Origin of the sequence: Pseudomonas sp. 3JA (genome assembly GCF_036961705.1) — a bacterium.
In the GTDB taxonomy this organism is placed as follows: Bacteria; Pseudomonadota; Gammaproteobacteria; order Pseudomonadales; family Pseudomonadaceae; genus Aquipseudomonas; species Aquipseudomonas fluorescens_Q.
Genome location: NZ_JBAMDJ010000024.1, coordinates 1 through 56,665 on the forward strand (window position 1 = coordinate 1; position 56,665 = coordinate 56,665).

The window sequence follows — 56,665 nt, forward strand, 5'->3', positions numbered from 1 at the left end:
GAGTGTGTTAGCCGGAAATCAATGGGCCGTCAACTCAATCACGCAGCATTGACCGTGAGTGGAGACATCCACCAACCCGGTGTTACCGCTCAGTTGCAAACAGTCGTAGAGACCCAAGTCCACAGCGGACTCACCAATCTTGATAGCCAGTCCCGGGGCGGCACTGAACACCAGCAGCGTTTCCGCGTCACTGAAAAACCGCTGCTGGCCGCCCAACCACTGCAACCGCGCCCGGTAACGTTGCGGCGCGTAGATCAGGTTGAAGTCACGAATCGGTCCACCCAGCAGCGTGCAAAACACATGGCTCTCGCCGCTGAATGCAAAAGGGTCCAGCGGATGCAGAGGTCGCGTGGCCTGGCCATCGACGTTCAGCGTCATGCCGCTCCCCTGCAAGACACTGATGACCCGCTCGTAACCGGCGAAGGTGGAGAAACCACCCGACTCACCGATGTCGGCAATCGACAGCCGCCAGCCGAAACCTTCCAGGCCGGTGCCGGCATCGCGAGTGATTTCTTCGGTGCTGCCGCCACCGTTTTTCCACGGCATGCGTGGGTAGTCTGTCGCGCGTAAAACCTTCAAATGGCTCATTTATGAAAGCGCCCTTCCAGACTGTGACGGGAACCCGGATGGATCAGGCGCGCAGCGGTCACCGGCTGGCGCCCGGACCAGGTACGGCGGCGGATCAATAGACACGGCTCGCCCCTTTCGATCTGCAACAGCTTGCATTCACTCGGCTCGGCCAGGATCGCCTCGACCACATGCTCGCCCTCGGTCAGCGGCGCGACCTGGTTCAGATAGGCGTAGGGCGTTTGCACGGTGAAGTCCTGCTTGAGGTAGTCAGGCGCCACCAGCGCGTTGACGAAACGGTCCTCGATTTGCACGGGGATGTCGTTCTCGAAATGCACGATCAGCGAATGGAACACTTTCTGGCCTTCGCGCATATCCAGGGCCAGTGCCCGCTCGGAACCGGCCGCCTCTTCTTCCAGGGTGATGACCTTGCACGTGTGGCGATGACCGCGGGAGGCGATTTCGTCGGCGATGTTATGCACTTCGAACAACGCGGACTGGCTCTTGGGCTCGGCCACGAAGGTGCCGACACCCTGCATGCGCACCAACAGGCCGTCGGCGGTCATTTCCCGCAGCGCACGGTTGATGGTCATGCGACTGAAGCCCAGTTGGCTGACCAGTTCGCTTTCCGACGGCACGCGGTAATGCGGCGGCCAGTTTCCACTGTCGATCTGCTGGGTGATCATCTGTTTGACGCGGGCGTACAGGGGTGCCGGACTGTCACCCATGTTTGCGGCCAGCGGCGGTTTGGCAGGCGGAGTCGACACGGCGGTTCCTTGTTCTGCGGATAAGAATGCTAGCTTGCCGGAGTTTACCGGCCAGGCAAACGTCTGTATATGTATATACAAATTACGCACGATGAGGTTGAACCATGTCCGCCTTCTTTGCCGAACGCGCGCTGCTGCCTAGTGGATGGGCCCATGATGTACGTCTTGAGGTCGATGCCGAAGGCGTCCTGACCCATATCCAGGCCGGTTCCCACGCAGACGGCGCCGAACGGCTGGGCGGCCCGCTGTTGCCGGGTATGCCGAACCTGCACTCCCATGCCTTCCAACGGGCCATGGCCGGGCTGGCGGAAGTGGCGGGCAATCCCAACGACAGTTTCTGGACATGGCGCGACTTGATGTACCGCCTCGTCGGAAAAATCAGTCCCGACCAACTCGGCATCATTGCCCGCCAGCTGTACATCGAAATGCTCAAAGCCGGCTACACCTCGGTCGCCGAATTCCACTATGTGCACCACGACACCGATGGCGCGCCCTACGCCGACCCGGCGGAGCTGGCCCTGCGCATCAGCCACGCCGCCAGCGCTGCTGGCATCGGCCTGACGCTGCTGCCGGTGCTTTACAGCCACTCGGGGTTTGGTGGCCAGGCGCCCAATGACGGGCAACGCCGGTTCATCAACAGCACCGAAAACTACTTGAAGCTTCAGTCGCGCTTGCAGCCGACCCTGGCCGGGCAGCCGTCCCAGGCGCTGGGTCTGTGCTTCCACTCGCTGCGTGCCGTGACGCCCGGGCAGATCCAGGATGTGCTGGCCGCCAGTGACCGCGAGTGCCCGGTGCACATTCACATTGCCGAGCAGCAGAAGGAAGTCGACGACTGTCTGAGCTGGAGCGGCGCCCGTCCGCTGCAATGGCTGTACGAAAACACCGAAGTCGACCAGCGCTGGTGCCTGGTCCACGCTACCCACGCCAACGCCCAGGAAGTCAGCCTCATGGCCAGGAGCCGGGCGATTGCCGGCCTGTGCCTGACCACCGAAGCCAACCTGGGGGACGGGATTTTCCCCGCCGTGGATTTCCTCGCCCAGGGCGGGCGCCTGGGAATCGGCTCTGACAGCCATGCCTCGCTGAGCGTGGTCGAAGAATTGCGCTGGCTGGAATATGGCCAGCGCCTGCGGGATCAACGGCGCAACCGCTTGTATCGGGCGGATCAGCCTATGGTCGGTCGCACCTTGTTCGATGCGGCGCTGGAAGGCGGCGCCCAGGCCCTGGGGCAACCGATCGGCGCCCTCGACATCGGCAAGCGCGCCGACTGGCTGGTTCTCGATGGCAGCGATCCATATTTGGCCACGGCCCAGGGCGACGCAATCCTCAATCGCTGGCTGTTTGCCGGTGGCGATCGCCAGGTACGCGATGTGATGGTCGGCGGCCGGTGGGTGGTGCGCGATGGGCGGCATGCCGGCGAAGAGCAAAGCGCCCGCGCGTTTACCCAGGTCTTGCGCGAGCTCTTAGGCTGACGCAGATAAAAAGTGTGGGAGCGGGCTTGCTCGCGAAGGCGGTTTGTCAGCTAACGATTATGTCGGCTGATACACCGAATTCGCGAGCAAGCCCGCTCCCACATTGAATACTTGCAGGCAGTCAGTCCGAAGTCTTGGCCATCTGCCGATCCGACGCGCGCCAGATCAGTCGTGTCGTGTCATAGCCCTGCTGGCGTGCCATGCTCAGCAGTTCCTCGCGCACGACGCTATTGACGGTCGGCGTACGGGACAGCAGCCACATGTAACGACGGCTTGGGTCGCCGACGATGGCGGTCTTGTAGTCATCGCTGACGTACAACACCCAGTATTGCCCTTTCGCCACGCCCGGCACGATCCGCGAAAACCAGTTGTCGAACTCGACCCAGAGCTTGTCGGTCTTGCCCGGCACCTGCGGCGTGGCGGTGCCCCTGGCTTCTTCCCACTGCCAGTCCGAGGTCAGGCAGCGATTGAGCACGCCCACGTTGCCGTCTGGCTTGAGGGTGTAGTGAGCTTCCGATTGCGCGCAATTGCGCTGGAAATACATGGGCAGGCGGGCCAACTCATACCAGGTGCCTTGGTAGCGTTTGAGATTGACGCTGTTGACCGTCTTGGGTGCCAGCGGATCTTCGCCAGAAGTGGCACAGCCAGCCAAAATCAGGCCAGCCAAAAGCACAAAAACTAACCGCATCATTATTTTTCTCCCGCGGGCACTGTGGCCAGCATGGTTAGTTCGTCAGTTCTACTTCTGGCGCCGAAGTAGAACTGACGAACTAACCATACTGGCCACCATCCCCGGTTTACTTCAGGCCTTGGCCGGAAAACATCAACACTTTGTCACCGGCGTACTGCACGCTGATAAAGCTTTTCTGGTCGCCCCAGGTGCAACTGGACATGCCGAGCGCGCCCGAGCAATCGGTCGGTTTCCCCAGTAACGTTTCGACTTCGGACTTGGGCATGCCAGCCGACAGCTTCGAATAGTTTTCCTGGTTGACCTTGCTGCATGCAGTCAATACGACACACACAAACAACAAGGCGATAGATCGCAGCGACATGGTGTACTCCTGGAACGGAAGGGGGGTGGCAGGTGCCAACCAGAAGCTTAGAAGAGAAAACCCCTATCTGGTTCCCCGACACCCCCGGTATTTATTGGGTCTGGCCTGGTGTTTCAGCGGTGAAACACTCACTTTGTGACAGCGTCGTGCATTTCGTCGGAATTGAACCGCTACCGGCTGATGGGGCGCTCTGGCACGCCGATAAAAAGAAACAGCGCAAAGGAACGCGTTATGGCAAATTGACAGCCCGTCCTGACCCGTCCCTCCGCGGTAGTGTTATTAATGACCAGAAACATGAAATTCAGCCATAAAATCCTGTTGGCTGCCGCCCTCGTGGTGGCCGTTGCATTCGCCTGTTTCATCCTGTTCAACGACTATCGTCAACGCCAGAGCTTGAACGCCAGCACCGAAACCTCCATGCAGGAACTCGGCAGCCTGACCAGTCGCAACATCCAGTCGTGGGTCGACGGTCGCATCCAGTTGCTGCAATCGCTGGCCCAGCAGATTGCCGTGGACGGCAGCAGTGCCGACAGCCTCAAGCGCGCCGTGGGCTTGCCGGCCTACACCAGCAATTTCCAGCTCAGTTATTTTGGTGGCACCGACGGCGTGATGTTTTCGGTACCGGCCGGCAATCGCGCTGCCGATTACGACCCGCGCGCCCGTGGCTGGTACAAGGCCGCCAACAGCGCACAGCAAACCATCGTCACCGAACCCTACATCGCCGCCTCGTCGGGCAAGCTGGTGATCACCGTCGCCACCCCGGTGCAGCACCAGAACCAGATGATCGGCGTGGCCGGTGCGGACATCGACCTGTCCAGCGTCAGCGCCATCATCAATTCGCTGAACTTCGGCGGCCACGGCCACGCGTTCATCGTCAGTGCCGACGGCAAGATCCTGATCCACCCCGACAGCAAGCGCGTGCTCAAGACCCTGGCCGAGGCCTACCCTAACGGCGCGCCTCAAATCAGCCCGGGCGTGAAAGAAGTCGACCTCGACGGCAAAACCCAATTCATCTCCTTCACCCACGTCAACGGCGTGCCGGGAGCCGACTGGTACGTGGCGCTGGTGCTCGACAAGGACACCGCGCTGGCGATGCTCAGTGAGTTCCGTACTTCGGCGCTGATCGCCATGGTCATCGCCGTGGTGTTCATCATCGCCCTGCTCGGCATGTTGATCCGCGTGCTGATGCAACCGCTGCTGACCATGGGCCGCGCCATGCACGACATCGCCGAAGGCGAAGGCGACCTGACCCGGCGCCTGGTCATCCACGGCCACGATGAATTCGGTGCGCTGGGGACTTCATTCAACCGCTTTGTCGAACGCATTCATACCTCGATCCGTGAAGTGGCCTCGGCCACCGGCCAGGTCAACGAAGTCGCCCTGCGCGTGGTCAGCGCGTCCAACTCGTCGATGTTCAACTCCGACCAGCAGGCTTCACGCACCAGCAGCGTAGCCGCGGCCATCAACCAGCTCGGTGCCGCCGCCCAGGAAATCGCCCAGAACGCCGCCCTCGCCTCGCAGCATTCCAGCGATGCACGCAGCCTGGCTGAAGATGGCCAGCACGTGGTGGATAAAACCATCGCGGCCATGCAGCAGTTGTCGGCCAAGATCAGCGATTCGTGCGGCAACATCGAAGTCCTGAACAGCAACACGGTGAACATCGGCCAGATTCTTGAGGTGATCACCAGTATTTCCCAGCAGACCAACCTGCTCGCCCTCAACGCCGCCATCGAAGCGGCCCGTGCCGGTGAAGCCGGGCGCGGCTTCGCGGTGGTCGCCGATGAAGTGCGCAACCTGGCCCACCGCACCCAGGATTCGGCGCAGCAAGTGCAGAAGATGATCGAAGAACTGCAAGTTGGCGCCCGGGAAGCGGTGCTGACCATGACCGACAGCCAGCGCCAGAGCGAAAGCAGCGTCGGCATCGCCAACCAGGCCGGCGAACGCCTGGGCAGCGTGACCCAGCGTATTGGTGAAATCGACGGCATGAACCAGTCCGTGGCCACCGCCACCGAAGAACAAACCGCCGTGGTGGAGTCGATCAACGTCGACATCACCGAGATCAACACCCTGAACCAGGAAGGCGTGGAAAACCTGCAAGCCACCTTGCGCGCCTGTGCCGATCTTGAGCAGCAGGCGGCGCGGTTGAAGCAGTTGGTGGGTAGTTTCCGGATCTAGTGCCTGGACTGCCCCCGTCGCGAGCAAGCTCGCTCCCACATTAATGATTGCGAACGGGGTCAAATGTGGGAGCGAGCTTGCTCGCGATAGCGGCGTCAGCTACACCGAAAGAATCAGAACCTGGACCCAGGCCTGTTCAAAAATTCCATTTCCTCAGCCGTGGACTCGCGCCCCAACACCGCATTGCGATGGGGAAACCGTCCAAACCGCGCAATGATCTTCTGGTGCCGCTCGGCATAATCCAGGTTGTCTTCAAACACCGCCCGCTGCGCCTCCGGTTGCTCTCGAACCAGGTCGATGAAGCGCGACACGGCCTCGTTCTGTACCGCGAGGTTTTCGCAGTGTTCGAGCACGAGGTAGATGAATACGCGCTGGATCGGTTTGAGTTGCCGGTCGAAACCCGCTGCCATGCCCTGGGCTACCAGCGCTTGGGCGCGCAGGTCACCGGAGAAGGCTTTGGGGGTGTCGCGAAAGATCATTCGCGGGAGTTGGTCGAGGAGCAGCACCAGGGCCAGCCAACCTTCCGGGCGTTGCGCCCAGTCGGACAATTCGCCAGCCAGCGCCAGCTCGACCTGATCGCCGAAGCGCTCGTTGGCCTGGCGATCATGGCGTTTTCCGAACCACAGCTTGCCTCTGTCAGCCGATATTTCGTCCGGTGTCTTGGCTGAACCAAACCACCAATCGAGCAACGGCTGCCAGGGCTCGGCCATGATTTATTCCTTGTGGTAGGCCGTAACGCGCGCCACTTCTTCCTTCGAGCCGAGGAACACGGCCACGCGCTGGTGCAGGCCGTCGGGCTTGATATCAAGGATGCGCTGGTGGCCGTCGGTGGAAGCGCCGCCCGCCTGTTCCACCAGGAACGACATCGGGTTGGCTTCGTACATCAGGCGCAGTTTGCCCGGCTTGGACGGCTCGCGGCTGTCGCGCGGGTACATGAACAGACCGCCACGGGTCAGGATACGGTGCACATCGGCCACCATCGCGGCGACCCAGCGCATGTTGTAGTTCTTCTTCAGCGGGCCTTCTTCGCCGGCCAGCAATTCTTCGACGTAGCGTTTTACCGGAGCTTCCCAGTGACGCTGGTTGGACATGTTGATGGCGAATTCCTGGGTGGTTTCAGGAATGGTGATGTCTTCGTGGGTCAATACGAAGCTGCCCATCTCGCGGTCCAGGGTGAAGCCTTTGACGCCGTCGCCCAGGGTCAGCACCAGCATGGTCTGAGGGCCATAGATGGCATAACCGGCGGCAACCTGTTCGGTGCCTGGCTGCAGGAAGGCCTTTTCATTCAAGGCTTCGTTCTGGCTCAGGTATTCGTTGGGGCAACGCAGTACCGAGAAGATGGTGCCGACCGGCGCGTTGATGTCGATGTTCGACGAACCGTCCAGTGGGTCGAACACCAGCAGGTAGGCACCCTTGGGGTATTTGCCCGGGATCTGGTAGGCATTGTCCATTTCCTCGGACGCCATGCCGGCCAGGTGACCACCCCATTCGTTGGCTTCGAGCAGGATTTCGTTGGACAGCACGTCGAGCTTCTTCTGCACTTCGCCCTGCACGTTTTCGGTGCCCATGCTGCCCAGGACACCACCCAGCGCGCCTTTGGAGACGGCGTGGCTGATTTCCTTGCACGCACGCGCCACCACTTCGATCAAAAAGCGCAGATCGGCAGGGGTGTTGTTGCTGCGGGTCTGCTCAATCAAATAGCGACTCAAGGTAACGCGGGACATGGACGGCTCCGAAGAATAGGGGACGGAAAAACCAGCGCAGTTTAGCGCGAGTCGGGACTTAATTCCTCCTATGAGACGGGGAATGGCGGATTGAGTTCACGGGGTGGCGGCTCGCTTGTGGATTTTGGGTCGCTGGGAGACCGAATCGCGAGCAAGCTCGCTCCCGCAGTTGACCGAGTTGTTTCGACGAACGCGGCCTACTGTGGGAGCGAGCTTGCTCGCGATGAATTCACCTCAACCCTTGACCGGTGGCTTGCGCAGCAAGCTGAACGCCATCGCCGCGAGGAACAGTACGCTGAGCAGCAGCACCGCCCACAAGCCGATTTTCTTCCAGTTGGTCCCGACCGTCGCAGGCGTGGCTGCCGTGGCCGCAACCGGAGTTGACGTGGCCGCGCCGTTCACGGTCGCCGTACCCAGCGTCGCCAGGCGCGACGGTTTGTAATCGGGCACCAGCGTGGTCAAGGGCAAGCTGGCCGCTTTCACTGTCGCGCTGCCCAGGGCCAGACGGTAAGGCCCTTCGCCGCGCGCCAGGAACACCACCTGCGTCGGACGCACGGCAAAGCGCAGGGCCGGGGCTTCGCTACCCAGGCCACCGCCACGCTCGTCCACGGTCAATTTCAATTGCTGCACGGTCTGGCCGGACAGTTGCAATTGGTTTTGCAGCACATCCTGACCGTTCTGGGTCAGGCGATAGAGCAAGCCACTGCCCAGCGGTTGCCACGGATGGCTGCTTTCACGGCGACCGGCCAGGGTCACCGGCGCCAGGCTGTTGGCCTGGCCCAGCTCGACCTGCACCTGCTCGATGTTCAGCCCCATGGGCAACTGCCAGGTGTATTCACCGGCCTTCGTGGTGCTGCCGGCCAACGGCTGCGACCAGGCCAGCGGCAACGGCAGGCTTTCGCGGCTGGCGCTTTGCAACTGGGCCGCGGTCAGGATCGGCGCGGAGGATGGCGAATCCCACAACAATCGCAGGTAACGCGCCGATTGCCCCGGCAAGCTCACTTCATGCTGCTCGACTCGCTCATCGGCAAAGGTCAAGCGCGCCACCTGGCCTTCACCCCACGACTGCCAGTGTTGCAAGTCATCACTGGCTTCGATGGTGAACCGCTGGAAGCCGTCGCGCTCACTGGTCCAGTCGAGGACCAACTGCTGCAACGGCGCCTTGATCGCACTGGCATCCAACAACCAGCCACGCAGCTCCTCCTCCCCAGCTTCGAGCCGGCTGGAGGGTTGGACTTCCACCAAGGTGCCGTTGGCGTTCGATTGCACCCGCACACTGGGCGCGCGCTCATTGTCATCGGCAGCGTTGTACAGCGGGAACCACTTCACGTCGGTGAGAGTGCGGTTTTCCCGGCTCTGGGCCGACTCACGGACCAGGGCGTAGGCCTGGGCCTGGCCGGCCGCGTTGAAGACCCGCAGATCGCTCAGGTCGGTCTGCCGCGCCTGCAACTGCACGTCCAGCGGCAACGGGAGGCGATACCACGGCCCTTCGCCGCTCAGGGCCAACGGCACTTGATGGGCGAAATCCGCCGGTTGCTCCTGGGCCGTAGCCGACAACGCCACCCACAATCCGACCACACCCAGCCCGATCCGATTCAACTTGCGACTCAAGATGACACTCCCTCACTGACAGGCATAGGCGGCTCATCCTGGGCGACCGTCTCTGGACGCTTGGGTGGCAGCGGCGCGAAGTAGCCCACCACCAATAGCAATACCCCCACGCCGATAAACGACACGATCCGCGCCAGACCGCCACGGTTACTCAATTCGACAAAGAACAGCTTGGCCACGACCACGGCGATCAATGCCGCGCCGATCAGCCACACTTCACGGCGATGGCGTAAATGCCCACCGATCATCAGCCCCAGGGCGATCAAGGTCCAGACAATGGACAACCCGGCCTGCACGAACATCGACTCGAGCAGCGCGTCCAGCGCGTAGGGCACCCCCATCCACTGGTGGGCCGTGCGCATCACCAGGGCGGTGAAGAACGCGAACAGCGACACACCGGCGATCAACTGGGCGATGTGCCCGACGCGATTCCAGCCATTCGTCGATTGCTCCACGGCGTTGCGAGCCCACACATAGATACCGAACAAGGCGAACAGCAGGCCCAGCTCCAAGGGGTTGAGCAACGGCACATAAGGCAGCGGCTCTGAGTTGCCATCGCTGAAGGTGTTGGTCAGCCAGAACCAACCGAGCATCAACAGCGCCATGGGCGCCGCCGCATAGACACGGTACTCGCGCGGTTGGGCCGATACCGGCCACGGCAATGCACGCGGCGTGGCCATCAGCACCAGGTAAAGGCCTGGCAGGATCGCCCAGGCCAGCCAGCGCCAAGCGTTGTACTGCTCGGACAGCAATAGCAGACCGTAACGCAACTCCAGCATCAACACCGCCATCAGCAACCAGCAACCGAGCACATGGGCCGTACTGCGCGCCGGGGCCGGCAGCATCGGTGCCAGGCGCTTGAGCGAGAGGAAGTGCACGGCAAATACCGCCAGCCAGGCCAGCCAGCCGAAATTCGCGGCCGGATGATAGTGGCTGTGCCACGTCGCCACCAGCACGCAACCCGCCGCCGGAATCAGCAAGGTGCACAGCAGCCCCAGCGCCGGCCATTTCAACCGCAGCGACAAAAGGCTCCACACCGCCACGCTGATGGCCGCGACCAACAACAGCAAGCTGCCTTGCAGGTTCTCCGGGGTAAAACGCAGCACTTCGCTGACCCACGCCAGCGCCCACCAACCCGCGCCCCAGATCAGCAATAGCTCGGACAGGCGCTGCAAGCTCAAGGCGTCCAGCTCCTGCGCCGCGTGCGCCCGTTGCAGGCGCCATGCGCCCACCAGCGCTGCCAGCCCCAGCACCAGCGGCGTCCAGAACCCGCTATGGGCCAGCGGTCGCAGTCCCTCGGCGTTGAGCGGCCCCAACAGTGCTGGCCCCGCCATCAGGAACGACGCGCCGCCGAGCAGTTGCAGCAGCAGGCCGAAGACAAAGCTCACGCGCTGCTTCAGGTACAGGCTCAGCCAGATGATCAACAGCCCGCTGGCCGCCCACACACCACTCGCGGTTTGCCAGGGCAGGACGAACAGCACCGCGAGGTTGATCAGCACCAGCCCCGCCAGCAGCACCACCGACAAGCCGCGCAGCAACCGGACATCGTTGCGCACCATATCGTCGCGCGCCGCCAGCAACATGCCGCCGATCAACGCCAGACCGATCAGAGAAGCACTGAGCAAACCGCTCCAGCCCGCGCTGAACACCGCCGCCGAATCGCCCTCGGCACCTTTCAAGCGCAACAGGAACAGGGCTCCGCCGAGCAATTGCACCGCGAACGCCGTGAACAGGAAACTGCGCGATTGCAGGCGCAGGCCGACAAACAACGTCGCCAATCCGGCCAAGGCCCAGGCGATGGCCGTGCCGTGAGTGAAGAAGAACAACGGTGCCAGCAGATAGAGGAAACTCAAACCCAGCACTGCCAGCACCGGCAGGCCTTGGCGCTCCCAAGCCGCCGTGTGTTCAGGGGCTGCCTTGCGCAGTTGGTAGAACGTGAACAACAAAGCGCCGCCGAGCATCAACGCCCCCAACGGTGAGCCGTCGAGCAGGCTGCTTTCGCCAGATCGCAATTCGCTGAGGAAGGCCAGCGCCGAACCCAATTGCAGCAACAAAGCAAAGGCTCGTGCGAAAGGTCGTTGCTGACGCAGGCCCAACCAGAAAATCCCCGCGCCCTCCACGGCCCAGGCCGCGGCGGTCCAACGGGCGTCGAGCCCCAAGGGAATCGCCAGGCTGGAAAAAATCACCCCCAGGGCCAGGCAGGTTTCCGCCAGCAACAAGGCGCGGCCGCCCATCAATAGCCGTGCCAGGCCCATGTAGATCATGCCCAGGGCCAGGGCGCTGAAGGCAGCGGCGAACTCCAGGTGCTGCACCAACGCGAACTGCAAGCCGAAGCCCACCAGCGGCGGGGCGAACAGCATCGTGCCGTCGACGTAATCGCCTTTGCGCGCCGACCAGCGCAACAACGCGTCGCGGCTGCCCTCTTCGGGGGCGTCGGTCATTTCCAGCAGCTTGCGCCGGGTGAACAGCAAGCCAATCACCAGGTAGATAAGGAAGAACAGAATCAGGAACGGCTCGGTACTCCAAAGCAGCTCCGGTGTGTAGGAACGCATGCCCCAGGCGAAACCAATACCGAAGGTGCCGACAAAGCCGATCAGGTTGAGCAGGCGCCAGGCCTTGAACCAGGCAATCGCGAGGATGCCGGCATTGAGCAGGATGAAATAGCTGAACAGGGCGACGTGGTTGCCGCTGCCAGTGGAAGTCAGGATCGGCGCGGCAAACCCGCCCAGCGCCGCAGCCGCGGCCAGGCCCAGGGCGTTCTGGGTAATCGCCAGGATTGCCGAGAACACTGTCACCGCCACCAGCAAGCCCAGGGCCGCCTTGGAGTCGAGCAACGGATGCAGGCGCATGGCCGCGAACACCGTCAGGTACAGCACCGCGATGCCAGTCCCCTGGAGCATAAGCGCATAGTTACTGTTGCGTTGGCGCAACCACCAGCCCAGGCCCAACAGGCCCAACGCACTGGCCGCGACGCCGGCGTAACGCAACTCGATCGGCACCACCATGCCTTCGGTGGCATAGCGCAGCAAAAACGCCAGGCCGAGGAACAACAGCACCACGCCGACCCGCAGTACCGTGTTGCCGCCGAACAGCCAGTTGCGCGCGCCGATGATGGCGCGGTCGAACAGATTCGGACCACGCGGGACCGCCGGCTCCGCAATCACTGGTTCCAGAGGCAAAGGGGCAAAATCACGCTCGGCACGTCGACTGGACGTCTCTGGTGCGGGCTTCCAAATGTCATCGGGCAACGGCTGGCTGGCCTGGGTGGCCATAGCGGGTGCGGGTTCGAGGTCTGACGGTAGTTCCCAGACGAGCTCCGGTTCGGTGCGCGTCGCGGGCTTCGCGGCCTGAGGCGCGACAACCTCGGGCACCGGGGCCGGATCACTCGGTTCGGCCACCTTGCCGCGTTCGAGTACCGCCAGGCGGCCCTCCAACGTGAGCAAGCTCTGCTGGGCCTCTTGCAACAAGATCTGTTGCTTGGCCGCCTGGACACCCAGGCGCCCCAATCGAAACGCCTGGGCGATGCCAAGCCCCACCAAAGCGCCTATCAGCGCATCGGCGAACGACTCGTCCACCACCCAGCCGAGTGCCAGGCCCAACAGCGTCAAGATCCATTGCATGGTCGATATCCCTAAGCGGCCCGTTGCGGGCGTAACCGGGGTGATGCGGTGCCTGGATCAGTCTAGTGGAACCCCCAAACCCTGTGGGAGCGAGCTTGCTCGCGATAGCGGCATGACAGACACCTAAAGCTATCGCGAGCAAGCTCGCTCCCACATTGGATTGTTGGCACTTCCAGTGCTGAGCCCGGCTACACAGCCCGGCGAAACTGGCGCCTAGTATATCGACGAAGCCCAACCGCCGTTGGGCTTCGCTCACATTTCTTACAGTAAATGCTACTCCAGGGCTTTCCAGATATCGGTGGCGTACTCACGAATGGTCCGGTCCGAGGAGAACCAGCCCATGCGCGCGGTGTTGAGCACCGCCGAACGCCACCATTGCTTGGAGTCGTGCCAACGCTCTTCGACCTTGGCCTGGGCGTTCCAGTACGAGTCGAAGTCGGCGCAGACCAGGAAGCGGTCGTAATCGACCAACGAGTCCACGAGCCCGGCGTAGCGCATCGGATCATCCGGCGAAAACACTCCGCCGCGAATCGCCTGCAGCACGTCGTTGAGCCGATGGGACGCGGCGATGTCCGGCGCGGCGCTGAACTCACCGTTTTGCTTGCGGGCCTCCACCTGCTCGGCGGTCAGACCGAAGATGAACATGTGCTCACCGCCGACGCGCTCATGCATCTCCACGTTGGCGCCGTCCATGGTACCGATGGTCAGTGCGCCGTTGAGGCCGAACTTCATGTTGCTGGTGCCCGACGCTTCGAAACCGGCCGTGGAGATCTGCTCCGACAGGTCCGCCGCCGGAATGATGCTTTCGGCCAGGCTGACATTGTAGTTGGGCAGGAACACCACTTTGAGCAAGCCGCGCACGGTCGGGTCGTTGTTCACCACCCGGGCGATGTCGTTGGTCAGCTTGATGATCAGCTTGGCCTGGTGGTAACTGGCAGCGGCCTTGCCGGCGAAGATCTTCACCCGCGGCACCCAGTCCACCTCCGGCTCGGCGCGAATCGCCTGGTACAGCGCCACAGTGTGCATCAAGTTGAGCAACTGGCGCTTGTACTCGTGGATCCGCTTGACCTGCACGTCGAACATCGCCGCCGGGTTCACAGCGATGCCCAGGCGCTCGTGGATCAGATAAGCCAGGGCCTTCTTGCTGTGCAGGCGCTGCTCGGCGAACAGCTTGCGAAACGCTGGCTTGTCGGCAAACGGCTCCAGCTCGATCAAGCGCTCCTCGGGGTTGTCGAGCACGCTCGGGCCGAGGGCATCGACCATCATCGAGGTCAATTCGGCGTTGGCCTGGAACAGCCAGCGGCGGAAAGTGATGCCGTTGGTCTTGTTGTTGATCCGCTCCGGATAGAGTTTGTGCAGCTCGGAAAACACCGTGCTGCGCATCAACTGGGTATGCAACCCGGACACGCCGTTGACGCTGTGGGAACCGAGGAACGCCAGGTTGCCCATGCGCACCCGGCGACCATTGTCCTCTTCGATCAGCGAAACCGAACGCAGCACATCGAAATCGTGCACACCCTTGGCCCGCAGTGAATCGATGTGCTGGGCGTTGATCAGGTAGATGATCTGCATGTGCCGGGGCAACATGCGCTCCATCAGCCCCACCGGCCAGGTTTCCAGGGCTTCGGGCAGCAACGTGTGGTTGGTGTAGGACAGCGTGTCCTGGGTGATCTGCCAGGCCGCGTCCCACGCCACGTCGTAGACGTCCACCAGTTGCCGCATCAGTTCGGCCACGGCAATGGATGGGTGAGTGTCGTTGAGCTGGATCGCCGCGTGATCGCCCAGGGTCAGCACCGAGGTGTGCATGTTGCGATGGCGACGCAGCAGGTCCTGCAGCGAGGCGGCCACGAAGAAGTACTCCTGGCGCAGACGCAGTTCCTGGCCAGCCTCGGTGCTGTCGGCCGGGTACAGCACGCGGGAAATACTTTCGGCCCGGGCCACTTCGGCTACCGCGCCCAAGTGGTCGCCGGCGTTGAAGCGCTCCAGGTGCAAATCTTCCACAGCGCGGGCGCGCCACAGGCGCAGGGTATTGACGCTGGCACCGCGCCAGCCCACCACCGGCGTGTCGTAGGCAATGGCCCGCACGGTTTCGGCCGGGGACCAGACTTGCCGGGTCTTACCCGCCTCATCGGTCACGGTTTCGACGCTGCCGCCAAAGCCGATCGGGTAGACCACCTCCGGGCGCTCGAACTCCCAAGGGTTGCCGAAATCCAGCCAATGCTCGGTCTGCTCCTGCTGCCAGCCGTCGACGATGGCCTGGCGGAACAGGCCGTGTTCATAACGAATGCCGTAGCCATGGCCGGCGATGCCCAGGGTCGACATGCTTTCCATGAAGCACGCGGCCAAACGGCCAAGACCGCCGTTGCCCAATGCTGCATCCGGCTCGAGCAGACGAATGCGCTCCAGGTCCACGCCCAGCTCGGTCAGGGCTTCGCGCGCCGTGTCCAGCAGGCCGAGGTTGCTCAGGCTGTCGTAGAGCAAGCGGCCGATGAGGAATTCCAGGGAGAGGTAATAGACGCGCTTCTGGCCCTTGCGGTAGATCTGTCGCGTGTGGTCCATCCAGTGATCGACCATGTGGTCGCGGGCGGCGAGGGCGATGGCTTCGAACCAATCGTGATCAAACGCATGATCCGGGTCCTTGCCAACGGCATAAGTGAGTTTGGTCAACACGGCGTCGCGAAATGCGGCAACTTCAGCTTCGCGAACAAGTGGTTCTTGAGTCATTGATAAGACCTCGAACGAGCATGGAATTGTCTGAGCCTAGACGGTCTGACAGACGGTACAGGCTCTTGGTTCGGTGGATTTCCCCGAGTGTCGGAGAATCGCCGCCATGGAATTGCCGGATGGTCGAATGAATGCAGGGGCCGTGCCGATCCGGACGGGTTTGGCCGGGATGAAAAAAAACTGGCGGATGGTCGTTCAAAATTTCACCAGTCCCGGTATGATCGCGCGCCCTGATGCATGCTGGTAAACCGTGATGATGAAGCCCAACCTGATCGCCGCCGCGGAGATCGACCGACTCGATACCTGGGCCAAGTACTCCGCCCCGATGTGCGGTTCCTGCGTGTCGAGCTGCTGCACGCTACCGGTGGAGGTCAAGATCAAGGACCTGATCCGCATCGGCATCGTCGACGAGTTCGAACTGGGCGACCCGCCGAAGAACATCGCCAAGCGCCTGCAAAAGGAAGGGATCGTCGAGCGCTACAACCAGAAGTCGGAAATCTTCACGCTCCAGCGCATGAGCAACAACGATTGCCTTTATCTGGACCGCAAGAGCCGGTTGTGCACCATTTACGAGAAACGCCCGGACACCTGCCGCAACCATCCGCGGGTCGGGCCACGGCCGGGGTACTGTGCCTACAAGCCCAAGGAAGTGGAGCGCGAGCGCAATCCGCGAACGCTGGATAAGTTCTGATCTCTTGATAATTCAGCGGTGCCTGAGCCGACGCCATCGCGAGCTTGCTCGCGATAGGGCCCTGACAGCCGCCACATAACTTCCAGGCATAAAAAAACGCCCCCGATCTAACGACCGGGGGCGTTTTTTTAGCTGCTAACTAAGTCGAAACTCAGTTGCCGCTTTTCTTGGCAGCGCGGGTACGCTCGCTTTCGCCCAGGATCTTCTTGCGAAGACGGATGGACTTCGGCGTCACTTCGCACAGTTCGTCTTCCTGCACGAACTCCAGCGCTTGCTCCAGGGTGAACTTGACCGGCGGAACCAGGGCGATGGTTTCGTCTTTGCCCGAAGCACGCATGTTGTCGAGCTTCTTGCCTTTGGTTGGGTTCACGCCCAGGTCGTTGTCGCGGCTGTTCAGGCCGACGATTTGACCTTCGTAGATATCCTGGCCGTGCTCGACAAACAGCTTGCCGCGCGCTTGCAGGGTTTCCAGCGAGTAGGTCAATGCCTTGCCGGTCGCAACCGATACCAGCACGCCGTTCTGACGGCCGGACATGTCGCCGGACTTCATCACGTCGTAACGATCGAAGATCGAGGTCAGGATGCCGCCACCGGAGGTCAGGGTCAGGAACTCGTTACGGAAACCGATCAGGCCACGAGCCGGGATGTTGTACTCAAGGCGCACACGGCCCTTGCCATCCGGAACCATGTTGGTCAGGTCGCCTTTACGCAGGCCCATTTGCTCCATGATCGCGCCCTGGGATTCTTCCGGCAGGTCGATGGTCACGTTTTCGTACGGTTCGTGCTTGACGCCATCAACCATGCGGATGATCACTTCAGGACGGCCCACGCCCATTTCGAAGCCTTCGCGACGCATGGTTTCGATCAGTACCGAGAGGTGCAGCTCACCACGGCCGGAGACCTTGAACTTGTCAGCCGAGTCGCCTTCTTCAACGCGCAGCGCAACGTTGTAGAGCAGCTCTTTGTCCAGGCGTTCCTTGATGTTACGGCTGGTCACGAACTTGCCTTCTTTACCGCAGAATGGCGAGTCGTTGACCTGGAAGGTCATGGAAACGGTTGGCTCGTCGACGGTCAACGGCTTCATCGCTTCGACGTTCAGTGGGTCGCACAGGGTGTCGGAGATGAACAGTTGCTCGAAGCCGCTGATGCAGACGATGTCACCGGCCGCAGCTTCTTCAACGTCGATGCGGTGCAGGCCGTGGTGACCCATCAGCTTGAGGATACGACCGTTGCGCTTCTTGCCGTCGGCGTCGATGGCAACCACCGGGGTGTTCGGCTTGATGCGACCACGGGCGATACGGCCAACACCGATCACACCCAGGAAGCTGTTGTAGTCCAGTGCCGAGATCTGCATCTGGAACGGACCGTCACGGTCGACTTTCGGCGCTGGTACGTCGTCGACGATCGACTGGTACAGCGGGGTCATGTCTTCAGCCATGTTGGTGTGGTCCAGACCGGCAATACCGTTCAGGGCCGAGGCGTAGACGACTTTGAAGTCCAGCTGTTCTTCGGTGGCACCCAGGTTGTCGAACAGGTCGAAGATCTGGTCCAGGACCCAGTCCGGACGCGCGCCTGGACGGTCAACCTTGTTGATCACCACGATCGGACGTAGGCCGGCTTCGAAAGCCTTCTTGGTCACGAAACGGGTTTGCGGCATAGGGCCGTCCTGGGCGTCAACCAGCAGCAGCACGGAGTCGACCATCGACATCACGCGCTCTACCTCACCACCGAAGTCGGCGTGGCCCGGGGTGTCCACGATGTTGATGTGGTAGCCATTCCAGTTGATGGCGGTGTTTTTCGCCAGGATGGTAATACCGCGCTCTTTTTCCTGGTCGTTGGAGTCCATCACGCGCTCGTCGTTGAGCTCGTTGCGCTCCAGGGTGCCGGATTGACGCAAGAGTTTGTCTACCAGGGTGGTCTTACCATGGTCAACGTGAGCAATGATGGCGATGTTGCGTAGATTTTCGATCACTTGTGTATCTCGATCAGAGGATTCGGTGTGCTGACAGGTCGTGGCAGCGATTTACGTTGAGTCCGACAAGGCCGTTACAGCCTGTCGGCGGCGTCGGGGGGCCGGTGACGCAGGCCACAGGCAAACAGCCCCGGGCACTTAGCTCGGTCGATAAACGCGCACATTGGCATGCCCCTCACTGAGCAAATGGTGGGCATGCAGGCGACTCATCACGCCTTTGTCGCAATACAGCAGGTACTGGCGAGTAGGGTCCAGTTCCTTGAAACGCGCGTTCACGGCATAGAACGGCATCGTTTTTACCTCGATGCCGGCGATCTCCAGCGGGTCGTCTTCAGCGTCGTCCGGGTGACGGATGTCGATGATGATCTGACCGGCCAGCGCTTCGCCGACTTCTTCAATCTGAATGTCCTGGCCCAACTCATCGATGACTCGATCGATCGGCACCAGCCTGGCGTTTTCGAGCGCACGCTCGAGCACCGCCATGTCGAATTCTTTCTCTTCGTGCTCCACCCGCCCGCGCTTGGCCGCCGTCTTCGGATTGACCGAGATGACGCCGCAGTACTCCGGCATGTGCCGGGCAAACTCGGCGGTGCCGATTTCATTGGCCTGGTCGATGATGTCCTGCTTGTGGCTGGCGATCAGTGGACGCAAGACCAGTTTCTCGGTCACGCAGTCGATCACCGACAGGTTCGGCAACGTCTGGCTCGACACCTGGGAAATCGCCTCGCCGGTCACCAGCGCATCGATCTGCAGGCGATCGGCAATTCGAGAAGCGGCGCGCAACATCATACGCTTCAAAATGACGCCCATATGACTGTTATCGACTTTGCCGAGAATCTCGCCCAGGACTTCTTCGAATGGCACGCTCACAAATAACACGCGTTGGGAGCTGCCGTACTTCTTCCAGATGAAGTGCGCCACTTCCATCACGCCCAGTTCGTGGGCACGTCCGCCGAGGTTGAAGAAGCAGAAATGGCTCATCAACCCGCGACGCATGATCTGGTAGGCGGCCACCGTGGAGTCGAAACCGCCGGACATCAGCACCAGGGTCTGCTCCAGCGAACCCAGCGGATAACCGCCGATGCTGTTGTGCTGGCTGTGGATCACGAACAGCCGTTGGTCGCGAATTTCGATGCGCACCTCGATCTGCGGATCTTTCAGCGAAATACCGGCCGCGCCGCACTGTCGGCGCAACTGGCTGCCGACGTACTTCTCCACATCCATCGAACTGAACGGGTGCTTGCCGGCACGCTTGCAGCGCACCGAAAAAATCTTGCCGGCCAGGGCATCACCATAATGGAGCATGCACTTGGCAAGGATGTCGTCGAAATCCCCCAGCGGGTATTCATCGACTTGCAGGAAATGCGCGATGCCCGGCATGCAGCTCAGGCGCTCGGTCATTTCCTTCAGGACCTTGGGTTCACTGACACGGGTTTCCAGCTCGAGGTTGTCCCACACGCCATTCACCACCACGGCCGGGTCCAGGTCTCGGAGCACGGCACGGATGTTCTTGGCCAACTGGCGGATGAAACGCATCCGTACCGGGCGGCTCTTGATGGTGATCTCGGGGAAGACTTTTACGATTAGTTTCATGAAAACAGCGCGCGAACGGCCAGCCGAAAAAGGGGGGCGCGGATTATAGCGGAAATTGCTCAAGGTTTAACCAGTTTATGTGCAGATGGTTTTGCATGCACCAAAACAGGTCATTATCGATTGACGACGCCACATTGCAGTGCGTTATTGTCTGACAATCTTTGATTTACGCCCTTAAAAGCGTGGATTTGGTGCAAAAAACCCATGCTGGGGCACTGGCATGCAATTTGCTCCCTTGTGAGGCAGGTTGCCTTGGCAGAGTATTCGCGCCGGCATCACCCATATCTAAGGGCACTCCACTACCCGCCCGAAGCCACCCGGAGGACATATGTCGAAGTCGGTTCAACTCATCAAAGATCATGACGTCAAGTGGATTGATCTGCGCTTCACTGACACCAAAGGTACTCAACATCACGTGACCATGCCGGCCCGTGATGCGCTGGACGACGAATTCTTTGAAATCGGGAAAATGTTCGACGGCTCCTCCATCTCCGGCTGGAAAGGCATCGAAGCCTCCGACATGATCCTGATGCCGGACGACGAAACCGCCGTCCTGGACCCGTTCACCGAAGAGCCGACCCTGATCCTGGTCTGCGACATCATCGAACCTTCGACCATGCAAGGCTATGACCGCGACCCACGCGCCATCGCCCACCGCGCCGAGGAATACCTGAAGTCCACCGGTATCGGCGACACCGCTTTCTTCGGTCCTGAGCCTGAGTTCTTCATCTTCGACTCGGTCAAGTTCAAGTCCGATATCTCCGGCTCCATGTTCAAGATCTTCTCCGAACAAGGTTCGTGGATGTCCGACCAGGACGTGGAAGGCGGCAACAAAGGCCACCGTCCAGGCATCAAAGGCGGCTACTTCCCGGTTCCACCGTTCGACCACGACCACGAAATCCGTACCTCCATGTGCAACGCACTGGAAGAGATGGGCCAGACCGTCGAAGTTCACCACCACGAAGTGGCAACTGCCGGCCAGAACGAAATCGGCGTGAAATTCAACACGCTGGTCAAGAAGGCTGACGAAGTCCAGACCCTGAAGTACTGCGTACACAACGTTGCCGATGCATACGGTCGTACCGCGACCTTCATGCCTAAGCCACTGTACGGCGACAACGGTTCGGGCATGCACGTTCACATGTCGATCTCCAAAGACGGCAAGAACACCTTCGCAGGTGAAGGCTATGCCGGCCTGTCGGACACAGCCCTGTACTTCATCGGCGGTATCATCAAGCACGGTAAGGCGTTGAACGGCTTCACCAACCCGTCGACCAACTCCTACAAGCGTCTGGTACCCGGCTTCGAAGCACCGGTCATGCTGGCCTACTCGGCTCGCAACCGTTCCGCCTCGATCCGTATTCCTTACGTGAACAGCCCTAAAGCTCGCCGTATCGAAGCGCGCTTCCCGGATCCGGCTGCCAACCCGTACCTGGCCTTCGCCGCACTGATGATGGCCGGTCTGGACGGTATCCAGAACAAGATCCACCCTGGCGATGCCGCTGACAAAAACCTGTATGACCTGCCGCCTGAAGAGGCCAAGGAAATCCCACAGGTTTGCGGCAGCCTGAAAGAAGCCCTGGAAGAGCTGGACAAGGGCCGTGCTTTCCTGACCAAGGGCGGCGTATTCAGCGATGACTTCATCGACGCTTACATCGCACTGAAAAGCGAAGAAGAAATCAAGGTTCGCACCTTCGTACACCCACTGGAATACGAGCTGTACTACAGCTGCTGATCCAGTAAACGCCGCCACGCACGGCGTGAATAAAGAGAGGCCTCCTTCGGGAGGCCTTTTTTATGGGCGCAGGTTACGTGCATGATGCCTCGTCGCTCCCCCATATAAGACGAGACTGCCCATGACTTTGCGCCTCAAGCTCTGCCTTGCCCTGTCTGCCGCACTGCTGGCCTCCACCGCCGAAGCCGCCTCGGCTCGCGCCCCTGAGGCCCTTACCCCGTTGCTTAACGCCATTGGCGAACGCCTGGCCCTTGGCGATCAAGTGGCGTTGAGCAAATGGGACAGCCATAAACCGGTAGAAGACCGTCAGCGCGAGCGTGAAGTCATTGCCGCCGCCGTTGCCCAGGCACCGGCCTACAAGCTGAGTGGCGAAACCGTGGAAGCGTTTTTCGCCGCCCAGATAGAAGCCAACAAAATGGTGCAGTACATCAACCTGTCCGACTGGGCCCTGGAAGGCAAGGCCCCGGACCTCCCACGCCCGGACCTGGTGGGAGAGATCCGCCCACAACTCGATCGCCTGCAAAAACGCCTGCTGCAACAACTGGCCGACTTCGCCCCCTACCGCACAGACCCGCAGTGCCCGCAATGGCTGGCCCGGGCCACCCACCACAACAAGCAGCACCCGGTGCACCGCCTCGCCCTGATCCGAGCGACCGGTGAGCTGTGCATCTCCCCAAAAGCCTGAGGCAAACGACACCGCTCCCACAGACGTTACGTGCAACAACTTGGGCCAATGCCCCTCCCTGACCTATGCTGCAACTCAACACTTTCAGTTTTCGGTCGATTTTATGGGGCGCGTTTTTTCAATCATCCTGTTGTTGCTGTTGGCGCTGGCCGCCGCCGCGCAGATCTACAAGTACACCGACGCCGACGGCAACACCGCCTACAGCAACCAGCCGCCCCAAGGCGTGCCGGCCCAGGCGGTGGAGTTGCCGCCGCTCAACAGCATCGAACGCCAATCCCCGGCCAGCCCGAAAACACCGCCAGCCCCCGCCAACAGCGACGAGCCGCGCAATGCCTACGAGATACTGGAACTGACGGACATCCCCACCGACGAGGCCCTGCGCGCCAACAATGGCACCTTCACCGTTGGCGTCCGGGCGCAACCACGCCTGCAGAGCCCGCATCTGTTCCGGCTGTTGCTGGACGGCCAACCCTACGGCCAGGCGTCCAACGTGCCGCGCCTGCAATTGGTGAATATCGATCGGGGCGAGCACAGCCTGGCGGTTCAAGTCATCGACGGGGACAATCTCGTGCAACAGAGTGAAACCGTGACGTTCACCGTGCAGCGGGTACACCAGCCGTGATCCGCTGGCTGATCGCCCTAGGCCTTTCGCTGGCCGCGCTGCCGGGCATGGCACAGGTCTATACCTACATCGACGCCCAGGGTAATCGCGTCTTCACCGATCAACCGCGTCCCGGCAATGCGAAGAAGGTACAGCTGCCCCCCGCCAACCGTCTGCCAACGCCGCCCGCCAGCACAAACCCTCCGCCCGCGGCAGAAGCCCCGCCCAAGCCCCTGTTCCATTACGAAATGCTCCGGCTGCTGATCCCGGAGCCGGACGCGACGATACGCAGCACCGCAGGCGAACTGATCGTCAGCGTCACCAGCGAACCCGGCCTGAAAAAAGGCCACCGCTATCGCTTGTTGCTCGACGGCCAGCCAACAGGCACGCCGGGGCCAAGCCCGGTGTTTGCCTTGAGCAACATCGATCGAGGCACCCATCAACTGGCGGTAGAAATCCTCGATGAGCAGGACCGCATCGTCGAACGTACCGCCAACCAGCCCTTCCATATGCAACGCATGTCCCTGGCGCAAAAGCGCCGCATCAAACCCTGCGCCACGGCCGATTACGGTCAACGCCCCGAGTGCCCCCTCGCCGAAAAGCCTGAAGAAGAAAAAAGCAGCATCTTGCCGTTCTTCTGATGCCGTTCAGGCTGGCGCACTATATTGGTGCAAACACTTGCACGCTACTCAGTTTCCAAACCCATTTTGGTTCGAAAGTACCCGAAAAAGCTGGCAGAACGCCACGCAACTGGGCGAAAAACACCCTTTTGAGGCTCTAAACGCTTCTTTTCGGAGCCTTGGTTTGGTTTTTGCATTTTCCTTTGTAACAGCGCATTAATCGCGCGCGCAATTTGGGACCGGTCCCGAGTTGCTACGCTCCAAAAGAGGTCCTGATGACCATTAGCGACGCACTACACCGCTTGCTGCTCGACAACCTCACCACCGCGACCATCCTGCTCGACGCCGAACTGCGCCTCGAGTACATGAACCCGGCGGCCGAGATGCTCCTGGCCGTCAGTGGCCAGCGCAGCCACGGGCAGTTCATCAGCGAGTTGTTCACCGAGTCCGCCGAAGCGCTCAATTCCTTGCGCCAGGCGGTGGAACAGGCCCATCCGTTCACCAAGCGCGAAGCGATGCTCACCGCGCTGACCGGCCAGACCCTGACCGTGGACTACGCGGTGACGCCGATCCTGAACAACGGCGCCACCCTGCTGTTGCTGGAAGTCCACCCGCGTGATCGCTTGCTGCGTATCACCAAGGAAGAGGCCCAGCTGTCCAAGCAGGAAACCAGCAAGATGCTGGTGCGCGGCCTGGCCCATGAGATCAAGAACCCCCTCGGCGGGATTCGTGGCGCGGCGCAGTTGCTCGCCCGCGAACTGCCGGAAGAAAGCCTCAAGGACTACACCAACGTCATCATCGAAGAAGCCGACCGCCTGCGGAACCTGGTGGACCGCATGCTCGGCTCGAACAAGCTGCCATCGCTGGCGATGTGCAACGTCCATGAGGTGCTGGAGCGGGTCAGCAGCCTGGTGGAAGCCGAAAGCCAGGGCTGCATCACCTTGGTGCGCGACTATGACCCGAGCATTCCCGACGTTTTGATCGACCGCGAGCAAATGATCCAGGCAGTGCTGAACATCGTGCGCAATGCGATGCAGGCCATCAGCAGCCAGAACGAGCTGCGCCTGGGCCGCATCAGCCTGCGCACCCGGGCCATGCGCCAGTTCACCATCGGCCATGTGCGCCATCGCCTGGTGACCAAGATCGAGATCATCGACAACGGCCCGGGCATCCCTGCCGAGCTGCAGGAAACCATCTTTTTTCCCATGGTCAGCGGCCGTCCGGACGGTACCGGGCTGGGCCTGGCCATTACCCAGAACATCATCAGTCAGCATCAGGGCTTGATCGAGTGTGAAAGCCACCCCGGCCACACCACCTTCTCGATCTTCCTGCCACTGGAACAAGGAGCCACATCGACATGAGCCGTAGTGAAACCGTGTGGATCGTCGATGACGACCGTTCTATCCGTTGGGTCCTGGAAAAAGCCTTGCAACAGGAAGGCATGACCACCCAGAGCTTCGACAGCGCCGACGGGGTGATGAGTCGCCTGGCGCGTCAGCAACCGGACGTCATCATCTCCGACATCCGCATGCCTGGCGCCAGCGGCCTGGACCTGCTGGCGCGGATCCGCGAACAGCATCCGCGGCTGCCGGTGATCATCATGACCGCCCATTCCGACCTGGACAGCGCCGTGGCGTCCTACCAGGGCGGCGCTTTCGAATACCTGCCCAAGCCATTCGACGTCGATGAAGCCGTGTCGCTGGTCAAACGCGCCAATCAACATGCCCAGGAACAACAGGGCATGGAAGAGGTGCCGGCCCTGGCCCGCACGCCGGAAATCATCGGTGAAGCGCCGGCGATGCAGGAAGTGTTTCGCGCCATCGGGCGCCTGAGCCACTCCAACATCACCGTGCTGATCAACGGCGAGTCGGGCACCGGTAAAGAACTGGTGGCCCACGCCTTGCACCGTCACAGTCCACGAGCGGCATCGCCGTTCATCGCGCTGAACATGGCGGCGATTCCCAAGGACCTGATGGAGTCCGAGCTGTTCGGCCACGAAAAAGGTGCGTTCACCGGCGCGGCCAACCTGCGGCGCGGGCGCTTCGAGCAAGCTGACGGCGGCACGTTGTTCCTCGATGAAATCGGCGACATGCCGGCGGACACCCAGACCCGCTTGCTGCGCGTACTGGCCGATGGCGAGTTCTATCGGGTGGGCGGGCATACGCCGGTCAAGGTGGACGTGCGCATCATCGCCGCGACCCACCAGAACCTGGAAACCCTGGTTCATGCCGGCAAATTCCGTGAGGACTTGTTCCACCGCCTGAACGTGATCCGCATTCATATCCCGCGCCTGGCGGATCGTCGCGAAGACATCCCGACCCTGGCCAGGCACTTCCTCAGCCGCGCGGCCCAGGAATTGGCGGTCGAGCCAAAGCTGCTCAAGAGCGAAACCGAGGAATACCTCAAGAACTTGCCGTGGCCGGGCAACGTGCGTCAGTTGGAGAACACCTGCCGCTGGATCACGGTGATGGCTTCGGGTCGCGAAGTGCACATCAGCGACCTGCCGCCAGAGCTGTTGAGCCTGCCGCAGGATTCGGCTCCAGTGACCAACTGGGAGCAAGCCCTGCGCCAGTGGGCCGACCAGGCCCTGTCCCGTGGCCAGTCGAGCCTGCTGGACAGCGCGGTGCCGAGTTTCGAGCGGATCATGATCGAGACCGCCCTCAAGCACACCGCTGGCCGCCGCCGCGACGCCGCGGTGCTGCTGGGTTGGGGCCGCAATACCTTGACCCGCAAGATCAAGGAATTGGGGATGAAGGTCGATGGCGGGGATGATGATGACGGGGATGAGGGCTGAAAGGCCTTAGTTCTTCGCTGATCAGTAGGGCCAATCGCGAGCAAGCTCGCTCCCACAGGGGAAACAATTCCTGTGGGAGCGAGCTTGCTCGCGATGCTTTTAAAGGCTTCATGCACCGCATCAATGCACTGCGAACCGCAATGGCACATGCACCACCGGCCAAAACCAATCGGCCCAGCTCGAAAAAAACCGCACAAACAAGACAAAAGCCCCGGAATACGGGGCTTCTCGACTCAGCAGCAGTTTTTTTGTGACAAGCCATTTAAAACTGGCACGCCCCCTGCAATAGCTCAATCACTACCCAGTTTCGGGGACCTTGGTACAGGCAGGCCGGGGATTCCCCATTTTATACCGGGCTCATCGAGCCCACTGTTTTGGGGGCCTTGATACAGGCAGGTCAAGGTTTCCCTTCTTTACACCAGGGCTGGACCTTCGCGGTAAGCCCTCCCGTTTTGGGGACCTTGGTACAGGCAGGCCGGGGATTCCCTCTTTTATTGCTCCTGGAGACGGACCTCCAGCCGCCAGCGGTCATCGACCTCGCTGCCGGTCCACGCCCCGCGCAATGGACGCGCCGCCACCAACGTCAGCAACAACCCCTTGTCACTCAACCGCACCCGCCAGTTCACGTCCTTGCCGTTGAGCTTTAACTGGCCGTTCTGCGATCGCCCTTGCGCTTCGAACAACAGCGCCACCGAGCCGTCGATGACTTCCCCGTGCAGCTTGGGTTCAGTGTTGAACCAAGCCACCACCCCACCGTCTATCACCTCGACCTGCTGCAGCACGCTCGGTTCAGGCGTGGTCAGGCGTCCGATCATCAATCCGACCATCATGCCGAAGATCGCCAACGAACCCATCACCCGAGGCATTAGCTTCGAACGTCGGTCGGTTTGCAGCGTAGAATGCCGCTCATCTTCATCTGCGGAGCCGTGCATGTTTCACGTCATCCTTTTTCAACCGGAAATTCCGCCGAATACCGGCAATGTCATCAGGCTGTGCGCCAACAGCGGCTGCCACCTGCATTTGATCGAACCGCTGGGCTTCGAGATGGACGACAAGCGCCTGCGCCGTGCCGGCCTCGACTACCACGAGTATGCCACCTTGCAGCGCCATGCAGACCTCGCCAGTTGTCTGGAAAGCCTCGGGCATCCGCGCCTGTTCGCCTTTACCACCAAGGGCTCGCGGCCGTTCCATGACGCCCGCTTCGTCGCTGGCGATGCGTTCCTGTTCGGCCCGGAAAGCCGTGGCCTGCCGGCCGAGGTGCTGGACGCCTTGCCCGCCGACCAGCGCTTGCGCCTGCCAATGCGCGAAGGCTGTCGCAGCCTGAACCTGTCCAATACCGTGGCAGTGGCGGTTTATGAGGCGTGGCGGCAGAACGACTTTCTATAACACCTGATAACAAATGTGGGAGCGGGCTTGCTCGCGAATAGGGAGTGTCAGTTGACATCAATGTCGCCTGACACACCGCTTTCGCGGGCAAGCCCGCTCCCACAGGGTTTGCGTCGAATTACTGAACGGTCGCGCCGCCTTCTTGCTGCATGCGCTGCAGTTCTTGCGCATACAGGGCATCGAAGTTCACCGGAGCCAGCATCAGGGCCGGGAACGAACCGCGGGTCACCAGGCTGTCCAGGGTTTCGCGGGCGTAGGGGAACAGGATGTTCGGGCAGAACGCACCCAGGGTGTGGCTCATCGAAGCGGCATCCAGGTTCTTGATCAGGAAGATCCCGGCCTGCTGCACTTCGGCGATGAACGCCACTTCTTCACCGTTCTTCACAGTCACCGACAGGGTCAGCACCACTTCATGGAAGTCGTCTTCCAGGGCCTTCTGGCGGGTGTTCAGGTCCAGGCCGACGCTCGGCTCCCACTGCTGGCGAAAGATCGCCGGGCTTTTCGGGGCCTCGAAGGACAGGTCACGTACATAAATGCGCTGCAAGGAGAATTGCGGTGCGGCTTCTTCTTCGCTGGCAGCTGTGTTCTGTTGGTCAGTCATCGCAGATCCTTCTTACTTTCAGGTTCTTGAGTGGGAAATTCAGGCCTTGAGCATCGCGTCGAGCTTGCCGGCGCGCTCCAGGGCGAACAGATCATCGCAGCCGCCCACGTGGGTGCTGCCGATCCAGATCTGCGGCACGGACGTGCGTCCGGCCTTTTGGGTCATTTCGGCGCGCAGTTGCGGCTTGCCGTCGACCTTGATCTCTTCGAAAGCCACGCCTTTGTTCTGGAGCAGGTACTTGGCTCGAGAGCAATAGGGGCAGTAATCGCTGGAATAGACAACAACGTGGGGCATTTTCACTTCACCAGGGGCAGATTGTCGGCTTTCCAGCTGGCAACGCCGCCGGACAGCTTGGCGGCGGTAAAACCGGACTTCATCAGCTCACGGGCGTGGGTGCCGGCGTGCTGGCCCTGGGCGTCCACCAGGATCAGCGTCTTGGCCTTGTGTTTTTCCAGTTCGCCGATACGCGCGATCAGTTTGTCCTGGGGAATGTTCACCGCCCCGACAATGTGACCGGCGGCGTAATCCTTGCTCGGGCGGATGTCCACCACCACACCGGCATCCTTGTTGACCAGCGCCGTCAGCTCGCCGGTGCTCAGGCTACGACCGCCACCCTGCATCGTATGGGCGACCAGCAACGCCAGCAGTACGACGAAGATACCGACGAGAATGTAGTGGTTAGTGGCAAATTCAATCAGGTGAGCAACCATCGAAGGAGGTTCCAGGGCGTTAAAATGTCGGCCAGTATACACAGCACGCAAGGCCGGCCAAACCCCGCCCGGCGGTGACGCCGTCGGAACTTACCTTTAAACTGCCCGTCCCTTTTCCATCGTCTTCTTTTAACCCGCCACGAGTGGATTCCATGACTACCACGCCTAAACCTTTGGTCCTGATGATTCTCGACGGCTTCGGTCACAGTGACAGCCACGAATCCAATGCCGTGTATTCGGCCAACAAGCCCGTGCTGGACCGCCTGTGGGCCACCGTGCCCAACGGCCTGATTTCCGGCAGCGGCATGGACGTCGGCCTGCCGGACGGGCAGATGGGCAACTCCGAAGTCGGCCACATGAACCTCGGCGCAGGCCGCGTGGTGTATCAGGACTTCACCCGTGTGACCAAATCGATCCGTGACGGTGAGTTCTTCGAAAACCCGACCATCTGCGCCGCCGTGGATAAAGCCGTGGCCGCCGGCAAGGCCGTGCACTTCATGGGCCTGCTGTCCGACGGTGGCGTGCACAGCCATCAGGACCACCTGATTGCCATGGCCGAACTGGCCTTCAAGCGCGGCGCCCAGCAGATCTACCTGCACGCGTTCCTCGATGGTCGCGACACCCCGCCGAAAAGCGCCACGTCGTCGATCGAACTGCTGGACGCAGCGTTCCAGGCACTCGGCAAGGGGCGCATCGCCAGCCTCATTGGCCGCTATTACGCCATGGACCGTGACAACCGTTGGGACCGTGTGTCCCAGGCCTACAACCTGATCGTCGACGGCAGCGCCGAATTCAACGCCGCCACCGCCCAGGAAGGCCTGCAGGCCGCCTACGAGCGCGGCGAAAGCGACGAGTTCGTCAAGGCCACCACCATTGGCGAACCGGTCAAGGTCGAGGACGGCGATGCCGTGGTGTTCATGAACTTCCGCGCCGACCGTGCTCGCGAACTGACCCGCGTGTTTGTCGAAGACGATTTCAAGGAATTCGAACGCGCCCGCCAGCCGAAACTGGCCGGTTTCGTCATGCTGACCCAATACGCCGCCAGCATCCCCGCACCATCGGCCTTCGCCGCCGGCAGCCTGGAAAACGTGCTGGGTGACTACCTGGCGAAAAACGGCAAGACCCAACTGCGCATCGCCGAGACCGAAAAGTACGCCCACGTGACGTTCTTTTTCTCCGGCGGCCGCGAAGAACCCTTCCCGGGCGAAGAACGCATCCTGATCCCCTCGCCGAAAGTCGCCACCTACGACCTGCAACCGGAGATGAGCGCGCCGGAAGTGACCGACCGCATCGTCGAGGCCATTGAAAACCAGCGTTACGACGTGATCGTGGTCAACTATGCCAACGGCGACATGGTCGGCCACAGCGGCGTGTTCGAGGCGGCGGTCAAGGCCGTGGAATGCCTGGACACCTGCGTTGGCCGCATCGTCGAAGCCCTGGAAAAGGTCGGCGGCGAAGCATTGATCACGGCTGACCACGGCAACGTCGAGCAGATGTCCGACGAATCCACCGGCCAGGCCCACACCGCCCACACCACCGAGCCGGTGCCGTTCATTTATGTCGGCAAGCGTGACTTCAAGGTCCGCGAGGGCGGCGTACTGGCTGATGTGGCGCCAACCATGCTGATGTTGCTGGGCATGGAAAAGCCGGCGGAGATGACCGGGACTTCGATCCTGGTCTGACCAACACGTAGTCACCGAGCATGGGCTTGTCGTGGCGAGGGAGCTTGCTCCCGCTCGGCTGCGAAGCAGTCGTGAACTGGCGGGTGCGGTGTGTCTGATGCTCCGCATCTGGCAGGTTTTAGGACCGCTTCGCGGCCCAGCGGGAGCAAGCTCCCTCGCCACGGGCTTGTCATTGCCTCAAGTGAACAGCAAGCCCGCTCCCACATGGGGTTTGCAGTGTTTTTCCGGCCAGTTATCACACAGCCCCAAATGGGCGTTTTTTTTGCAGCGTGGGGCGGGCATACTAGGCCGTCCCTTTCCCTGGTGTCGCCCGCCTCTATGCTTCGCGTCCTGATAGCCCTCGCTCTGACTTGCCTGCTCCAACCGGCCTTTGCCGACGAGCGCGCGCAAACCCAACAACAGTTGGAAGCCACGCGCCAGGACATTGCCGAGCTGAAAAAACTGCTGGGCAAGTTGCAGGAAGAGAAATCCAGCGTGCAGAAAGACCTGCGCGGCACCGAAACCGAGATGGGCAATCTGGAGAAACAGGTCGACGCGCTGCAAAAAGAGCTGAAGAAAAGCGAATCCGAGCTGCAACGACTCGATGGAGAGAAAAAAAAACTCCAGAGCGCGCGCACTGAACAGCAAAAGCTGATCGCCATCCAGGCCCGGGCCGCCTACCAGAACGGTCGCCAGGAATACCTCAAGCTGCTGCTCAACCAGCAGAATCCCGAGAAGTTCGCCCGCACCCTCACCTATTACGATTACCTGAGCCAGGCCCGCCTGGAACAACTCAAGAGCTTCAACGAAACCCTGCGCCAACTGGCCAATGTCGAAAAAGACATCGAATTGCAGCAAGCCCAGTTGTTGGTGCAGAAAAGCAGCCTCGACACCCAGCGCGAAGAACTCGAGAAAGTTCGCAAGGAACGCCAGGTGGCCCTGGCCAAGCTCAATGAAGACGTGAAAGCCCGCGACAGCAAGCTCAAGGCCCGCGAGCAGGACCAGGCCGAGCTGGCAAACGTGTTGAAAACCATCGAGCAAACCCTGGCCCGCCAGGCCCGAGAGGCAGAAGAAGCGCGCCAGAAAGCGCTGATCGCCCAGCAGGAAGCCGAAAAAAAGCGTTTGCGTGAAGCCCAGGCCGACGCAGACGCCGGCGATGCACCGCGCAAGCCGGTGAAATCCAGCCCCGGCGCCCTGGTTTCCAGTGACGGCGAAACCTTTGGCGGCGCTTTTGCTTCAGCCCGAGGCAAACTTCCATGGCCGGTCAATGGTCGATTGCTTGCGCGCTTCGGTGAAACCCGTGGCGACGACACCCGCACCAAGTGGGATGGCGTGATGATCAGCGCCTCCGCTGGCAGCCAGGTGCATGCGGTTCATGGCGGGCGCGTGGTATTCGCCGACTGGCTACGCGGCGCCGGCCTGCTGGTGATCCTGGATCACGGCAACGGTTATTTGAGCCTGTACGGCCACAACCAGACGCTGCTCAAGTCGGCGGGGGATGTGGTCAAGGCCGGTGAGTCCATCTCCACGGTCGGCAACAGTGGCGGGCAGGATACGCCAGCACTGTATTTCGCTATTCGTCAGCAGGGTCGCCCCAGTGACCCGGCCCAATGGTGTCGTGCGCAAGGATAAGCGCGCCCATCCTATTAAGGAGTTCGTTCGACATGCTGCATTTGTCCCGCCTTACCTCGCTGGCCCTGACGATCGCCCTGGTGATCGGCGCGCCCCTGGCTTTCGCCGCCGAACCGGTCCCGTCGGCACCCGCCGCCACAGCCGCGACCACCAAGGCCCCGCTGCCGCTGGACGAACTGCGCACCTTTGCCGAGGTCATGGACCGGATCAAGGCCGCCTACGTGGAACCTGTGGATGACAAGATGCTGCTGGAGAACGCCATCAAAGGCATGCTCAGCAACCTTGACCCGCACTCGGCCTACCTGGGGCCGGACGACTTTGCCGAACTGCAGGAAAGCACCAGCGGCGAATTCGGCGGCCTGGGCATCGAGGTCGGCAGCGAAGACGGTTTCGTCAAAGTGGTCTCGCCAATCGACGACACGCCAGCTTCCAAGGCCGGCATCCAGGCCGGCGACTTCATCGTCAAGATCAATGGCCAACCGACGCGCGGCCAGAGCATGACCGAAGCCGTGGACAAGATGCGCGGCAAGATCGGCCAGAAGATCACCCTGACCCTGGTGCGCGACGGCGGTACGCCATTCGACGTGACCCTGACCCGTGCGGTCATCCAGGTCAAAAGCGTGAAGAGCCAGCTGCTGGAGTCGGGCTACGGCTACATCCGCATCACCCAGTTCCAGGTCAAGACCGGCGAAGAAGTCGCCAAGGCCCTGGCCAAGATGCGCAAGGACAACGGCAAGAAGCTCAACGGCCTGGTCCTGGACCTGCGCAACAACCCCGGCGGCGTGCTGCAATCGGCGGTGGAAGTGGTGGATCACTTCATCACCAAGGGCCTGATCGTCTACACCAAGGGGCGTATCGCCAATTCCGAGCTGCGCTTCTCGGCCACCGGCAACGACCTGAGCGAAGCGGTGCCACTGGTGGTGCTGATCAATGGCGGCAGCGCCTCGGCCTCGGAAATCGTCGCCGGCGCCCTGCAGGATCAGAAGCGTGGCGTGGTCATGGGCACCACCAGTTTCGGCAAAGGCTCGGTACAGACCGTATTGCCGCTGAACAACGACCGCGCCCTGAAGATCACCACCGCGCTGTACTTCACGCCCAACGGTCGCTCGATCCAGGCCCAGGGCATCGTCCCGGACATCGAGGTGCGCAAGGCCAAGATCACCAACGAGCAGGACAGCGAATACTTCAAGGAAGCCGACCTGCAAGGTCACCTGGGCAATGGCAACGGCGGCGCCGACAAACCGACCGGTTCCGGTGGCAAGGCCAAGCCAATGCCGCAGGATGACGACTATCAGTTGGCCCAGGCCTTGAGCCTGCTCAAAGGGTTGAACATCACGTCCGGCCGCTGAGATGGGCCTGCGTTTCACCTTCGTCCTGCTGTGCCTGCTAGCGGGAGCCGTTAACGCGGCGCCCGCCACGCCCTCTTCGCCGCACAAGGCGTACCTGAGCCTGATCATCGACGACCTGGGGCAAAACCTGCCCCGGGATCGCCGGGTACTGGCCCTCCCCGGCCCGGTCACCACCGCGATCATGCCTGACACGCCCCACGCCGCCGAATTCGCCCGCGAAGCCCATCGCGCCGGCAAACTGGTCATGCTGCACATGCCCATGGACCCGGCCACCGGGCCGTTCGCCTGGCATCCGGAGCTGCCCATCGAAGAACTGGGCAAGCGCCTCGACGCCGCGTTCGCTGCCGTGCCTTATACCAGCGGGATCAACAATCACATGGGCAGCCGCATGACTGCCCAGCCCCAGGCCATGGCGTGGCTGATGGCGAACTTGCAGCAGCGACACAAGTTTTTCGTCGACAGCCGCACCAGCGCCCAGACAGTCGCCGCCGCCGAGGCCCAGAAGATCGGCCTCGCCAGTGTCTCGCGGGACGTGTTCCTGGACGACGAGCGCACCGAAGCGGCCATCGCCCACCAGCTCCAGACCGCCATCGATCTGGCCCGCCGGCAAGGCTCGGCCGTGATGATCGGCCACCCCTACCCACAGACCCTGGCAGTGCTCGAACGCGAACTACCCAAGCTCAAGGCCCAGGGCATCGAGTGGATCGACATCAAGTCGATGATCAGCCTGCGCAGCAATCGAGCGATGGTCGGGCATGGGAAGGATGGGGTTTATCGGTAGCGGCTGGGCTCTATCTCAAACCGCGTCGCCTTCATCGCGAGCAGGCTCGCGATGGCGGCAATGCGGCGGGTACAGCCCTTAGAGATACCGCGCCATGATCGCGTCCACTTCACCTTCCTTGCGCAATTCATCCAGGGCCTTTTGAAGCCGGGCAACCACATCGTCAGGCACGTCCTTGTTCAAGGCCAGGTACAGCTCGGCACTGTTGAAGCGCAGCACGGTCTTGAGATCTGTCACCCCTTCCTGACGCGCCAGATAACGCCCGGCAGGATCGCCAGTGGCCCACAGATCGATCTGGCCGTTGACCAGTTTCCTGGCGTTGTCCTGATCGCGCAACACGACCACCGGCTTCAGTCCCTGCTTGGCCAGCGTCTCGGCAATCGCGTCGCCCTTGTAGGCACCGATCTTGTACTGACGCGCCTGCTCCAGCGAGTCGAGAGCGATCTTGCTGTCGGCCTTGGCGAGCATGATCCAGTCGTCCGGACCGATGGGGCCGACCCATTTGAAAAGCTTTTCACGCTCCGGCAACCGCGCCATGACAAACACACCGTAACCCGGATTTTCCAGGGCAAGTTTGTAGATGCGCTCCCAAGGGAAACGTAGCGTCAGACTGTAGGAGATATCGGCACGTTTGAATATTTCACGGACGACGTCCACGGCAATGCCATGGATGTTCTCGTCCTGGGCGAAGTTCTTGCCGTTCTTGGCCATGTTGTACGGTGGGAAGTTTTCCGTCAGCAACACCAGCGATGTATCAGCGGCGCGGACGGTGCCTGCGAGCAGCAACGTGGCACCGGCAAAGGCAAGAACGAGGCGTTTGAGCATGTCGGGCTACCGCAATCCATGGTGTGCCCAAGAGTGCCTTGGGCCCGCCATAGTGTCCAGCGATCAGCGAATGCAGATACCACGATGCGCCATGTAGGCCTTGGCTTCCGGCACGGTGTACTCGCCAAAGTGGAAAATGCTCGCCGCCAGCACCGCGCTGGCATGGCCTTCCAGGATGCCGTCGGCCAGGTGTTGCAGGTTGCCGACACCGCCGGAAGCGATCACAGGAATACCCAGGGCATCGCTGATGGCGCGGGTGACGCCCAGGTCGAAGCCGTTTTTCATGCCGTCCTGGTCCATGCTGGTCAGCAGGATTTCACCGGCGCCCAGGCCTTCCATCTTCTTCGCCCACTCCACGGCATCGAGGCCCGTGGGCTTGCGGCCGCCGTGGGTGAAGATTTCCCAGCGCGGGGTTTCGCCCGGGCCGGAGACCTTCTTCGCGTCGATGGCAACGACGATACATTGCGAGCCGAAGTGCTGGGCCGCTTCGCCGACGAATTCCGGGTTGAACACCGCCGCGGTGTTGATCGACACCTTGTCGGCACCGGCATTGAGCAAGTTGCGGATGTCCTGCACGGTGCGCACGCCACCGCCCACGGTCAGCGGGATGAACACCTGGCTGGCCATGCGCTCGACGGTATGGAGCGTGGTATCGCGGCCATCGACGCTGGCTGTGATGTCGAGGAAGGTGATCTCGTCCGCACCCTGTTCGTCGTAGCGACGGGCGATTTCCACCGGGTCGCCGGCATCACGGATGTTCTCGAACTTGACGCCCTTGACCACCCGGCCGTTGTCCACGTCCAGGCAAGGGATGATGCGTTTGGCCAGCGCCATGATGAGTCCTCAGCCTTTGTAGGAGTCGCAGAAGGCCTGGGCCTCGGCGACGTCCAGGGTGCCTTCGTAGATCGCGCGACCGGTGATCGCACCGATGATGCCCGGCGCCTTGGCGTCGAGCAGTGCCTTGATGTCACCCAGGTTGTGGATGCCACCGGAGGCGATCACCGGAATACTGGTGGCGGCAGCCAGGGCGGCGGTGAACGGGACATTGCAGCCCTGCATCATGCCGTCTTTGGCGATGTCGGTGTAGACAATGGCAGACACGCCATCGGCCTCGAAACGCTTGGCCAGGTCGATCACCTGTACAGTGCTGACTTCAGCCCAGCCGTCGGTGGCGACAAAGCCGTCCTTGGCGTCGAGGCCAACGATGACCTTGCCCGGAAAGGCGCGGCAGGCTTCGGAGACGAACTCAGGCTCCTTCACCGCCTTGGTGCCGATGATCACGTAGCTCACGCCGGCCTTGACGTAGTGCTCGATGGTTTCCAGCGAGCGAATGCCGCCGCCGATCTGGATCGGCAGGTTCGGATAACGCTTGGCGATGGCCGTGACCACTTCACCGTTGACCGGCTGCCCTTCGAAGGCGCCATTGAGGTCGACCAGATGCAGGCGACGGCAGCCGCCCTCCACCCACTTGGCGGCCATGCTCACCGGGTCATCGGAAAACACCGTGGAGTCTTCCATGCGGCCCTGACGCAGACGTACGCAAGCGCCGTCCTTGAGATCGATAGCGGGGATAATCAGCATCTGGCAAACCTTCAAATACGAATATTCAGCTTGGCTCGAAAATCAATTTTTCTCGAGCGCCCACAAGTCGCTTTCAATGCTTTCGAACCTTTCTTTAAGGTGCGTCTGCACATCGAAAATCGCCCTGTTGTAATAGTGCGGAGCAATTTCGCGGGTAAACAGGTCAAGAATTTCCGCCGCTTCGAACGAGCCTAGGTCCAGCTCGAAACGCTCCTCCATGAACCGCTGGATCTTGCGGTTCGCCTCGCTCTCCTGCTCGGGCGTGAGGGTGAGGATCGGCGGTTTCTTGCGGGCCATTACCAGCGCCCGTCCCACGCTGCGAAGTTCTGCAACAGTTGCAGGCCATGGGTATGGCTCTTCTCGGGGTGGAACTGCACGGCGAAGCGCGAGCCATCGGCCAGGGCCGCGGCGAAATCGACGCCATAGTGACCGCTGCCCACCACCTGCCGCGCATTACCGGCGGCGATGTAGTAGCTATGCACGAAGTAGAAGCGCGCCAGGTCCGGGATGTTGTGCCACAGTGGGTGATCCACCGTCTGTTTCACTTCGTTCCAGCCCATGTGCGGAACTTTCAGGTGCTCGCCGTCTTCATGCAGGCCCTTGCCGAAAAACTTCACCTGACCTGGAAACATAGAGATGCAATCGACGCCGTCGTTCTCTTCGCTGCGCTCGAGCAAGGCTTGCATGCCCACGCAGATGCCAAGGAACGGACGGTCCTGGCTGACTTCGTGCACCAGCTTGTCGAAGCCCAGGCGACGAATCTCAGCCATGCAATCGCGAATCGCACCGACGCCTGGAAACACCACCCGGTCAGCTTCGCGAATCACGTCGGCATCGCTGGTGATCAGCACCTTGCCGGCACCCACGTGCTCGAGGGCCTTGGCCACCGAGTGCAGGTTGCCCATGCCGTAGTCGATAACCGCGACCGTCTGCATTACAGGACGCCCTTGGTGGAAGGCATCTGGCCGGCCATGCGGTCATCGAGCTCCACAGCCATGCGCAGCGCGCGGCCGAAAGCCTTGAACACGGTTTCGATCTGGTGGTGGGTGTTGTGCCCGCGCAGGTTGTCGATGTGCAGGGTCACGTTGGCGTGGTTGACGAAGCCCTGGAAGAATTCCTGGAACAGGTCGACGTCGAAGCCGCCGACGGTGGCACGGGTGTACGGCACATGCATCTGCAGGCCCGGACGGCCGGAGAAGTCGATGACCACACGCGACAGCGCCTCGTCGAGCGGCACGTAGGCATGGCCGTAGCGACGGATGCCCTTCTTGTCACCGATGGCTTTGGTAAAGGCCTGGCCCAAGGTGATACCGACGTCTTCCACCGTGTGGTGGTCGTCGATATGCAGGTCGCCCTTGCTGACGATGTCCAGGTCGATCAGCCCGTGACGGGCGATCTGGTCCAGCATGTGCTCAAGAAAAGGCACGCCGATATCAAACCGGGCCTTTCCGGTGCCATCCAGGTTGATCGAGGCTTTGATCTGGGTTTCCAGAGTGTCGCGCTCGACAGACGCCTTACGTTCGGCCATCACCAGCTCCGCAAAATCATTGGGCGAAAAAGGCAGCCATTATAGGGGCGCGAGCGGCAAACAGAAACACGGGAGGTGATATCCCTGACGGGTTGTCTCCCGCGCTGTCGGCGATAGACATGTCCGTACAAGCTTTCAACGTCACCCAAAAGCAAATGTGGGAGCGAGCTTGCTCGCGATAGCGGTGGGTCAGCCGACCATGATGTCGACTGACACGCCCCCATCGCGAGCAGGCTCGCTCCCACAAGGGTTGCCCTGAGCCGATGACACAGGGCAACGGTCTTAGCGGAACAACACCGCTGTCTTCTGCAGGGTCACCCACACACCCCACGCCAACGGAATGCCCACCACCAGCCAGGCGGCGATCGCCAGGGGCTTGGTGCCCGGCGCGGCTTTCCACTCCAGCGAAGTGCTGCTGTCGGCGCCCTTGTCATGGCCCAGCGCCTGTTCGGCGGCCAGTTCGGCGTCGGTCATGAAGTACTTGTCGGCGACCGGGCGGACCAGCAGGTTGCACAGGAAGCCCAGCACCAGCAGGCCAGCGAGGATGTACAAGGTGATGTCATAGGCCGCGGCACGTTCAACGCCGATGCTCAGCTGATATTCACGCAGGTAGTTCACCAGCACCGGACCCAGCACGCCTGCCGCCGCCCAGGCGGTCAACAGCCGACCGTGGATCGCGCCGACCATTTGCGTACCGAACAGGTCCGCCAGGTACGCCGGCACAGTGGCGAAACCGCCGCCGTACATCGACAGGATGATGCAGAACGCCGCCACGAACAGCGCGACGCTGCCCAGGTGACCCAAGTTCGGGATCAGCGCGTACAGGGCAAAGCCCAGGGCGAAGAACACGAAATAGGTGTTTTTGCGACCCAGGTAATCCGAGAAGGATGCCCAGAAGAACCGACCGCCGATGTTGAACAAGCTCAACAGACCGGTGAAACCAGCCGCGATGGCTGCGATCTGGCCCAGTTGGGCGGCATCCAGCTGACCGAAAGGCAGGTCATTGCCGAGCAACTTGCCGCCGAACACTTCCTGCAACAGTGGCGAAGCCATGCCGAGGATGCCGATACCGGCGGATACATTCAGGCACAGCACCAGCCATACCAGACGGAACTGCGGGGTTTTCCAGGCCACATTCACGTGAACGTGACGATGGGTGATCATCGCGTTCGCGGCTTTCTTCGGTGCCGGGGTCCAGCCTTCAGGCTTCCAACCGGTTGGCGGGACGCGGTACGACAAGGCGCCACCGATCATGAACACAAAGTAGATCGCGGCCATGACCAGGAAGCTCTGCCATACGCCCACGCCGGTTGGCGAAGCGAAATGGCTCATCAGCGCCGCGGCCAGTGGAGCACCGACCATCGCACCACCACCGAAACCCATGATCGCCATGCCAGTGGCCATGCCGCGCTTGTCCGGGAACCACTTGATCAGGGTCGACACCGGGGAGATATAGCCCAGACCCAGGCCGATACCGCCGATCACGCCGGAACCGATCCACATCAGCCAGATCTGGTGGGTATAGATACCCAACGCGGAAATCAGCAGGCCACCGCACCAGCACAAGGCCGATACAACGCCGGCCTTGCGTGGCCCGGCGTGTTCCAGCCAGCCGCCCCAGATGGCTGCCGAGCAACCCAGGAAGATGAAGAACAGGGTGTAGATCCAACCGAGCATCGAGATCGGCCAGTCACATTGGGACGAAAAGACTTGCGAGATGAAGCTCATATCCGGTGCACAGGCCACAGGCTTGGTGATACCCAAGGCTTTGGACAGTGGCAGCCAGAACACCGAGAAGCCGTAGGCCATGCCGATGCAGAGGTGAATAGCCAGTGCGGCCGGTGGAACCAACCACCGGTTGAAACCGGGCTTGGCGATGATGCGCTCTTTGGAGAGGAACGCTGGCTGGTCGGCGATGCCGCCAGCCGTGATGCTCGTGCTCATTGTGTATCCCCCAGTTATTGGAATGGTCCGTCAGCCACGCGTCACCCTCAGCCTTCATTGCACGCAGGCATGGCTGTATTTTCTGGTGAAGCTCCATAGTGTGCGACATCAAGTCGCAGAAGGACGGACGAACGGGCAAAGGTTACCATTTGCTCGCGGCAGAAAAACCAAAGTGATATCACCTTTTTCGTGCCATCTGTCTTATCGCACGCCCACTCGTTTTCTGTAGGGGGCTAACGATTTATTTTTTCAGGAATTTCCATGCCCATCGTTGTCGAGCTCATTACCGACGCCAGCTGTCAGGACCAACAGGACCTGCAGAAAATCTACCGGGATGCCCCGGCCTGGCTGTTCGAACCGTTTAGCGATGCCACGCAACTGATCAAGCAATGCCTTGAGGAAGGCTCGCTGATCGCGGCACGCTTCAATGACCGACTGCTCGGCGCAGCACGCCTGCAACGGCACCAGAACGCCTGGCGCTTGTCCCACCTGTGCGTACGAAACGTTACCCGTCGCCGTGGCGTGGCTGAACGGCTGGTGAGCGAAGCTCGGCGAATGGCCGCACCAAGAGGTGCCGAGCTGCACTTGTTGGCCCCGGCCGGGCATCTGCAAGCCCAGGCGCTGGCGGCCAAATTGAAATTGCCGCTGGACGAATGCTAGTTAAAGCCGAACACAAATCCCTGTGGCGAGGGAGCTTGCTCCCGCTGGGGGCGCAGCCCCCCCCCCCAAAAAACCAACGCCTCGGTATGTTCAGGCACACCGATTCGCCTGGTTTGGGGCTGCTTCGCAGCCCAGCGGGAGCAAGCTCCCTCGCCACAGGATCACACCTGCCGGCCTGACTGCGAGGGAGTGAGACACGATCACCCAACGCGCCACTAATTCGGGGCGTTATACTCCCGGCTAAATTTTGAACTCAACCTACAAGGATTCGCCCATGAAAGCGTTCGGCAAAATCCTGGGTCTGGTACTTCTCGGGCTGTTGCTGATCATTGTGGCCCTGGGCTTTGCCCTGACCCACCTGTTCGATCCCAACGACTACAAAGAAGAGATCCGCCAGATAGCCCGCGACAAGGCCCACATCGAGCTGACCCTCAATGGCGACATTGGCTGGAGCCTGTTTCCGTGGCTGGGCCTTGAGTTGCACGATGCCAGCGTCGCGACCTTGGCCAGTCCGACCCAGCCTTTCGCTGACCTGCAGATGCTCGGCCTTTCGGTCCGGGTAATACCGCTGCTGCGCCGGGAAGTACAAATGAGCGATGTGCGGGTCGAAGGCCTGAACCTGCGGCTCAATCGTGACAAGAACGGGCACGGCAACTGGGAAGACATCGGCAAGGTGCCGGCCTCTGCGTCGACGGCGAACGCGCCGGCCCCCGTGCCATCCCAACAACCGACCCCACCCGTCAGTACCCCGGCAGAAAAATCTGCCCAGCCGACCCGACTGGATATCGATAGCCTGACCGTGAACAACGCCCGGGTCGAATACACCGACGAGCAGACCGGCAAGCTGTTCACGGCCGAGAGCATCCAACTGAGCACCGGCCCGGTTCACGATTCCACCAACATTCCAGTCACCCTGACCGCATTTCTGTCCAGCAACCAGCCGGCCGTACGCGTACGCACCGAAGTGACGGGGGAACTGCGCTTCGAACGTGCCTTGAAGCGCTACAAGTTCGAAGACCTGAAACTGTCCGGCGAAGCCACCGGCGATCCCTTGCAGGGCAAGACCCTGAACTTCGCCGTCCAAGGCCAACTGTTCCTGGACAAAGCCGCAAACGTCGCCGAGTGGACCGGCATCAAGCTGTCGCTCAATCAACTGCGCGCCCTGGGTGAACTGAAGGTCAACGACCTCGACAAGACCCCGCAATTGAATGGCGGCGTGTCCATCGCCCAGTTCGACTTGGCGAAGTTCGTCGAAAGCATCGGCCAGAAACTCCCAGCCATGGCCGAAGGCAGCCTGAGCAAGGTCGAACTGTCCAGCCGCATTGCCGGTACGCCAACCAGTGTCGAGCTCAACGACATCAACCTGAAAGTGGACGACAGCAACTTCAGCGGTCGCATCGCCGTGGAGGACTTCGCCAAGCAGTCCCTGCGCGCGCAGCTCAAGGCCGACACGTTCAACGTCGACCGCTACCTGGCGCCAAAGTCCGCCGAAGCCGACAGCTCCAAGGCGGCCCGTGAGGCTGAAGTCAGCAACACCGAAGCCAGCGCCATGGCCGGTGCCGGCAGTACACCGCTGCCAAGCGCCCCGACCCAGGGCGCCTGGAGTAACGATCGACTGTTTCCAGTGGAACGCCTGAGCAAGCTGGACCTCGATGCTGACCTGGCCTTCGGGCAACTGACCCTCGATAAACTGCCAATCCAGAACGCTGCGCTCAAGGCCACCGGCCGAGGCGGCCTGCTGACCCTGGAGAACCTGCGAGGCGACCTGTACAGCGGCAACTTCGAAACCAAGGGCACCCTGGACGTGCGCCAGCCTACGCCGCAACTGAGCCTGCAAACGCGCATCAATCGGGTCCCTGCCGAGAAGATCATCGAAAGCCAGGGCAAGAATCCGCCGGTCAAAGGCCTCGTCACCGTCAACAGCGCGATCACCGCCAGCGGCAATAGCCAGAAAGCCCTGATCGACAGCCTCAACGGCACCGCCGGGTTCGTCATCAACGACGGCGTGCTGCTCAATGCCAACCTCGAACAGCAATTGTGCAAAGGCATCGCCACCCTCAATCGCAAGAGCCTCAGCGGCGAACCCCGGGGCAAGGACACGCCGTTCCAGCAACTCAACGGCAATCTCACCTTCAACAATGGCGTTGCCAACAACCCGGACCTGAAAGTCCGCATCCCCGGCATGACCGTCAACGGCAACGGCGACATCGACCTGCGTGTACTGGGCATGGATTATCGCGTCGGCGTCATCGTCGAAGGCGACAAGAGCGATATGCCCGACCCGGCCTGCCAGGTCAACGAACGCTACGTCGACGTCGAATGGCCATTGCGCTGCCGCGGCCCGCTGGAACTCGGCGCCAAGGCCTGTCGCCTGGACAACGACGGGCTGGGCAAGGTCGCGGCGAAACTGGCCGGCGACCGTCTCGGCGACAAGATCGATGAGAAGCTGGGCGACAAGGTCAGCCCCGAACTCAAAGATGCGCTCAAGGGGCTGTTCAAGCGATGAGAGCCGAGCAGTTTTCCACCGCCGTACTGGACTGGTTCGACCGCCACGGGCGCCACGATTTGCCCTGGCAGCAGGCCATCTCGCCCTATCGGGTATGGGTCTCGGAAATCATGCTGCAGCAGACCCAGGTCAGTACTGTGCTCAACTACTTCGACCGGTTCATGGCCTCGCTGCCTACCGTTCAAGCCCTGGCCGCCGCGCCGGAGGACGAAGTGCTGCACCTGTGGACCGGGCTGGGCTATTACACCCGTGCACGCAACTTGCAGAAAACCGCGAAAATCGTCGTCGAGCAGTACGGCGGCGAATTTCCCCATGACGTGGAAAAACTCACCGAGTTGCCGGGGATCGGCCTGTCCACCGCCGGCGCCATCGCCAGCATCAGCATGGGCCTACGAGCGCCGATCCTTGATGGCAACGTCAAGCGGGTGCTGGCGCGCTTCACCGCCCAGGAAGGCTACCCGGGCGAACCCAAGGTGGCGAAACAGCTGTGGGCCACCGCCGAGCGCTTCACGCCGCAAGACCGGGTCAACGCCTACACCCAAGCGATGATGGACCTGGGCGCGACACTCTGTACCCGCAGCAAGCCCAGTTGCCTGCTCTGCCCGCTCAAGCAAGGCTGCGAGGCCCACATGCTGGGCCTGGAAACCCGCTACCCGATTCCCAAGCCTCGCAAGGAAGTGCCCAAGAAGCGTACCTTGATGCCGATGCTGGCGAACAACGAAGGCGCAATCCTGCTTTACCGTCGCCCTTCCACGGGGCTGTGGGGCGGTCTGTGGAGCCTGCCGGAACTCGACGACCTCGACGACCTGCAGCATCTGGCCCTGCAACACTCGCTGGAGTTGGGCAGCCAACAGGAAATGCCAAGCCTGGTGCACACCTTCAGCCACTTCCAGTTGGCGATCGAACCCTGGCTGGTCCGGGTCCGGGAAACCGGCCATCACGTGGCCGAGGCCAACTGGCTCTGGTATAACCTCGCCACCCCGCCGCGCCTGGGCCTTGCCGCCCCGGTCAAAACCTTGCTCGAACGCGCGGCCGCCGTAATGAACGCAGGAGAGTTGCAATGACCCGCACCATCATGTGCCGCAAGTACAAAGAAGAACTGGAAGGCCTGGAACGTGCACCGTTCCCGGGTGCCAAGGGCCAGGATATCTACGACCATGTCTCGGCCAAGGCCTGGGCCGACTGGCAGAAACACCAGACCCTGCTGATCAATGAAAAACGCCTGAACATGATGAACGCTGAAGATCGCAAATACCTTCAGGGCGAGATGGACAAGTACTTTTCCGGCGAAGATTACGCCAAGGCCGAAGGCTACGTGCCGCCGTCCGAATAAGCTGTTCTGTGTGGGGGCGGATCGTAAGCGACGGTAATAATTAAATATTTTTTGAAAACGTGCTTGACGCCCCCCTGAAAAACCCGTTTAATGCGCCCCGTTGCCCAGATAGCTCAGTCGGTAGAGCAGGGGATTGAAAATCCCCGTGTCGGCGGTTCGATTCCGTCTCTGGGCACCAAATACCGAAAACCCCGATCAAGCAATTGATCGGGGTTTTTTATTGGCTGGGATTTTTTGCTCTGTTCGCTCACCCTTTCTGGTGTCCATGGCAGCCCACCCAACACCCAACCCAGCATAAGTGTTGCGGCTCGTTTCTGGCTTTGATCGCCATGTAACGAGCGATTAAGCTCTGCCTCACGCTGATCCGAATGACCTACCCATGCCGTGATCAAATTTGCGTTTAACGCAAAATCTGCGTAATACTGCGCCCAACAACTAACCCTCGTGACCGGTGTGGCCTGACCATCTGGTTGGAGGGGGAAAAAGCCGGCGCAAGCCGGTTTTTTCGTTTCTGGAGCATGAGATATGCAGGGACCGCCCGAGCTCAAACCTCTGCGCACCCGTATCTACATCGATGGCTACAACTTCTACTACGGTTGCCTGAAAGGAACCGCCTACAAATGGCTCGACCTGCTATCACTTTTTGAAAAGCATCTCTTACCGTCAGTGCTAGTCAAGGACAGTAACAACGTCGTCAGGCAATCAGCCCTGCATGACCGCCCCTCGATAAAATTCTTTACCGCCAAAATCATTGAAACCGTGGCGCGAGCACCGGACTCCGTTTCATCTCAAGCCCGTTATCACACTGCCCTACGCAAGCTATACGACGACCGCATTGACTTGGTGGAGGGCTATTACGCGGTCAACAGAATGAAGGTAAGGGTTGTCGATGCCAGCCATCCGAATCGTGCCCCTCGTGAATGCGAAGAAATCCAGGCCTGGAAAGTCGAGGAAAAACAGAGCGACGTGAATCTGTCGCTACAGGCCTATCACGACGCGATGGCCGGGGCGATCGATCACGCTGTTTTCGTCACAAACGACACCGATATCGCCCCGGCCCTCCAGATGATTCGTAAGTACACATCCGTCCAGGTGGGCTTAGTTATCCCCACGACAAGCCACGAGCGAATCCCCAATACCGAGCTAGCCGAATTGGCTCATTGGGTACGAACTCACATCACCCACGCAGAACTTGCCGCCTGTCAGCTACCTCGAGTGATCCCCGGACGAAAGGCAACGGTGAAACCAGAGTCCTGGTATGCACGCCCCGACTTACTACAGCAGGTCCTCAAACTGGTTATCCCAATCCGCGGAAATCGCGGCAAGGCATTCAAGTGGATGGAACAGCCGAACATCCACTTGGACGGCCAACGTCCTATTGAGTTGGTAGAAACAGAAAAGGGGGCCCAACTAGTACTGAGCTATATCCATGGCTGGATAGCTCATCAAGCCAACTCCCAGGACAGGATTTAGACGTCATACAGGACCAGGAAGGAAACCGTCAAAACACCTGTTTCCGGCGATGCCTTCCCCCGCCCCACCGACTCGGCTACATTCGTCCATCGCTACTCCCCTCCCCCCAACAGACGAGTCGACATGGACATCACCGGCATCCCCTTTGGCACCACCGATTGGTCAAGCATCGAACCCACCGAGCACAAAGGCGTCACCGGAACCGCTTATTGGCGCACGCGGCAATTCGGGAATATTCGGGTACGGATGGTGGAATACACAGCCGGGTATCTGGCCGACCATTGGTGCACCAAAGGCCACATCCTGTTTTGCCTCAAGGGCGAACTCAATACTGAACTTGAAGATGGCCGGCAATTCTTGCTCAGGCCCGGCATGAGCTACCAAGTAGCAGACCAGGCCGAGCCTCATCGATCCTCCACTTCATCGGGAGCTACGCTGTTCATAGTGGATTGAGATTCGAAGCGTCAGCGTTGAGGCTGTAGGATAGATGGCCTTATCCATCAGGAATCCGACCATGTCATCGGCGAACAAACAGCACAAGCGCAGCCAGCGCGCCAAGGCGAAAGCCAAGCAGAACCGCACCCGGCGTGCTGCTGCGCCGAACGATTTCCTCGACCCGAACGACGAGCGCATCGATCTGGAAACCGTGGACCTGACGGAGTTGTTCCAACTCATGAGTGCCGCCGAAAAGGTCAGCCAGAAGGCGATGTGCGAAGCGTTCCTGGCCCATCCACTGCTGGCGCTGGTTTTGGAACAGGAAGGCGAGGAAGAAGCGACCGACTTCATCATTACCGCATTGATCGAATACCGCCGTCTGACCACGGGCGTGGATGAACAGACCGCGCTGGACTGGGTGGAAAGCAAGCCATTCCAGGCCGATTATGTGGCCGCGTCCCAGGCGCTGGCCCAAGGCTCGATCTGACCGTCATCCCGCCAAGCGCTTTTGCGATGAAAGCGCCTGCGGTGGACGACAACCATCAGAGAAAGCTCCTACAAGCCGGGGTCAATCGACATAGGGCGGCGTCAAATCCGTCCTGCATGAATCAGCTTTTAATCCTCCAGGCCAATCAGCCCGGTCCTGCATCATCAAAACTTCCTCTGGAGCATGCTTTGGGTCCACCCCTTCTCAATGGCTGGACACATCGATGACTTCAATTTCACCTCAAGACGACCCGCAGCTCGCGCCACTGATCAGTGAACTCGGCCAATTGATCCAGCAGGCACGCCAGAAGGTCTTGCGCGCCGTCGATACCCTGCAGGTACAAACGTGCTGGCAAATCGGGCGACATATCATTGAGTTCGAGCAAGGAGGCGCCGAACGAGCGGCTTATGGAAAACGTCTGCTACCGTCGCTGGCGAAAGTGCTGACGGCGCGGTTTGGCAAGGGGTTTGATGAACGCAACCTGCGACACATGCGAGACTTTTATCAGAAGTTCCCGATTTGGAACGCAGTGCGTACCGAATTGAGCTGGACCCATTACCGCACGCTTTTGCGCGTAGAAAACGACAACGCTCGACATTGGTACATGAACGAAGTGGCCATCCAAAACTGGTCCACCCGCGCCCTGGAACGCCAGATCGGCACCTTCTATTACGAACGCCTACTGGCCAGCCGCGACAGGCCGGCGGTGGAGCAGGAGGCCCTCGTCAATCTCAAGGAACTGAACCTCGGCCCCAGGGATATCGTCAGGGATCCGGTGGTCCTGGAGTTCCTCGGGCTGCCCAATGCCGGCACGCTCCTGGAAACAGAACTGGAACAGGCCCTGATTGACCAATTACAGGGATTCCTGCTTGAGTTGGGCAAGGGCTTCGCCTTCATCGCCCGCCAGCAACGCATCAGTACCGAAAGCAAAGACTTCTACCTCGACCTGGTCTTCTACAACTATCTGCTCAAGTGTTTTGTAATCGTCGACCTGAAACGTGGCGAGCTGAGCCATCAGGACATCGGGCAAATGGACATGTATGTGCGCCTCTACGACGACCTCAAGCGCGGCCCCGATGACAAACCCACCGTCGGCATCATTCTGTGCGCCCAAAAAGACGAATCGGTGGTGCGTTACTCCGTATTGCAGGGCAATGAGCAATTGTTCGCCAGTCAATACAAACTGGTGCTCCCCTCGGAAGAAGAGCTGTGTAATGAGCTGAATCGCGAACGGGCACGACTTGGGGAGCAGCAAACAGGCGCAGCGACTTGAGGAAATGAGGGCCGATACCCGATGACTGCATTCCCCAAAACCCATGTAAGATTTATGCGTTTTTTTCAGCAACGCTCCAGTCAAAGAACTCTATCCTGCATGTCATCGGCCGCACCTTACCCTTCACTGATCCAGGCATTGCGGACCGAAACCGCTGAACTGCACGTCGCCCTGGAAAAACGCCTGCCGTTTTTCTCGCCACAGTTGGACCTGGATCTGTACCGACGCCTGATGGCGGCCTACTACGGTTTCTATCAACCGTTGGAACAACGTCTTCATGTACTTGCACTGACGCCGATCGGGCTGGACCAATCCCTGAGGATCAAACTTCCGGTGCTGCGGGCGGATCTCACGGCACTGGGTCTGGAAGAAGCCACTATCGAAGCGCTGCCTACCTGCCAGGCGTTGCCGCTGATCGACTCCCGTGCCGCTGCACTCGGCATATCCTATGTGCTGGAAGGTGCAACGCTCGGGGGGCAGATCCTGCGGCGCAGGGTGGCCGAGAAGCTGGAGCTTGACGCCTCTAGCGGAGCAGCCTTCCTCAACGTGTATGGCGAACTTACCGGCCGACGCTGGAAGGATTTCCTCCAATACCTGGACGACAGGAACCTTGGCGAGGCCCAGGTGTTCGAAGTCACACGCGCCGCCAAGGCGACGTTCTCTCATTTTGAACACTGGCTGGACAGCCAAAAGGTACTGTTATGAACACGGAAAACCAGGAAGCCTTCGAAGAATTACTGGCCAATTGCGCAGACGAACCGATTCGCTATCCCGGGACCATCCAGCCTCATGGCGTGCTGCTGATGCTGTCCGAGCCCGATTTCGTGATCCGTCAGGTCAGCGCCAACGTGTTGCAATTGATGGCGCAGGATCCCCACAGGCTGTTGGGCCAGACGCTGGACGCCCTGTTGGGGCTGGAACAGGCCGAGGCGATCCTCATCGCCTGTCGCGCCGCCCCGGAAAGCGACAACGTGCCCGTGGCCATTGTCGTGAACCAGCAACGCTTCGACGCCCTGGTACATCGCCATCAGGGCACCCTGATCGTCGAATTGGAACAGCACCTGAGCGACTATCGCCCCGAAGGGGTCAGCGGCGAGGCCAACATGGGCCGCATGTTGCAACGCCTGCAAAGTGCGAAAACCCTCCAGGCCCTGTACGAAATCAGCGTGCGGGAAATCCAGGCCATGACCGGTTACGACCGGGTGCTGATCTATCGCTTCGAGGAAGAAGGCCACGGCCAAGTGATTGCCGAGGCCAGCGCGCCGTCGATGGAACTCTACAAGGGGCTGTTTTTCCCGGCGTCGGATATTCCCGAACAGGCTCGCGAACTGTATCGCATCAACTGGCTGCGGATCATCCCCAACGCCGACTACACGCCAGTGCCGCTGGTTCCGCAATTGCGTCCCGACACCCAGGCGCCCCTGGACCTGAGTTTTGCCACGCTGCGCAGCGTCTCGCCGATCCATCGCCAGTACATGAAAAACATGGGCGTGCTGTCGTCCATGAGCATCTCGTTGATGGAGGGCGAACGCTTGTGGGGGCTGATCAGTTGCGGCAATCGCCAGCCGCTGCTCGTGCCCCATGAAATGCGCATGGCCTGCCAGACCATCGGCCAGGTGCTGTCCTTGCAGATCAGCGCCATGCAGGCCCTGGAACTGACTCGGCAACGGGACGCCAAGCTGGAGGACCTCAAGGTCCTCGCCAACGTCATGGCCGAGTCCAGCGACAATGTCTTCGATGGCCTGTCCCAAGAGCCGCAACGGCTCATGGAGCTGACCGGCGCCAGTGGCGTCGCGATTTTCGAAGACAACAAACTGCACCGTCATGGCCAGTGCCCGGAACCGGAGCAGATCCGCGAGTTGCATAAATGGATCCTGGAAACCGGCAAGCCGGTGTTCTCCCATCACAACCTGAGCAGCGTCTTCGCGCCTGCCCAGGCTTATCAGGACGTGGCGAGCGGAGTGCTGGCGATCCACCTGCCCAAGCCGGTGGAAAACGGTGTGCTGTGGTTCCGCCCCGAGGTGAAGCAAACCCTGCAATGGAGCGGCGACCCGCAAAAACCCCTGGACCTGGAAAACAGCGAGACCGGCCTGCGCTTGCGGCCCCGGACGTCTTTCGAGATCTGGAAAGTCGAAATGGCCGGCATCAGCGCCAAATGGACCCATGGCGACCTGTTCGCCGCCAACGACCTGCGACGCTCGGCCCTGGAAAACGACCTGGCCCGGCAGGTGCGCAAGGAGCGCCAGGCCGTGCAGGCCCGCGATGAGCTGGTGGCCGTGGTGTCCCATGACTTGCGCAGCCCGATGACGGTCATTTCCATGCTGTGCGGCATGATGCAAAAGGCCTTCAGTTCCGACGGCTCCCACAGCTCCAAGCGTATCGCCTCAGCCATCGACACCATGCAACAGGCTACCAGCCGCATGAATGCCCTGTTGGAGGACCTGCTCGATACCTCGCGCATCGACGCCGGGCGCTACACCATCAATCCCCAGCCGATGGACGTCAGCCAGATCTTCGAAGACGCCTGCTCGCTGTTGACGCCACTGGCCGCTGCCAAGGCCATCGACATTTCCTTCCACGCCGAACCCAACCTGAGGATCAATGCCGACCCCGAGCGGCTGTTCCAGGTGCTGTCGAACCTGATCGGCAACGCCATCAAGTTCACGCCGCAGCAGGGCTCCGTGGGCATCAGTGCGATGTCCGTCGGCGATGAGATCGTCTTCAGCGTCCGCGACACTGGTGAAGGGATCGCGCCAGAGCAGTTGCCTCATGTTTTCGAGCGCTACTGGACGACCAAGGAAGGCAACCCGAACGGCACCGGGCTTGGGTTGTACATTTCCAAGGGGATTGTCCAGGCCCATGGCGGTAAACTGCACGCCGAAAGCCAGCCAGGCCAGGGCAGCGAATTCCGCTTTAGCGTGCCGAAAATCGACTGAGCCGGGCACTGTCCCCTAACGAATTGGAAACCGAAGCCCAATGGCCTCACTGAACAAGCAGCAAAAACGCGCCAAGCGCGCCAAAGACAAAGCCAAGCAGATCCGCATGAGCGGGCGCAAATCGATCCCAATGTATGGCGACCCGGCCCACGCCACCGCCCAGCCACCGGTCTACGTGCTGGAACTGTTCGCCAAGCTGCGCGAAGCCGAGGCCATCAGCCGCAGTGAAATGCTCGATACGTTGCTCGCGTCCCTGAGCGTGATGATCATCGAACGCCCAGGCCTGCTCGACCTGAAAAACGCCGAAAACGAAAGCATGGCCGCCACCAACCTGGCGGCCGACATGCTGGTGGACTACCGCATGTGGGTCGATGACATGGACCGCGAGACGGCACAGCGCTGGCTCAGCACCCCGGAGTTCATCCAGGACTTCAGCGAGGCTCTGGACCGTTATCGCCAGTCGATGGAAGAACCGGCCAGCGAATAAACCGGCCGGTTATTCGTCACCGTTCCAATGGAACACCAGGTTGCGCGCGGCGCCGCTGCCGACGTCGGCGGTGTCGCGCCGCGCCTCGCCGTTGCGTGTCGCCACTACGGTGTACTTGCCCGGCGGCAACTGTACGTAAACCAGCGGTCCCGCCTCGTCCAGCGTCAGCAGCGCTTGCCCCGCCGCGTTCTGGACGACGACATGCACATCCGGGATGTATTTGTTTTCCGGGCCGACCGCGAACGTCATGTGCAGGTTGTAACCCTGGGCCTGTCCGATGGCCCGGGCTTCATCCTCGCCAATGCCACCGGACAAGTAGGTGATGCCGTTCTGTTGCTGCGGCTGGACCTGCACGCCGGCACTGTCTATCGGGGCCAGGCTGGTGGCGTTGAGCATGATCGGGAACAACAGCATGCCGAGCAGAAGGAAGGGCAGCAAAAAGTAATGGTTATGCTTCATGGCGAGGACTCCAGGTACTGGAAACAGCTCATGAGTTCTCTTTTGATTGTGGTTACACGCCAAGGTTTAGATCTATTGGCGATGAACGGAATCAGAAAACCATTCATCGCAACGCATATCCGGCTGACATATCCCCGCATGGTTCTATGCTTAGTTTGAATTTCCAAGAGGGACTGCACATCGAACAAGCCACCCTTTTCATGAGCAATCGCAGCCAGGCCGTCCGGCTACCCAAAGCAGTTGCGATGCCAAACGATGTAAAGCGTGTAGACGTGATTGCCATAGGCAGAGCACGCGTCATCACACCCGTTGGCGAAGCGTGGGATAGCGGGTTCGATGGAGACTCCGTGACAGCAGATTTTATGGCAGAGCGTGAACAGCCTGCCGATCAGGAGCGCGAGCCTGTCTGGGTTCTGTGCCCGGCTTGGAGTTTTTGATTATGAAGGCGCAGCGCATACCGGAATGATCCGAGCCGAGCTGGCAAAAATTGGCAAGCCGATCGGCCCCTACGACCAAATGATCGCAGGCCATGCCCGTTCTCGCGGGCTGATCGTAGTGACCAACAATCGAAGGGAATTTGATAGAGTCCCGGGCCTGCGCATCGAGGACCGGATCACAGCGACGACGCCAGGGTTATAACTTCGGGGGGCTTGAAGTTAAAATACCGCTCCATCAAGGCTCCTGTGGAAGTAGCTCGCGATGGGGCCATCAATCCTCATCTTTGTTGGCTTCTGCCATCGCGAGCAAGCTCGCTCCCACAGATTTCATGACTCTTTTTTCAACAAAATAACGGAACCACGCCCATGGCCTCCGCGAACAAGCAACAAAAACGCGCCAAGCGTGCAAAAACAAAAGCCAAGCAACTACGCGTCAGTCGTACAAAGCCTGCTGCCGTGGCGTTTGATCTTCCTGAGTACGACGATCCGTACTTCCTGGATGCCCTGCAAGACGAACTCGCAGAACGCCCAAGAGACTTCTTGTCGCTGTTTTATGAGATGCATGACGCCGAAGAAGAGTCGGGGCGCATTGACATGATGATCAGGATGCTCGGATTAATCTTTGTGATGACGAGTGAACAGCCCGAGCTTCTGAATCGTGAAAATGCCGAAAACGAAGCCGCGGCCGTCCAAAACCTGGTCGAAAATACCCTGATCGCTTATCGAATGTGGGCTGACGATATCGATCAGGAGGCAGCGGAGCGTTGGCTTCACAGCCCTGAAGTACAGGCGGATTTCGAAACTGCACGAGCCAGCGTCAAAGAGGTTGTCAAAATACTGTGGGATCTCGAGGACGCTCCCGAGTAACCCAACAGACTTTTGATCGCGGCAACGCTCATCCGATTAACCCTTCCAACCCCCGTCCAAAGCTGGCACCATCGCGCCTTTTTTTACGCGACTCCCCGGACTTTTCACCGGTAAACCAGGTTCAAACGGCCGTTCGGTTGTTGAAGGCGCGACAGTCTGCTGTGCCGATGCGACAACCTGCCGCACATCATTGGTTTACCCCCCGTAGCGCTGTTGGCTGCCATTCGGACGCATGCTAGCTTGGCCGCCTCGCCAAGGAAGGCAGCCAACAGCAAGGGAGCACACACCATGAGGACCGCACATGGCCCAGGCCACGCCCGCGCTTGAAATCCGCAACCTGCACAAACGCTACGGACAGTTGGAGGTGCTCAAAGGCGTCTCGCTGACCGCCCGCGACGGCGATGTGATCTCGATCCTCGGATCCTCCGGGTCCGGCAAATCCACATTCCTGCGCTGCATCAACCTGCTGGAAAACCCCAACCAGGGCCAGATCCTGGTGGCCGGCGAAGAGCTCAAGCTCAAGGCCGCTAAAAACGGTGAGCTGGTGGCCGCCGACGGCAAACAGATCAACCGCCTGCGCAGCGAGATCGGTTTTGTCTTCCAGAACTTCAACCTTTGGCCGCACATGAGCGTGCTCGATAACATCATCGAAGCGCCGCGCCGGGTGCTTGGCCAAAGCAAGGCCGAAGCCGTCGAAGTGGCCGAAGCTCTGCTGGCCAAGGTCGGTATCGCCGACAAGCGTCACGCCTACCCGGCTGAACTGTCTGGCGGCCAGCAACAACGCGCGGCCATTGCTCGCACACTGGCGATGCAGCCCAAGGTGATTCTGTTCGACGAACCCACCTCCGCCCTTGACCCGGAAATGGTCCAGGAAGTACTTAGTGTGATCCGCGCCCTGGCCGAAGAAGGACGCACCATGCTGCTGGTCACCCATGAAATGGGCTTCGCCCGTCAGGTTTCCAGCGAAGTCGTGTTCCTTCATCAAGGCCTGGTCGAGGAGCAAGGATCGCCACAGCAGGTCTTCGAGAACCCGCTTTCGGCGCGCTGCAAACAATTCATGTCCAGCAACCGCTAACGGAGCAGTACACATGCAGAGCTACAAGAAATTCCTCCTGGCCGCAGCGGCCGGCCTGGTCTTCTCGGCCAGCGCCATGGCGGCCGAAAAAATGAAGATGGGCATCGAAGCGGCCTATCCGCCGTTCAACAACAAGGATGCCAGCGGCCAGGTCGTGGGGTTCGATAAAGACATCGGCGACGCCCTGTGCGCCAAAATGAAAGTCGAGTGTGAAGTGGTCACTTCCAACTGGGACGGCATCATTCCCGCCCTGATGGCCAAGAAGTTCGACTTCCTGATTTCTTCGCTGTCGGTCAACGACGAGCGCAAGCAAGCCGTGGACTTCACCGATCCGTACTACTCCAACAAATTGCAATTCATCGCACCGAAAAACGTCGACTTCAAAGTCGATAAAGAATCTCTCAAGGGCAAGGTCATCGGGGCCCAGCGCTCTACCCTCGCCGGCACCTGGCTGGAAGACGAACTGGGCAGCGATATCACCGCCAAGCTCTACGACACCCAGGAAAACGCCTACCTGGACCTGACCTCCGGCCGCGTCGACGCGATCCTGGCCGACAAATACGTGAACTACGACTGGCTGAAAACCGAAGCTGGCCGTGCTTATGAATTCAAGGGGGACCCGGTGGTGGAAGGTGACAAGATCGCCATTGCGGTGCGCAAGGGTAACGACGAACTGCGCAACAAGCTGAACGCCGCACTCAAGGAAATCCTTGCCGACGGCACCTATAAAAAGATCAACGACAAGTACTTCCCGTTCAGTATCTATTGATACTGACGTGCCTGGCCGGCGCAGCCGTCTGGCAGCGCCGGCCCTTAGCAAAGCCTGCCGCGATATGAATTCTTACCCATGATGATCGATCTCTACGGATTCGGCCCGGCGCTTGCCGCCGGCGCGCTGATGACCGTCAAATTGGCGCTCACGGCCCTCTGCCTGGGGCTGGTGCTCGGCCTGCTCGGCGCCTTGGCCAAGACCTCGCCGTACAAGCCGCTGCAATGGCTAGGCGGCACCTATTCGACGCTGGTTCGCGGCATCCCGGAATTGCTCTGGGTGCTGCTGATCTATTTCGGCACCGTCAACCTGCTGCGTGCCCTGGGTGAGTATTTCGGCAACCCCGACCTCACCCTCGATGCCTTCGCCGCTGGCGTCATTGCCCTGGGCCTGTGCTTTGGCGCCTACGCCACGGAAGTGTTTCGCGGCGCGATCCTGGCGATTCCCAAGGGCCACCGTGAGGCCGGCGTCGCCCTGGGCCTGTCGAAGTGGCGGATCTTCACCCGGTTGATCATGCCGCAGATGTGGCGCATCGCCCTGCCCGGCCTGGGCAACCTGTTCATGATCCTGATGAAGGACACCGCGCTGGTCTCGGTGATCGGCCTGGAAGAAATCATGCGCCATGCGGAAATCGGCGTGACCGTGTCCAAGCAACCGTTCACCTTCTATATGGTCGCGGCATTCATGTACCTGGGCCTGACGGTGCTCGCCATGATCGGCATGCACCTGCTGGAACGACGCGCCGCCCGTGGATTTACCAGGAGTACCCAATGAACTGGGACGTCATCATCAAGTGGCTGCCTAAGCTGGCCCAAGGCGCGACACTGACCCTGGAGCTGGTGGCCATCGCCGTGCTCGCCGGGCTGCTGCTGGCGATTCCACTGGGCATCGCGCGCTCTTCGCGCCTGTGGCAAGTGCGGGCATTGCCCTATGCCTACATCTTCTTTTTCCGTGGCACGCCGCTGTTGGTCCAGCTGTTTTTGGTCTACTACGGCCTGGCGCAGTTCGAGGCCGTGCGCAGCAGTGCAATGTGGCCGTACCTGCGGGACCCGTTCTGGTGCGCCACGGCC

54 protein-coding genes, 1 tRNA gene and 1 pseudogene (1 of these 56 cut by a window edge) are annotated in these 56,665 nt (G+C 60.8%); 33 read left to right on the forward strand and 23 right to left on the reverse strand.

Annotation, left to right across the window (positions count from 1 at the left end; translation table 11 throughout):
* Positions 1–18 precede the first annotated feature (18 nt).
* Positions 19–588 (reverse strand): HutD/Ves family protein, encoded by a 570-nt coding sequence (locus tag V7773_RS18725; RefSeq protein WP_336074446.1) that lies wholly within the window; start codon positions 586–588, stop codon positions 19–21.
* Complete coding sequence (gene hutC, locus V7773_RS18730) at positions 585–1,295, reverse strand: histidine utilization repressor (protein WP_170845945.1); 711 nt, start codon at positions 1,293–1,295, stop codon at positions 585–587. The genes V7773_RS18725 and hutC overlap by 4 nt, the downstream gene beginning before the upstream one ends.
* Before the next feature lie 143 nt (positions 1,296–1,438).
* On the opposite strand from hutC, the gene V7773_RS18735 reads away from it, so the two are divergent.
* Positions 1,439–2,803 (forward strand): formimidoylglutamate deiminase, encoded by a 1,365-nt coding sequence (locus tag V7773_RS18735; RefSeq protein ID WP_336074448.1) that lies wholly within the window; start codon positions 1,439–1,441, stop codon positions 2,801–2,803.
* A gap of 121 nt (positions 2,804–2,924) precedes the next feature.
* Here the strand turns inward: V7773_RS18735 and V7773_RS18740 are convergent, their stop codons facing one another.
* Both V7773_RS18740 and V7773_RS18745 read right to left on the reverse strand, forming a co-directional pair.
* Positions 2,925–3,494, reverse strand: coding sequence for a lipocalin family protein (locus V7773_RS18740; protein ID WP_336074450.1), 570 nt, complete (start codon positions 3,492–3,494; stop codon positions 2,925–2,927).
* 106 nt (positions 3,495–3,600) lie between these two features.
* Positions 3,601–3,855: a hypothetical protein gene (locus tag V7773_RS18745; protein WP_003196877.1), complete on the reverse strand. Its 255-nt coding sequence runs from the start codon at positions 3,853–3,855 to the stop codon at positions 3,601–3,603.
* 282 nt (positions 3,856–4,137) lie between these two features.
* Between V7773_RS18745 and V7773_RS18750 the strand changes: the two genes are divergently transcribed.
* Positions 4,138–6,030 carry a methyl-accepting chemotaxis protein gene (locus V7773_RS18750; protein ID WP_336074452.1) on the forward strand — a complete coding sequence of 631 codons (1,893 nt, stop codon included), beginning with the start codon at positions 4,138–4,140 and terminating at the stop codon, positions 6,028–6,030.
* A gap of 113 nt (positions 6,031–6,143) precedes the next feature.
* Here V7773_RS18750 and V7773_RS18755 read toward each other — a convergent pair whose 3' ends face one another.
* From V7773_RS18755 to V7773_RS18775, 5 genes are all read right to left on the reverse strand, one after another.
* Positions 6,144–6,740, reverse strand: a complete 597-nt coding sequence (locus V7773_RS18755; protein WP_092146454.1) for a DUF924 family protein — start codon at positions 6,738–6,740, stop codon at positions 6,144–6,146.
* 3 nt (positions 6,741–6,743) lie between these two features.
* Complete coding sequence (locus V7773_RS18760) at positions 6,744–7,754, reverse strand: class 1 fructose-bisphosphatase (protein ID WP_014336119.1); 1,011 nt, start codon at positions 7,752–7,754, stop codon at positions 6,744–6,746.
* Between the two features lie 234 nt (positions 7,755–7,988).
* Entirely contained in the window at positions 7,989–9,365 is a 1,377-nt protein-coding gene (locus tag V7773_RS18765) for a DUF3999 domain-containing protein (RefSeq protein ID WP_336074456.1), read from the reverse strand.
* Positions 9,362–12,985: a DUF2339 domain-containing protein gene (locus V7773_RS18770; protein ID WP_336074458.1), complete on the reverse strand. Its 3,624-nt coding sequence runs from the start codon at positions 12,983–12,985 to the stop codon at positions 9,362–9,364. Before V7773_RS18770 ends, V7773_RS18765 begins: the two co-directional genes overlap by 4 nt.
* Before the next feature lie 273 nt (positions 12,986–13,258).
* Complete coding sequence (locus tag V7773_RS18775) at positions 13,259–15,709, reverse strand: glycogen/starch/alpha-glucan phosphorylase (RefSeq protein WP_336074461.1); 2,451 nt, start codon at positions 15,707–15,709, stop codon at positions 13,259–13,261.
* 253 nt (positions 15,710–15,962) lie between these two features.
* Between V7773_RS18775 and V7773_RS18780 the strand changes: the two genes are divergently transcribed.
* Positions 15,963–16,400 (forward strand): YkgJ family cysteine cluster protein, encoded by a 438-nt coding sequence (locus tag V7773_RS18780; protein WP_003196865.1) that lies wholly within the window; start codon positions 15,963–15,965, stop codon positions 16,398–16,400.
* Between the two features lie 151 nt (positions 16,401–16,551).
* Here V7773_RS18780 and typA read toward each other — a convergent pair whose 3' ends face one another.
* Together typA and thiI are read right to left on the reverse strand one after the other, a co-directional pair.
* A complete protein-coding gene (gene typA / locus V7773_RS18785; protein ID WP_047226918.1) occupies positions 16,552–18,372 on the reverse strand; it encodes a translational GTPase TypA in 1,821 nt (606 codons plus the stop codon).
* Between the two features lie 138 nt (positions 18,373–18,510).
* Positions 18,511–19,965 (reverse strand): tRNA uracil 4-sulfurtransferase ThiI, encoded by a 1,455-nt coding sequence (gene thiI / locus V7773_RS18790; protein WP_063323352.1) that lies wholly within the window; start codon positions 19,963–19,965, stop codon positions 18,511–18,513.
* 328 nt (positions 19,966–20,293) lie between these two features.
* Between thiI and glnA the strand changes: the two genes are divergently transcribed.
* From glnA to ntrC, 6 genes are all read left to right on the forward strand, one after another.
* Complete coding sequence (gene glnA / locus V7773_RS18795) at positions 20,294–21,700, forward strand: type I glutamate--ammonia ligase (RefSeq protein ID WP_003196860.1); 1,407 nt, start codon at positions 20,294–20,296, stop codon at positions 21,698–21,700.
* A 121-nt stretch (positions 21,701–21,821) separates the two neighbouring features.
* The gene (locus V7773_RS18800) at positions 21,822–22,385 is read left to right on the forward strand and encodes a chorismate mutase (protein WP_063323353.1); all 564 of its coding nucleotides are present in this window, start codon (positions 21,822–21,824) and stop codon (positions 22,383–22,385) included.
* A gap of 103 nt (positions 22,386–22,488) precedes the next feature.
* Complete coding sequence (locus tag V7773_RS18805; protein WP_336074468.1) at positions 22,489–23,007, forward strand: DUF4124 domain-containing protein; 519 nt, start codon at positions 22,489–22,491, stop codon at positions 23,005–23,007.
* On the forward strand, positions 23,004–23,627 hold the full coding sequence (locus V7773_RS18810; protein WP_336074470.1) for a DUF4124 domain-containing protein: 624 nt from the start codon (positions 23,004–23,006) through the stop codon (positions 23,625–23,627). The genes V7773_RS18805 and V7773_RS18810 overlap by 4 nt, the downstream gene beginning before the upstream one ends.
* 254 nt (positions 23,628–23,881) lie before the next feature.
* The gene (gene glnL / locus V7773_RS18815) at positions 23,882–24,967 is read left to right on the forward strand and encodes a nitrogen regulation protein NR(II) (protein WP_053117539.1); all 1,086 of its coding nucleotides are present in this window, start codon (positions 23,882–23,884) and stop codon (positions 24,965–24,967) included.
* Positions 24,964–26,400, forward strand: a complete 1,437-nt coding sequence (ntrC, locus tag V7773_RS18820; RefSeq protein ID WP_013692071.1) for a nitrogen regulation protein NR(I) — start codon at positions 24,964–24,966, stop codon at positions 26,398–26,400. The genes glnL and ntrC overlap by 4 nt, the downstream gene beginning before the upstream one ends.
* 491 nt (positions 26,401–26,891) lie before the next feature.
* On the opposite strand, the gene V7773_RS18825 is transcribed toward ntrC, so the two are convergent.
* Positions 26,892–27,332, reverse strand: coding sequence for a hypothetical protein (locus V7773_RS18825; RefSeq protein WP_336074474.1), 441 nt, complete (start codon positions 27,330–27,332; stop codon positions 26,892–26,894).
* Between V7773_RS18825 and trmL the strand changes: the two genes are divergently transcribed.
* Positions 27,331–27,786 (forward strand): tRNA (uridine(34)/cytosine(34)/5-carboxymethylaminomethyluridine(34)-2'-O)-methyltransferase TrmL, encoded by a 456-nt coding sequence (gene trmL / locus V7773_RS18830; RefSeq protein ID WP_063323357.1) that lies wholly within the window; start codon positions 27,331–27,333, stop codon positions 27,784–27,786. The genes V7773_RS18825 and trmL overlap by 2 nt on opposite strands.
* Before the next feature lie 118 nt (positions 27,787–27,904).
* Here the strand turns inward: trmL and secB are convergent, their stop codons facing one another.
* From secB to V7773_RS18845, 3 genes are read right to left on the reverse strand one after another with little or no spacing between them, the layout of a single operon-like run.
* Entirely contained in the window at positions 27,905–28,387 is a 483-nt protein-coding gene (gene secB, locus V7773_RS18835; protein ID WP_063323358.1) for a protein-export chaperone SecB, read from the reverse strand.
* A gap of 39 nt (positions 28,388–28,426) precedes the next feature.
* A complete protein-coding gene (gene grxC, locus V7773_RS18840; RefSeq protein ID WP_336074478.1) occupies positions 28,427–28,681 on the reverse strand; it encodes a glutaredoxin 3 in 255 nt (84 codons plus the stop codon).
* 2 nt (positions 28,682–28,683) lie between these two features.
* Positions 28,684–29,097: a rhodanese-like domain-containing protein gene (locus tag V7773_RS18845; RefSeq protein ID WP_135843238.1), complete on the reverse strand. Its 414-nt coding sequence runs from the start codon at positions 29,095–29,097 to the stop codon at positions 28,684–28,686.
* A 152-nt stretch (positions 29,098–29,249) separates the two neighbouring features.
* On the opposite strand from V7773_RS18845, the gene gpmI reads away from it, so the two are divergent.
* From gpmI to V7773_RS18865, 4 genes are all read left to right on the forward strand, one after another.
* A complete protein-coding gene (gpmI, locus tag V7773_RS18850) occupies positions 29,250–30,779 on the forward strand; it encodes a 2,3-bisphosphoglycerate-independent phosphoglycerate mutase (RefSeq protein WP_336074480.1) in 1,530 nt (509 codons plus the stop codon).
* A gap of 318 nt (positions 30,780–31,097) precedes the next feature.
* Positions 31,098–32,390, forward strand: a complete 1,293-nt coding sequence (locus tag V7773_RS18855; protein WP_336074482.1) for a murein hydrolase activator EnvC family protein — start codon at positions 31,098–31,100, stop codon at positions 32,388–32,390.
* A 32-nt stretch (positions 32,391–32,422) separates the two neighbouring features.
* Positions 32,423–33,739: a S41 family peptidase gene (locus V7773_RS18860; protein ID WP_336074484.1), complete on the forward strand. Its 1,317-nt coding sequence runs from the start codon at positions 32,423–32,425 to the stop codon at positions 33,737–33,739.
* A 1-nt stretch (position 33,740) separates the two neighbouring features.
* Positions 33,741–34,520, forward strand: a complete 780-nt coding sequence (locus tag V7773_RS18865) for a divergent polysaccharide deacetylase family protein (RefSeq protein ID WP_336074485.1) — start codon at positions 33,741–33,743, stop codon at positions 34,518–34,520.
* A 78-nt stretch (positions 34,521–34,598) separates the two neighbouring features.
* On the opposite strand, the gene V7773_RS18870 is transcribed toward V7773_RS18865, so the two are convergent.
* The 7 genes from V7773_RS18870 to V7773_RS18900 all read right to left on the reverse strand — a co-directional run bounded on the left by V7773_RS18870 (position 34,599) and on the right by V7773_RS18900 (position 40,398).
* Positions 34,599–35,345 (reverse strand): substrate-binding periplasmic protein, encoded by a 747-nt coding sequence (locus tag V7773_RS18870; RefSeq protein WP_063323365.1) that lies wholly within the window; start codon positions 35,343–35,345, stop codon positions 34,599–34,601.
* Positions 35,346–35,408: 63 nt separating this feature from the next.
* Positions 35,409–36,179: an imidazole glycerol phosphate synthase subunit HisF gene (hisF, locus tag V7773_RS18875; protein WP_003196830.1), complete on the reverse strand. Its 771-nt coding sequence runs from the start codon at positions 36,177–36,179 to the stop codon at positions 35,409–35,411.
* A gap of 9 nt (positions 36,180–36,188) precedes the next feature.
* Positions 36,189–36,926, reverse strand: a complete 738-nt coding sequence (gene hisA / locus V7773_RS18880; RefSeq protein ID WP_336074486.1) for a 1-(5-phosphoribosyl)-5-[(5-phosphoribosylamino)methylideneamino]imidazole-4-carboxamide isomerase — start codon at positions 36,924–36,926, stop codon at positions 36,189–36,191.
* Between the two features lie 42 nt (positions 36,927–36,968).
* Positions 36,969–37,223 carry a DUF2164 domain-containing protein gene (locus V7773_RS18885; protein ID WP_003186749.1) on the reverse strand — a complete coding sequence of 85 codons (255 nt, stop codon included), beginning with the start codon at positions 37,221–37,223 and terminating at the stop codon, positions 36,969–36,971.
* Positions 37,223–37,861: an imidazole glycerol phosphate synthase subunit HisH gene (hisH, locus tag V7773_RS18890; RefSeq protein ID WP_018606318.1), complete on the reverse strand. Its 639-nt coding sequence runs from the start codon at positions 37,859–37,861 to the stop codon at positions 37,223–37,225. The genes V7773_RS18885 and hisH overlap by 1 nt, the downstream gene beginning before the upstream one ends.
* Positions 37,861–38,454: an imidazoleglycerol-phosphate dehydratase HisB gene (gene hisB / locus V7773_RS18895; protein ID WP_003186751.1), complete on the reverse strand. Its 594-nt coding sequence runs from the start codon at positions 38,452–38,454 to the stop codon at positions 37,861–37,863. The genes hisH and hisB overlap by 1 nt, the downstream gene beginning before the upstream one ends.
* A 282-nt stretch (positions 38,455–38,736) precedes the next feature.
* The gene (locus V7773_RS18900) at positions 38,737–40,398 is read right to left on the reverse strand and encodes an OFA family MFS transporter (RefSeq protein WP_336074489.1); all 1,662 of its coding nucleotides are present in this window, start codon (positions 40,396–40,398) and stop codon (positions 38,737–38,739) included.
* 261 nt (positions 40,399–40,659) lie between these two features.
* Here V7773_RS18900 and panM point away from each other — a divergent pair, with 261 nt between their 5' ends.
* From panM to V7773_RS18960, 12 genes are all read left to right on the forward strand, one after another.
* Entirely contained in the window at positions 40,660–41,058 is a 399-nt protein-coding gene (gene panM / locus V7773_RS18905) for an aspartate 1-decarboxylase autocleavage activator PanM (RefSeq protein ID WP_336074490.1), read from the forward strand.
* 274 nt (positions 41,059–41,332) lie between these two features.
* Positions 41,333–43,564: an AsmA family protein gene (locus V7773_RS18910; protein ID WP_336074492.1), complete on the forward strand. Its 2,232-nt coding sequence runs from the start codon at positions 41,333–41,335 to the stop codon at positions 43,562–43,564.
* Positions 43,561–44,628: an A/G-specific adenine glycosylase gene (gene mutY, locus V7773_RS18915; RefSeq protein ID WP_336074494.1), complete on the forward strand. Its 1,068-nt coding sequence runs from the start codon at positions 43,561–43,563 to the stop codon at positions 44,626–44,628. The genes V7773_RS18910 and mutY overlap by 4 nt, the downstream gene beginning before the upstream one ends.
* On the forward strand, positions 44,625–44,897 hold the full coding sequence (locus tag V7773_RS18920) for an oxidative damage protection protein (protein ID WP_003196814.1): 273 nt from the start codon (positions 44,625–44,627) through the stop codon (positions 44,895–44,897). The genes mutY and V7773_RS18920 overlap by 4 nt, the downstream gene beginning before the upstream one ends.
* A gap of 102 nt (positions 44,898–44,999) precedes the next feature.
* A tRNA-Phe gene (locus tag V7773_RS18925) sits at positions 45,000–45,075 on the forward strand.
* 347 nt (positions 45,076–45,422) lie between these two features.
* On the forward strand, positions 45,423–46,370 hold the full coding sequence (locus tag V7773_RS18930; RefSeq protein WP_336074497.1) for an antitoxin Xre/MbcA/ParS toxin-binding domain-containing protein: 948 nt from the start codon (positions 45,423–45,425) through the stop codon (positions 46,368–46,370).
* Between the two features lie 123 nt (positions 46,371–46,493).
* Positions 46,494–46,823, forward strand: coding sequence for a DHCW motif cupin fold protein (locus V7773_RS18935; protein WP_336074499.1), 330 nt, complete (start codon positions 46,494–46,496; stop codon positions 46,821–46,823).
* 61 nt (positions 46,824–46,884) lie between these two features.
* The gene (locus tag V7773_RS18940; RefSeq protein WP_063323372.1) at positions 46,885–47,292 is read left to right on the forward strand and encodes a hypothetical protein; all 408 of its coding nucleotides are present in this window, start codon (positions 46,885–46,887) and stop codon (positions 47,290–47,292) included.
* 223 nt (positions 47,293–47,515) lie between these two features.
* Complete coding sequence (locus V7773_RS18945) at positions 47,516–48,565, forward strand: PDDEXK nuclease domain-containing protein (protein ID WP_336074501.1); 1,050 nt, start codon at positions 47,516–47,518, stop codon at positions 48,563–48,565.
* A gap of 99 nt (positions 48,566–48,664) precedes the next feature.
* A complete protein-coding gene (locus V7773_RS18950; protein WP_063323374.1) occupies positions 48,665–49,270 on the forward strand; it encodes a biliverdin-producing heme oxygenase in 606 nt (201 codons plus the stop codon).
* On the forward strand, positions 49,267–51,501 hold the full coding sequence (locus tag V7773_RS18955) for an ATP-binding protein (RefSeq protein WP_336074504.1): 2,235 nt from the start codon (positions 49,267–49,269) through the stop codon (positions 51,499–51,501). The genes V7773_RS18950 and V7773_RS18955 overlap by 4 nt, the downstream gene beginning before the upstream one ends.
* A gap of 40 nt (positions 51,502–51,541) precedes the next feature.
* Entirely contained in the window at positions 51,542–51,988 is a 447-nt protein-coding gene (locus V7773_RS18960) for a hypothetical protein (protein WP_092146494.1), read from the forward strand.
* A 9-nt stretch (positions 51,989–51,997) separates the two neighbouring features.
* On the opposite strand, the gene V7773_RS18965 is transcribed toward V7773_RS18960, so the two are convergent.
* On the reverse strand, positions 51,998–52,447 hold the full coding sequence (locus V7773_RS18965) for a carboxypeptidase regulatory-like domain-containing protein (protein WP_336074506.1): 450 nt from the start codon (positions 52,445–52,447) through the stop codon (positions 51,998–52,000).
* A gap of 179 nt (positions 52,448–52,626) precedes the next feature.
* On the opposite strand from V7773_RS18965, the gene vapB reads away from it, so the two are divergent.
* The 7 genes and pseudogenes from vapB to V7773_RS19000 all read left to right on the forward strand — a co-directional run.
* Complete coding sequence (gene vapB, locus V7773_RS18970) at positions 52,627–52,884, forward strand: type II toxin-antitoxin system VapB family antitoxin (RefSeq protein ID WP_336074554.1); 258 nt, start codon at positions 52,627–52,629, stop codon at positions 52,882–52,884.
* Positions 52,844–53,086: pseudogene (locus tag V7773_RS18975) on the forward strand (PIN domain-containing protein); the annotation flags it as partial. The gene vapB and the pseudogene V7773_RS18975, both read left to right, overlap by 41 nt.
* Positions 53,087–53,250: 164 nt before the next feature.
* Positions 53,251–53,751: a hypothetical protein gene (locus tag V7773_RS18980; RefSeq protein WP_336074507.1), complete on the forward strand. Its 501-nt coding sequence runs from the start codon at positions 53,251–53,253 to the stop codon at positions 53,749–53,751.
* A gap of 301 nt (positions 53,752–54,052) precedes the next feature.
* Positions 54,053–54,826 carry an ABC transporter ATP-binding protein gene (locus V7773_RS18985; RefSeq protein ID WP_014336086.1) on the forward strand — a complete coding sequence of 258 codons (774 nt, stop codon included), beginning with the start codon at positions 54,053–54,055 and terminating at the stop codon, positions 54,824–54,826.
* A 13-nt stretch (positions 54,827–54,839) separates the two neighbouring features.
* Positions 54,840–55,595: an ABC transporter substrate-binding protein gene (locus tag V7773_RS18990; protein ID WP_072342838.1), complete on the forward strand. Its 756-nt coding sequence runs from the start codon at positions 54,840–54,842 to the stop codon at positions 55,593–55,595.
* Positions 55,596–55,673: 78 nt separating this feature from the next.
* On the forward strand, positions 55,674–56,369 hold the full coding sequence (locus V7773_RS18995; protein ID WP_063323379.1) for an ABC transporter permease: 696 nt from the start codon (positions 55,674–55,676) through the stop codon (positions 56,367–56,369).
* Positions 56,366–56,665: the start of an ABC transporter permease gene (locus tag V7773_RS19000; protein WP_063323380.1), read on the forward strand. The gene runs 390 nt beyond the window's last position; 300 of the gene's 690 nt are visible here — the first part of the coding sequence; the start codon lies at positions 56,366–56,368; its stop codon lies beyond the right edge, outside the window. Before V7773_RS18995 ends, V7773_RS19000 begins: the two co-directional genes overlap by 4 nt.

What these genes read in the sequence shown, in the direction of transcription:
- trmL (WP_063323357.1), top strand. Translation starts at nt 27,331, where the DNA reads ATGTTTCACGTCATCCTTTTTCAACCGGAAATTCCGCCGAATACCGGC.
- ntrC (WP_013692071.1), top strand. Translation starts at nt 24,964, where the DNA reads ATGAGCCGTAGTGAAACCGTGTGGATCGTCGATGACGACCGTTCTATC.
- V7773_RS18995 (WP_063323379.1), top strand. Translation starts at nt 55,674, where the DNA reads ATGATGATCGATCTCTACGGATTCGGCCCGGCGCTTGCCGCCGGCGCG.
- hutC (WP_170845945.1), bottom strand. Translation starts at nt 1,295, where the DNA reads ATGGGTGACAGTCCGGCACCCCTGTACGCCCGCGTCAAACAGATGATC.
- hisA (WP_336074486.1), bottom strand. Translation starts at nt 36,926, where the DNA reads ATGCTGATTATCCCCGCTATCGATCTCAAGGACGGCGCTTGCGTACGT.
- glnL (WP_053117539.1), top strand. Translation starts at nt 23,882, where the DNA reads ATGACCATTAGCGACGCACTACACCGCTTGCTGCTCGACAACCTCACC.
- V7773_RS18800 (WP_063323353.1), top strand. Translation starts at nt 21,822, where the DNA reads ATGACTTTGCGCCTCAAGCTCTGCCTTGCCCTGTCTGCCGCACTGCTG.
- V7773_RS18770 (WP_336074458.1), bottom strand. Translation starts at nt 12,985, where the DNA reads ATGCAATGGATCTTGACGCTGTTGGGCCTGGCACTCGGCTGGGTGGTG.
- V7773_RS18845 (WP_135843238.1), bottom strand. Translation starts at nt 29,097, where the DNA reads ATGGTTGCTCACCTGATTGAATTTGCCACTAACCACTACATTCTCGTC.
- V7773_RS18980 (WP_336074507.1), top strand. Translation starts at nt 53,251, where the DNA reads ATGGCCTCCGCGAACAAGCAACAAAAACGCGCCAAGCGTGCAAAAACA.
- hisH (WP_018606318.1), bottom strand. Translation starts at nt 37,861, where the DNA reads ATGCAGACGGTCGCGGTTATCGACTACGGCATGGGCAACCTGCACTCG.
- V7773_RS18735 (WP_336074448.1), top strand. Translation starts at nt 1,439, where the DNA reads ATGTCCGCCTTCTTTGCCGAACGCGCGCTGCTGCCTAGTGGATGGGCC.
- hisF (WP_003196830.1), bottom strand. Translation starts at nt 36,179, where the DNA reads ATGGCGCTGGCCAAACGCATCATCCCTTGCCTGGACGTGGACAACGGC.
- glnA (WP_003196860.1), top strand. Translation starts at nt 20,294, where the DNA reads ATGTCGAAGTCGGTTCAACTCATCAAAGATCATGACGTCAAGTGGATT.
- V7773_RS18855 (WP_336074482.1), top strand. Translation starts at nt 31,098, where the DNA reads ATGCTTCGCGTCCTGATAGCCCTCGCTCTGACTTGCCTGCTCCAACCG.
- V7773_RS18870 (WP_063323365.1), bottom strand. Translation starts at nt 35,345, where the DNA reads ATGCTCAAACGCCTCGTTCTTGCCTTTGCCGGTGCCACGTTGCTGCTC.
- V7773_RS18945 (WP_336074501.1), top strand. Translation starts at nt 47,516, where the DNA reads ATGACTTCAATTTCACCTCAAGACGACCCGCAGCTCGCGCCACTGATC.
- hisB (WP_003186751.1), bottom strand. Translation starts at nt 38,454, where the DNA reads ATGGCCGAACGTAAGGCGTCTGTCGAGCGCGACACTCTGGAAACCCAG.
- V7773_RS18775 (WP_336074461.1), bottom strand. Translation starts at nt 15,709, where the DNA reads ATGACTCAAGAACCACTTGTTCGCGAAGCTGAAGTTGCCGCATTTCGC.
- grxC (WP_336074478.1), bottom strand. Translation starts at nt 28,681, where the DNA reads ATGCCCCACGTTGTTGTCTATTCCAGCGATTACTGCCCCTATTGCTCT.
- V7773_RS18965 (WP_336074506.1), bottom strand. Translation starts at nt 52,447, where the DNA reads ATGAAGCATAACCATTACTTTTTGCTGCCCTTCCTTCTGCTCGGCATG.
- V7773_RS18935 (WP_336074499.1), top strand. Translation starts at nt 46,494, where the DNA reads ATGGACATCACCGGCATCCCCTTTGGCACCACCGATTGGTCAAGCATC.
- V7773_RS18725 (WP_336074446.1), bottom strand. Translation starts at nt 588, where the DNA reads ATGAGCCATTTGAAGGTTTTACGCGCGACAGACTACCCACGCATGCCG.
- V7773_RS18900 (WP_336074489.1), bottom strand. Translation starts at nt 40,398, where the DNA reads ATGAGCACGAGCATCACGGCTGGCGGCATCGCCGACCAGCCAGCGTTC.
- V7773_RS18860 (WP_336074484.1), top strand. Translation starts at nt 32,423, where the DNA reads ATGCTGCATTTGTCCCGCCTTACCTCGCTGGCCCTGACGATCGCCCTG.
- V7773_RS18745 (WP_003196877.1), bottom strand. Translation starts at nt 3,855, where the DNA reads ATGTCGCTGCGATCTATCGCCTTGTTGTTTGTGTGTGTCGTATTGACT.
- panM (WP_336074490.1), top strand. Translation starts at nt 40,660, where the DNA reads ATGCCCATCGTTGTCGAGCTCATTACCGACGCCAGCTGTCAGGACCAA.
- thiI (WP_063323352.1), bottom strand. Translation starts at nt 19,965, where the DNA reads ATGAAACTAATCGTAAAAGTCTTCCCCGAGATCACCATCAAGAGCCGC.
- V7773_RS18885 (WP_003186749.1), bottom strand. Translation starts at nt 37,223, where the DNA reads ATGGCCCGCAAGAAACCGCCGATCCTCACCCTCACGCCCGAGCAGGAG.
- V7773_RS18960 (WP_092146494.1), top strand. Translation starts at nt 51,542, where the DNA reads ATGGCCTCACTGAACAAGCAGCAAAAACGCGCCAAGCGCGCCAAAGAC.
- gpmI (WP_336074480.1), top strand. Translation starts at nt 29,250, where the DNA reads ATGACTACCACGCCTAAACCTTTGGTCCTGATGATTCTCGACGGCTTC.
- V7773_RS18755 (WP_092146454.1), bottom strand. Translation starts at nt 6,740, where the DNA reads ATGGCCGAGCCCTGGCAGCCGTTGCTCGATTGGTGGTTTGGTTCAGCC.
- V7773_RS18985 (WP_014336086.1), top strand. Translation starts at nt 54,053, where the DNA reads ATGGCCCAGGCCACGCCCGCGCTTGAAATCCGCAACCTGCACAAACGC.
- V7773_RS18825 (WP_336074474.1), bottom strand. Translation starts at nt 27,332, where the DNA reads ATGCACGGCTCCGCAGATGAAGATGAGCGGCATTCTACGCTGCAAACC.
- V7773_RS18990 (WP_072342838.1), top strand. Translation starts at nt 54,840, where the DNA reads ATGCAGAGCTACAAGAAATTCCTCCTGGCCGCAGCGGCCGGCCTGGTC.
- V7773_RS18930 (WP_336074497.1), top strand. Translation starts at nt 45,423, where the DNA reads ATGCAGGGACCGCCCGAGCTCAAACCTCTGCGCACCCGTATCTACATC.
- V7773_RS18940 (WP_063323372.1), top strand. Translation starts at nt 46,885, where the DNA reads ATGTCATCGGCGAACAAACAGCACAAGCGCAGCCAGCGCGCCAAGGCG.
- V7773_RS18865 (WP_336074485.1), top strand. Translation starts at nt 33,741, where the DNA reads ATGGGCCTGCGTTTCACCTTCGTCCTGCTGTGCCTGCTAGCGGGAGCC.
- V7773_RS18955 (WP_336074504.1), top strand. Translation starts at nt 49,267, where the DNA reads ATGAACACGGAAAACCAGGAAGCCTTCGAAGAATTACTGGCCAATTGC.
- V7773_RS18910 (WP_336074492.1), top strand. Translation starts at nt 41,333, where the DNA reads ATGAAAGCGTTCGGCAAAATCCTGGGTCTGGTACTTCTCGGGCTGTTG.
- V7773_RS18950 (WP_063323374.1), top strand. Translation starts at nt 48,665, where the DNA reads ATGTCATCGGCCGCACCTTACCCTTCACTGATCCAGGCATTGCGGACC.
- V7773_RS18780 (WP_003196865.1), top strand. Translation starts at nt 15,963, where the DNA reads ATGATGAAGCCCAACCTGATCGCCGCCGCGGAGATCGACCGACTCGAT.
- V7773_RS18760 (WP_014336119.1), bottom strand. Translation starts at nt 7,754, where the DNA reads ATGTCCCGCGTTACCTTGAGTCGCTATTTGATTGAGCAGACCCGCAGC.
- V7773_RS18920 (WP_003196814.1), top strand. Translation starts at nt 44,625, where the DNA reads ATGACCCGCACCATCATGTGCCGCAAGTACAAAGAAGAACTGGAAGGC.
- V7773_RS18740 (WP_336074450.1), bottom strand. Translation starts at nt 3,494, where the DNA reads ATGATGCGGTTAGTTTTTGTGCTTTTGGCTGGCCTGATTTTGGCTGGC.
- secB (WP_063323358.1), bottom strand. Translation starts at nt 28,387, where the DNA reads ATGACTGACCAACAGAACACAGCTGCCAGCGAAGAAGAAGCCGCACCG.
- mutY (WP_336074494.1), top strand. Translation starts at nt 43,561, where the DNA reads ATGAGAGCCGAGCAGTTTTCCACCGCCGTACTGGACTGGTTCGACCGC.
- V7773_RS18805 (WP_336074468.1), top strand. Translation starts at nt 22,489, where the DNA reads ATGGGGCGCGTTTTTTCAATCATCCTGTTGTTGCTGTTGGCGCTGGCC.
- V7773_RS18750 (WP_336074452.1), top strand. Translation starts at nt 4,138, where the DNA reads ATGACCAGAAACATGAAATTCAGCCATAAAATCCTGTTGGCTGCCGCC.